We start from the raw sequence: 56545 nt of genomic DNA, 5'->3' as shown, positions 1-56545 counted from the left end.
ATTTTGGCTTTGCAGTGCCGACCGCGCTGCCGGGCGTGCCGAGCGAGATCCTCAATCCGGTCAACACCTGGAAGGACAAGGACGAGTTCGACAAGACCGCGCGCGCCCTGGTCGGCATGTTCCAGAAGAACTTTGCCAAGTTCGAGGAGAAGGTCGACGCCGACGTGCGTGCGGCCGCGCCCGAGGTGAAGCTGGCCGCGGAGTAAGTGATATGGTCATTCCGGGGCGGCTCGATCGAGCCGACCCCGGAATCTCGAGCTTCGGGGTTTGCGTCTTCGACGCGCCCCGGAATGACGGCGGGAGAAGAAGGGCGGCCTTGGGCCGCCTTTTTCAATTCCGTTGAGCCCCAAAGCGGGACTTAACCCGCGATTAACCAGCATTGGCCTCTAGTGATAGCGACCTAATGTCGCGGAGCCGGGAAGCCCATGTCGGACATTTACAGCGTTCTCTCGAGCTCCTACGCATCGGCTCCGCTGGCCACACCGAACATCAAATACACGCCCGTCGATGCCAAGAGCTACGAGGGCACCTGGACCGGGACCTATTCCAACGGCCAGAAATTCGACTTCCAGATTTCAGAGGTCTCCGGCTTCCGCGCACGGGTCAAATATCAGAGCGGAGACACCACGCAGTATCAGCAGGTGCTGATCGGCAACTCGTCGTTCCGGATCGGCGATACCAAATTCATGCTGAGCGGGAGCGGCACGGCGGTGGTCGGCAACGTCGTGACCAATCCGGTGACGGGCGAAAGCAGCCTGGTACAGGGCAACGCGACCCAGAGCACTTGATTTTCCAGCGCTGCTGCCGGGCCTCAAGCCTTGAAATAAGTCATTTGCGTCGTGGTGGCGAGCAGGCGTCCAGAGGGCGACCATAGCTCGCCGTTTTGATCGCCATAGCTCTTGTGAAAGATTTTTGCATCGGCAACGCCGAGCACGTGCGTGATGTCTTCGCGCGAAAGATCCTCGGCGTCAGCGTGGAAATGGGTCGTCAGCGACACCGTTCCGATCGGAACGATCTCGCCTTTGACATGGAAGATGCGGGCGAAGAACGCGTCAGACATCGCGAGCAGCGAGAGCGCATCGATCTTGCGCGGCACGCGGTCGCCGATCCAGAGCTTTGAAAAGGCACTCCCTGGCTGCTGCAGCTCGACGCCCGCCGCCATGTCGACAAGACCCTCGACGAAACGGAAATCGTATTGCCTGGTCCAGCTGGCTGCGACATCGGGATAGCGCCTGATCTTCTCGAACGGCTGGGCCTCGGGCATCGTTACCTGCGCCTGTGACCACGACGGACGACGCTCGGCAAAGACGGCGGTCGCAAGCGTCGCGGGCTCGCGCCCTTCCTGCGACAGCTCCACGTACCAATGCTGGCTCGAGCGGTTGGCCTTCACCAGGCGCAGGTCGAGATCGAACGCGCCTTCGGCGATCGGCGCGCAGTAGTTGACGGTCACAGCAAGTGGATCACCCGCGACTTGCGGATGCTCCATCAGCGCACGCAGGATGGTCGCTGCCGTGAAGCCGCCGAATGGGCCGACAAAGGCCCAGTAATCCGGGCTGGTGCGTCCCTGCCAGCGGCTGTCGCCGGCTGTGATGCGCGTTGCGTCGTCGAAGAGGTGTTGGGATTTGGCGTGCATGAACTGATCGACGCTCCGTCATTCCGGATGGTGCATTAGCTAGCACCAGACCCGGAATCTCGTGACTCTCAGGTGCGCAATCGCGCACGATGCTCGCGCATCGCCCCGGTGACCGAGCCAATATCGCGATCCGCGCGCCAAATTCAATGACGTCCAGGGTAATGGATTTCCGTGCGGCAAAATTCACCGCGCGCCGCGCTGGGCACCGCTCTCCGCCATAGTCGACGGCGTCGGACGCACCGGCACATTCCAGATCTCCTCGGCATATTCGCGGATGGTGCGGTCGGAGGAGAACCACGCCATGCGCGCGACATTGAGGATGCTGGCGCGCGTCCATGCCGGCACTACCTGCCAGCGTGCGTCGATGCCCCGCTGCGCCTCGTAGTAGGAGTCGAAGTCGGCGCTGACCATGTAGTGGTCGAGATAGCGCAGCGCGTGCGCGATGGATTCGAAGCGGCCGGGCTCGCCGGGCGAGAACTCGCCGGCGCCGACCGAATTGATGGCACGCGCAAGCTGGGGCGACTTGCGGATCACGTCGCTCGCGTCCAGCCCCTGCTTGCGGCGGACCGTGACGTCCATCGCCTCCATGCCGAAGATCGCGATGTTCTCGGGGCCCACATGCTCGCGGATCTCGATATTGGCGCCATCCAGCGTGCCGATGGTCAGCGCGCCGTTCAGCGCCAGCTTCATGTTGCCGGTGCCGGAAGCTTCCATGCCCGCGGTCGAGATCTGCTCGGAGAGGTCGGCGGCCGGGATGATCACCTCGGCAAGGCTGACATTGTAGTCGGGCAGGAAGGCGACCTTGAGCCGGTCGGCGATCGTGGGGTCGTTGTTGACGACCTCGGCAACGTCGTTGATCAGCTTGATGATCAGCTTGGCATAGCGGTAGCTCGCTGCCGCCTTGCCGGCAAAGATCTTGACTCGCGGCACCCAGTCGCGTTTGGGATCGTCCTTCATCGCCTGATACAGCGCGACCGTCTCCAGGATGTTGAGCAATTGGCGCTTGTATTCATGGATGCGCTTGATCTGCACGTCGAACAGCGCGCCGGGATCGACCCTGACATTGAGCTTCTCACTGATCAGCCGCGCCAGTGCCAGCTTGTTGTGGTGCTTCACCTTGCGGAACTCGACCTGGAAGGCGTTGTCGCTGGCGCGCGCCTCCAGCAGTTCGAGCCGCGCGGGATCGTCGAGCACTGCCTCGCCGCAGGCCTCGCGCAAGAGATTGGTGAGCTTCGGATTGGCGAGCATCAGCCAGCGACGGAAGGTGATGCCGTTGGTCTTGTTGGTGATGCGGCCGGGATAGAGATGATTGAGGTCATGGAATACGGTCTCGCGCATCAATTCGGAATGCATCGCCGAGACGCCGTTGATGCGGTGCGAGCCGACAAAGGCGAGCTGCCCCATCCGCACCTTGCGTCCGCTCTTCTCGTCGATCAGCGAGACGGAAGCGCGGAAATCGATGTCGCCGGGACAGCGATGCTCGGCGAGCGCCAGATGCTGGCTGTTGATGCGGTAGATGATCTCGAGATGCCGCGGCAGCAGGCGTTCGAACAGTTCGACCGGCCAGGTCTCGAGCGCCTCCGGCAGCAGCGTGTGGTTGGTGTAGGACAGCGTGCTGACCGTGAGCTTCCAGGCTTCCTCCCAGCGGAAATTGTGCAGGTCCACCAGGATGCGCATCAGCTCGGTGACGGCGAGCGAGGGATGGGTATCGTTGAGCTGCACCGCGACCTTCATGGCAAGGCTGCGCAGCTGCCCATCAGAGGCGAGGTGGCGCCTCACCAGGTCCTGCAGCGAGGCCGACACGAAGAAATATTCCTGCCGCAGGCGCAGCTCGCGCCCGGCCGGACTCTCGTCATTCGGATAGAGGAATTTGCAGATCGCCTCGGCGCGGGACTGCTCGGCGCTGGCGCCGAGATAGTCGCCTTTGTTGAAGACATCGAGCTTGAGCGGATCGGGCGACCGCGCCGACCAGAGTCTCAGTGCGTTGACGTGCTGGCCGCGCCAGCCGACGATCGGAGTGTCGTAGGCCATGGCCTGCACGGTCTCGGCCGGATGCCAGACCGCGAGGTCGCGGCCCTTGTCATCGACATGCTCCACGCCACCGCCGAAATGGATGTGGTAGACCACTTCCGGCCGCTGCAATTCCCAGGGATTGCCGAGCGAAAGCCACTCGTCGGGATATTCCTGCTGCCAGCCATCCTTGATGATCTGGCGGAACAGGCCGTAGTCGTAGCGGATGCCATAGCCGATTGCCGGGATTTGCAGCGTGGCCATGCTCTCCATGAAGCAGGCGGCGAGTCGCCCGAGGCCGCCATTGCCGAGCGCCGCATCCGGCTCGCATTTGCGTAGCTCGTCCAGGCCGACGCCGAGATCGCCAAGCGCCGTCTCGAACACCTGCAACAGACCCATGTTGTTGAGCGCATCGGAGAACAGCCGGCCAATCAGGAATTCCAGCGAGAGGTAATAGACCCGCTTGCTTCCGGAATCGTAGCTCTGCTTTTCCGCCGTCAGCCAGCGGTGCACGATGCGGTCGCGCAGCGCCAGCGCTGCAGCCATATACCAGTCGTGCCTGGTCGCCATGCCGGCGTCCTTGCCGATGGCGAGCCGCAGCTTGGCGAGAATTGTGCTCTTGATCTCGGACAGCGCGAGTTCGTCGACCGGCTCGCCGGGCACGGGATAATGGAGCGTTTGGTCTGCCAACTTGAAATCCTGACAGTGAGACTCACTGAAATCATAAGCACGTTGCGCCTGGCCCGAAACCCGGAACGGCACGGTTTGTGCGACGCATGCATCAAATTTATGCAAGGACCGGGCCGATTCAGCCTGTCATGGTTTCCGGTCGCCTCACGCCTATACTGAGGTATAGTGAGCTGGCTTCGGCCTCTCGGGAGGACCGCATCCATGCGACTGACCATCGAGATCATCGCAGCACTGCTGCTCCTCGTCTGCGTCTCCGGATCGAGCGCTGCCTTCGCCACCAGCAAGATCGGCGGTAGCGCCGATGGCCGAAGCTGCGCTTTCAGCCTGCCGTAGAATGCCTCCCCCGCCGCCCGTTGCGCCGCCATCCACGGGCAATGCGGCGGGAAATTCTATGCCAATTCGTGCGGCGACCGGATGCTGGCGGATATGCGACGGCCTTCGCCGGGGCGGCGAATATTTTTAGAACAAATTAAGAACAATTTAGCAAGTATTTGATATAGCATAGCGATTCGGCGCGTTGCCGATACAACATCTATGGTCTGTCCGTTCTCGTGAGAACTACATGTCCACTATCGCTTTTGATCAATTCGCGCTCACCCGGATTGCCGATTTTGCGCGCAGCCTGTCGCGGCTGCATCTGGCGTCACGTCGGCGATTTGTCGACGACGACGAGATCGACCGCGAGTTCAACGCGGTCTGCGCCTCGATCTGGGGCTACACCATCGATGACGTCAGCGACGAGCTGTTTTCGCCCGAAGACCACGTCTTCCTCGATACGCTGGACGAAGCCCAGGCGCGCATCTTTGCCGCCCAAGCGGGCTACGATCTCGTCGACGACACCGGCATGCTCACGGACTGGTGGGGCTATTGCTGGATGATCCTGGCCGAGAAACGCGGTCTGCTCACGCCGGAGAACCGCGCCGCCGCGCGCGCCGCGATCGAAGAGAAATATCTGGCGGCGCCGAATGTGATCGGCGTGATCGTGGGGCGGTGATCTGCACCGTCATTTCCGCGTTCGCGCTTGAGCGCGTTGCGGAATGACATCCATCAATCCGCTTCCGCGCGCTTGTCGCGTCCCGGCGATTGTTTCGGCGCAACGTTCACCGGCGGCAGCGGTGCGCGGGACACGTCGGAGGCGGCGGTTTCATTCGCCATCATGTCGGCCCGGACGGGCGCGACCTTCATCTCGTTCAGGCGGGCGCGCACTTCCGCCGTCAGACCCGGATAGGACGCGACAGGCGTGAAATCCGGGGTCTGGTCGTTGCCGACGCGGATGCCGGAATAGGCGACGAGTCCATCGGTTGTGGCGATCACATCGCCCGCGCGCAGCGAGCCGTCGAGCGCGAGATCGACCGGCGCGAGCCCCGCCGGATCGCGACCGTTGCAGGTGCAGTCCGCGCGCAGTGCCTTGCGATAGGCATAGGCGTTCTCGCTATCGGCGTAGCGCTCGCCGCTGGCGGCATAGGCATCGTCGATGCTGGAGCCGAAGAAAACCTTGGTCGCACTCGCGGGACAGAACGCCTGGCACATCTGCACCGGCGAAGCGGCGCCGCGCAGCGGAAAATACTTTCCGTCGCAGCTGCGCACGCAGAACGCAGGTCCCGAGCTTGCGACAGCCGGGTGCGGCGGCACCGATTGCGGATTGTCCGGATCGGCGAAGAACGGAGCCTGCGGCGAGGTCTGGCGTTGCTGCTTCTGGATGCCGCCGAAGAAGAAGTCGAACAGGCCTTCGGCAGAACTCGCCTCAGGCAGAAGCGCTACGGCGCCGATGATGGCGGCAGCAACAAGCATGCGGCTCAGCTTGCGCTGAAAGGACAACTTGGTACGCAACGCTTACTCCACCCGACGCAACGAACCTCATTTGCAAGCGCAAGGCGCTGCAAAGTTCTGATTCACCATAATCGCGGATGGTAAACGAGCTCTAACCGGGCGAGGCTGAGGCAAGGGAAATGCGCTCTCTCCCAGTTCGCCCCGCTTGTGGAGAGAGGGAGAGCTCTCAGTCCTTCAAAAATTCCGAGGCCTTGTAGATCGAGCGGAACGGCAGACCGGTCTGCGCGAACGTGTCGGTGGCGCCTTCCTCGCGGTCGACCATGCTCAGGACCAGCACGACATTGGCGCCAACCTCGCGCAGCGCCTCGACGGCCTTCATCGCCGAGCCGCCGGTGGTGGTGACGTCCTCGACCACGACGACCCGCTTGCCCTCGAGATTTTCGCCCTTGGCGAGCCCCTCGATCGCCAGCCGCGCGCCGTGCTCCTTGGGCTTCTTGCGCACGAAGAAGGCCGCGATCGGATGTCCCTTGAGCCAGGACAGCTGCGCGATGGCGCCAGCCAGCGGAACCGCGCCCATCTCCAGGCCGCCGATATAGTCGAGCTGGTCGTCTCGCAACGCCTCGTAGGTGACTTCCGCGAGCAGCGCGGCGCCTTCGGGGTCGAGCATGGTCGGCTTGAGGTTGAAATAGAAGTCGCTCTTGCGACCGGAGGCCAGCGTGATCTCGCCGCGGCCGAACGAGCGCCTGCGAATGATGTCGTGAAGACGGGCACGGGAGGCGGATTTGGACACGGTTTTTCTCGCTTTTTCGGCAGCGTGGCAATCTATCGGCGGTCCGCGGCACATTCCAGAGCCGATAGCCGCCGTCAATAGCGGGAATGGCTATCATCTCATTCCTCCCGACGAGAGGAGCAGAGGTCATAGGCAGCTTTGCTCAGGGGTAGCGGCAATGCTAGAGACGCGCGTCTGAACAAGAGCTGAAAGGCCGACATGACCATCGAATTTCACACCTGGAACACGCCGAACGGCCGCAAGATTTCCGTGGCGTTGGAGGAAATGGGGCTGTCCTATAAGGTGGTACCGGTGAATATCACCAAGGGCGAGCAGATGTCGCCCTCCTTCCTCGCCATCAGCCCGAACAACAAGATCCCGGCCATTATCGACCCCGACGGTCCCGAGGGGAAGCCCGTCAGCATCTTCGAATCCGGCGCCATCCTGCTCTATCTTGGCGAGAAGACCGGAAAGTTCCTGCCGAACCCGCTTTCCAAGCGCATCCCGGTCTATGAATGGCTGATGTGGCAGATGGGCGGTTTCGGGCCGATGCCGGGCCAGGTGCATCATTTCATCGCGCTGGAGAACGAGCAGGACCGCGCCTATGGCCTGAAGCGTTTCATGGCCGAGACGCGGCGGCTCTATGGCGTGCTCGACCGGCGGCTTTCCGGTCGCGACTATGTCGCGGGCGAGCTGTCGGTCGCCGATTTCGCCATTCTCGGCTGGGTCTGGCGCCATCCGCGCCACAAGGTGGAGCTTTCGGACTTTCCCAATGTCGAGCGCTGGTACAACACGCTGATGTCCCGACCCGGCGTCAAACGCGGCATGGAAGCGAAGCTGGATTGAAGACTTTCGATATGATGGCCGGACCGCCCATGACGGCGCTACGCCCGCCTCGCTTCGAACGCCATCCGCATCGCCAGCCCCGCGAGCACCGTGCCCATCAGATAGCGCTGCGCTTGCATCCATGTCGGGCGCGTCGACAGGAACAACGCGATCGCGCCGGCTGACAGCGCAATCGCCGCGTTGCAGCTGACGCTGATGGCGATCTGGATTGCGCCGAGCACCAGCGATTGCACCAGCACGCTGCCGGAGGCCGGATCGATGAACTGCGGCAGCAGCGCCAGATACAGCATCGCGATCTTGGGATTGAGCAAGTTGGTGACAAAGCCCATCGCGAACAGTTTGCGCGGGCTGTCCGCCGCCAGCTTTTTCACTTCGAACGGCGAGCGCCCGTTGGGCTTGATCGCCTGCCAGGCCATCCAGAGCAGATAGGCGCAGCCCGCAAAGCGCAGCGCGTCATAGGCATAAGGCACGGCGAGCAGCAGTGCGGTGATGCCGAAGGCCGCGCACAGCATGTAGAACACGAAGCCGAGCGCAACGCCGCCCAGGGACACGATGCCGGCCGCCGATCCCTGCGTGATCGAGCGCGAGATCAGGTAGATCATGTTCGGTCCCGGCGTCAGCGCAAGACCAAGGGAGACCAGGGCAAAGCCGATCAGTGCGGAGATGTGGGGCATAGCGAACTCGTGCGGGAGGGCGAGCCGTTCTAGCGTCGGGCGGTCAGCGATGCCATCGCGCAATTGCTCCGAAATTCGGAGCAATCCGTGACGATCACGGCTGGTGCTCGCCGTCCTTTACGGCGAGGGGGTGGGGTGAGGGGCTGCCATCAACGAGTCGCGCGTGCGTAGAGTCCCCCTCACCAGCCGCGCTTCGCGCGTCGGTCTCTCCCCGCAAGCGGCCGCACGCGGGGCGAGGTAAGAGGCATCGAGCCGAGTTAGTGCGCCTCGTCCCAATTCGTCGCGGCGCGGGCGTCGACATGTAGCGGCACGGACAGCAACACCGCCGGGAACGGCGCATCCTGCATCACGTGCTGCACGACCGGTAGCGTCGCCGCTACTTCATCGTCGGGTACCTCGAAGATCAACTCGTCATGCACCTGCAACAGCATCTGCGCTGACAGCTTCTTCGCCGCCAGCGCATCCTCCACGCGCGTCATGGCGCGGCGGATGATGTCTGCAGCGGTGCCCTGCAGCCGTGCGTTGATCGCGGCGCGCTCGTTGAAGGAACGGACCGAGGCGTTGCTCGCCTTGATATCGGGGTAATGGCATTTGCGGCCGAACAGCGTGGTCACAAAGCCGTTCTTGCGGCAGAACTCACGGGTCTCGTCCATGTAGGCGCGGATGCCCGGGAAGCGCTCGAAATATTTCTTGATGTAGGCCGAGGCCTCCTCGCGCGCGATACCGAGCTGGTTGGCGAGGCCGAAGGCGGAGATGCCGTAGATGATGCCGAAGTTGATTGCTTTCGCGCGGCGGCGCACTTCGCTCGGCATGTCCTTGATCGGCACGCCGAACATTTCCGACGCCGTCATCGCATGAATATCGAGCCCGTCGCGGAACGCCTGCTTCAGCACGGGAATGTCGGCGATCTCGGCAAGCAGCCGCAGCTCGATCTGCGAGTAGTCGGCCGAGACCAGCTTGTGCCCGGGCGTCGCGATAAAGGCGCGGCGGATCTTGCGGCCGTCCTCGGTGCGAACAGGGATGTTCTGCAGATTCGGCTCGTTCGACGACAATCGGCCTGTCGTGGTCGCGGCCAGTGCGTAGGTCGTGTGCACGCGATGGGTCTGCGGATTGACGTAAGTGGGCAGCGCGTCGGTATAGGTCGACTTCAGCTTGGAGACCTGGCGCCATTCCAGGATCTTCTTTGGGAAGTCGTAGCCCTGCTCGGCAAGGTCATCCAGCACCTGCGCCGAGGTCGACCAGGCGCCGGTCTTGGTCTTGGTGCCGCCCGGCAGTCCCATCTTGCCGAACAGGATGTCGCCGATCTGCTTGGGACTGCCGACATTGATCGGCTCGCCCGCGAGCTCCTGCAGCTCGGCTTCGACGCGCGCCGCGGTCTGCGCGAAATCGCCTGACAGCCGCGACAGCACCTGGCGATCGATCGAGATGCCGCGCCGCTCCATTCGCGCCAGCACGGTGACCAGAGGCCGCTCCAACGTCTCGTAGACCGCGGTCATGCGCTCGGCGATCAGGCGCGGCTTGAGCAGATACCACAGCCGCAGGATGACATCGGCATCCTCGGCCGAATAGGCGGTCGCCCTCTCGATCGCCACCTGGCCGAAGGAAAGCTTGTTCTTGCCGCTCCCGGTGAGCTCGCCGAAGGTCAGTGTCGCATGACCGAGCCAGCGCTCGGCGAGCGAATCGAGCCCATGCGAGCCGCGGCCGGCGTCCAGCGCATAAGACATCAGCTGCGCGTCGTCGTAATTGCGCAAGGTGATGCCGGCCTGCGCCAGCATCACAGCGGTGAATTTGATGTTGAATCCGATCTTGAGAATGCCCGCTGATTCCAGCAGCGGCTTCAGTGCAGCGAGCGCATCGTCCTGCTGGATCTGTCCCGGGGCGAGGCCGGCATCGAACAAGCCCGCCCCACTGCCGGGCTGCTTGTGGGCGAGCGGGATGTAGCAGGCGTCATTCGGCGCCAGCGCCAGCGCGATGCCGCTGATATCCGCCCGCATCGGGTCGATTGAATCGGCCTTGGCTTCGATGGCGAAATGGCCGACATCGTGGATGCGCGCGATGAAGGCGTCGAGCTGGCCGAGGCTTTCGACGGTCTGGTATCTGGTCCGATCGATGCGGGCATTGCGCGCGGCCTCCGCGCGTGCGGTGGCGAGCGCTGCCGGCGTGCCCTTGAGGCTGCCGGCCCGGTCGCTCTTGTCGGGGGCGGCGCGGTTGGGGCCGGCGGCGTTGGCCCGCGGACGATCCTTGGCGGTTGCGATCCCATTCGTGGTCGCAGGGGTGTCGGAAGCGGCGCTCGATCCCGATACTGCTTCGGCGGTCGCGCCGCCGCTCTTCAGAAGCGCATCCGGCGCGATATCGGCCGGCTCGATCTGCGCATATTCGGCGACGCGCCGCGTCAAGGTCGAGAATTCCATCGCCTTCAAAAACGCGACGAGTTTGCGTGCGTCCGGCTCATGCACCGCGAGATCGTCGAGCGGGACCTCAAGGCCGACCTTGTCGTCGAGCAGCACGAGCTGCCGCGAGATCCGCGCCTTCTCCGCATTCTCGAGCAGCGCCTCGCGCCGCTTCGGCTGCTTGATCTCGCCGGCCCGCTGCAACAGGCCTTCGAGGTCGCCATATTCGACGATCAGCTGCGCCGCGGTCTTGATGCCGATGCCGGGCACGCCGGGCACGTTGTCGGTGGAATCGCCGGCCAGCGCCTGCACCTCGACCACCTTCTCCGGCGGCACGCCGAATTTCTCGATCACCTCGGGAATGCCGATGCGTCGATCCTTCATGGTGTCGTACATCGTGACGTCTTTCGTCACGAGTTGCATCAGGTCCTTGTCGGAGGAGACGATGGTCGCGGTCGCGCCGCGCTCGCGCGCCTCGCGCACATAGGTCGCGATCAGGTCGTCGGCCTCGAAGCCGGCCTGCTCCAGGCAGGGCAGGTCGAAGGCGCGTACCGCGGAACGGATCAGCGCGAACTGCGGGATCAGGTCATCGGGTGCCGGCGGCCGGTGCGCCTTGTAGTCGGGATAGATCTTGTTGCGGAAGGTGACCTCAGATTTATCGAATACGATGGCGAGATGGGTCGGCCGCTCGGCCTGCGGCATGTCGCGCAACAGCTTCCACAGCATGTTGCAGAAGCCGAGCACCGCATTGACCATCAGCCCGTCCGACTTGCGATTCAGCGGTGGCAGCGCGTGATAGGCGCGGAAAATGTAAGAGGAGCCGTCGACCAGGAACACATGATCGCCCTTGGCAAGCGCCTTGGCGGCGACAGGCTTGGCGGCAGCGGGCTTTGCGGCGGTAGCGGCTTTGGGAGAGGTTTTGGGCATGGCCGCAATGTAGGGATTTTTGCGCAGCTTGACAGCCATTCCGGCAGGGCCACGCACCGGATTTTTCGCTTGCTTTATGGCTTGAGGCAGCGCGCCGGAAAGCGGCGAACTGCCGGGAGTAGGGGCGGCCTGTCGCTTGCGCGACGTGGCGCCAGCCCATGCCGACCTCGAAACGGGGCGCACCTGCGGTGCGCTCTATCTCAAGCCTTGATCACTCCGCCGGCTGCAGCGCGACGGCCGGCTTTCTCGGCGCGATCCAGAAAGTGTCGGGCCGCTCGAACAGGAAGTGGGCGTGCGCGGCCAGCGCCAGCCGCCAGATCGCGAGCGCGCCCACGACGCCGACGATCGTGACGATCAGCGAGACGGTGCCGATGTCGTGAATGAGTCCGCTTTTCAGGAGCAGGGTGCGGGATGCTGCCATCGGCAGGAAAAAGGCGAGATAGATCACGATCGAATGCTCGCCGCAGAAGCGAATAAAGTCGAGCCAACGCGCGCGGGCGAGCAGCGTGCCAGTCGTGATCACGGCACAGGCGCCTGCAAGGCCGAGCATCAGCGACACCACGCGAAGCTCGCTCCAGCCAAGCGCGACAAGACTTCCTTCGATGAGCACCCAGGCTGCGAGTGCAGCGAGTGCGTAGGCCGGATAGCGGCGGGCGCGATCCGACAGCGCGAAGACATAGTCGGCGAACAGATAGCCCGAATAGATGTAGACGAATCGCGCGCAGAATTCGTCGATCACGGTCCAGCCGGTTGCAACACGCAGTGTTTCCAGCAACGCGGCGATGCTCCAGACCAGAAGCGGCGGCACGTTTCGCGTCAGTTTTATGAGGGCGAAGAAGATTGGTAACAGATAGATGAACCACAATGTGCCGAACGGCTCGATAAAGGATTCCAGATACAGGTAACCGACATCTGTCCAACTCGATTCGGCGGCAAAGGCGGGTGCCTTGAACGCGAACTGGATCGTCACCCACAGCACGTAGAAATATGCGAAATGCACCACCTTGCGATCGAGATAGAGCCGCCAGTCGCGGCCGATCACGAGTGGCAGAAAAAGCCCTGAAATCAAGAAGAAGTCCGGCATCCGGAACGGCTTGGCGAAGGCCACCAGGACATGCATGAAGCCGGTCTTGCCGGCGGCGAGTTCCACCCCCAGCACCGAATGCATCATCACCACCATGACGATGCAGATTCCCTTGGCGTAGTCGACCCAGTCGACGCGCGCGGCGGCGCGATCACCTGTCGGCGCTGTGCCGTTTTCCGTCATGGCTGTCCCTTTGTGAGGCGGCATGTCTGCATCATCGGACCAATCAGTTGCCGACTGCTTTATTCATACAAATGACATGCCGAATCGAAGGGCTTCCCTTTGCGGGGACATGCGCGATACGCTAAGAGGCGGTTGCGTTAACCATACGGAGACGGCTATCTCATGCGAATCGCCATGATCGGCACAGGTTATGTGGGGTTGGTTTCCGGCGCCTGCTTTGCGGACTTCGGCCACCAGGTTACCTGCGTGGACAAGGATGCAGGGAAGATCGCAGCGCTCAAGCGTGGCGAGATACCGATCTTCGAACCCGGCCTCGATACCCTCGTCGCGACCAACGTGAAGGCAAAGCGGCTGGACTTCACCACGGATCTGTCGGCGCCGGTTGCGGAAGCCGACGCCGTCTTCATCGCCGTCGGCACGCCATCGCGCCGCGGCGACGGCCATGCCGACCTCACTTACGTCTACGCGGCGGCACGCGAAATCGCGAGCGTGCTCTCCGGCTTCACCGTGGTGGTGAATAAATCGACAGTGCCGGTCGGCACCGGCGACGAGGTCGAGCGGCTGATCCGCGAAACCAATCCGCAAGCCGAGGTCGAGGTCGCCTCCAATCCGGAATTCCTGCGCGAGGGCGCGGCGATCCGCGATTTCAAGTTTCCCGACCGCATCGTGATCGGCACCTCGGATGAGCGAGCGCGCAAGGTGATGGCCGAGATCTACCGACCACTGTCCTTGAACCAGGGCCCGCTGATGTTCACGGCGCGCCGCACCGCCGAGCTGATCAAATACGCCGCCAACGCTTTTCTCGCCACCAAGATCACCTTCATCAACGAGATCGCCGATCTCTCCGAAAAGGTCGGTGCCGACGTGCAGGAGGTCGCGCGCGGCATCGGGCTCGATAACCGCATCGGCTCGAAGTTCCTGCATGCCGGGCCCGGCTATGGTGGCTCCTGCTTTCCCAAGGACACCCGCGCGCTGATCAAGATCGCGCAGGACTATGACGTGCAGCTGCGCATCGTCGAAGCCACCCTCGGCGTCAACGACAATCGCAAACGCGCGATGGCGCGAAAGGTCGTCAACGCCGTCGGCACCAGCCTGCGCGGCAAGACCATCGCCGTGCTGGGCCTGACCTTCAAGCCCGACACCGACGACATGCGCGAGGCGCCCTCGATCCCGCTGGTCACCGGCCTGCTCGACATGGGTGCCAAGGTGCGCGCGCATGACCCTGTCGGCATCGAGCAGGCGCGCAAGGAGCTGCCCGAGATCGAATATTGCGATGACCCCTATCTCTGCGCCAGGGGCGCCGACGCTTTGGTCCTGGTGACCGAGTGGGTGCAGTACCGCGCCATGGACCTGAGGCGGTTGCGGCAGGAAATGGCCCAGCCCGTCGTCGTCGACCTGCGCAACATCTACCGCGCGGATGAAATGGCCGAGCATGGCTTCATTTACGAAAGCGTCGGCCGTCCGCCCTTGAAGCGGACGTGAATCGATGCTGCTTCCGTCACGGCCGGATCAAGCCGATCAAGCCCGGGCATGACGAATGGTGAGATTCTTGCCCCGCAGCTTCGACGCACCCCTGCCGATCGACGCGGTTCTGGACGAGCTGTCCGACACGCTCGAAAAGGCCAATGCCGCGGTGCTGGTCGCGCCGCCGGGCGCGGGCAAGACCACGCGCGTGCCATTGGCACTGTTGGACGCCCCCTGGGCCAAGGGCAAGAAGATCATCGTGCTGGAGCCGCGGCGCATCGCGGCCCGCGCCAGCGCCGAGCGCATGGCGAAGACGCTCGGCGAGCGCGCCGGCGACACTGTCGGCTACCGCGTCCGGTTTGGTTCAAAAGTGTCGCGCGCGACGCGAATCGAGGTCGTCACCGAAGGCATTTTCTCGCGGCAGATTCTCGATGATCCCGAACTCCATGGTGTCGCGGCGGTGCTGTTCGACGAATTTCACGAACGCTCGCTCGATGCCGATCTCGGTCTTGCCCTGGCGCGAGACGCGCAAACCGGTTTGCGCGAGGATTTGCGGATCCTCGTGATGTCGGCCACGCTCGACGGCGCACGCGTCGCCAAATTGCTGGGCGACGCGCCGGTCGTTGCCAGCGAAGGCCGCGCCTTTCCGGTCGAGACGCGCTATCTCGGCCGCAGGCCGGATGCGCCGCTCGAGCGTCAGATGGCGGACGCGATTGCAACAGCTCTGCGCGCCGATCCCGGCTCGGTGCTAGCCTTCCTGCCGGGAGCGGCCGAAATCCGCCGCACCGAAACGTTTCTGAAGGAGCGCATCCAGGACGCCGGAATCGAAATCGTCCCGCTGTTCGGGGCTCTGGACGCGGCCGTCCAGGACCGCGCGATCGCGCCCGCGCCGAAGGGCACCCGCAAGGTCGTGCTGGCGACCTCGATCGCCGAGACATCGCTGACCATTGAAGGCGTGCGCATTGTCGTCGATTCCGGCCTTGCGCGTGTGCCGCGCTATGAGCCCGACATCGGCCTGACGCGGCTGGAGACGGTGCGCGCCTCGCGCGCCGCGGTCGACCAGCGCCGCGGTCGCGCCGGCCGCACCGAGTCCGGCATCTGCTACCGGCTGTGGGACGAGCCGCAGACCGCCTCGCTTGCGCCCTTCACCCCGCCGGAAATCCTGAGCGCCGATCTGTCATCGCTGGTGCTCGACACAGCGCAATGGGGCGTCACCGACCCGACCACGCTGCCGTTCCTCGATCCGCCGCCGGCGCCGGCGCTGAAGGAGGCGAAGAGCCTGCTCCGCGAGCTCGGTGCGCTGGACGAAGGCGGCCGCATCACGGCAGAGGGGAAAAGTCTGCGCGCGCTGGCGCTGCCGCCGCGACTCGCACGCATGATCGTGGATTCCGCGCGCTTGGGCGCGGCAGGGCCGGCGGCCGATATCGCCGCCATTCTCACCGAGCGCGGCCTCGGCGGCGACAGTGCCGACCTCGATGCGCGGCTCGACCAGTTCCGTCGCGACCGGACGCCACGTGCGGCAGGCGCGCGGGACATGGCGCGCCGCTGGGCATCGCAGGTGACGGCGGGCGACCCGCCTTCGCCCGAGGCCGGCGAATTGTCCAGCGGCGTCATGCTGGCCTTTGCTTTCCCTGATCGCGTCGCGCGCAACCGAGGGAATGGCAGCTTCGTGCTTGCCAATGGCCGCGGCGCCACCGTCGAGCAGACCTCGGGCCTTGCGCGTGTGCCCTATATCGCGGTCGGCGAGCTGACCGGGACTGCCGCCAGCGGCCGCATCCTGCTGGCCGCGCCGATCGCGCAAAGCGAGATCGAGGCGAATTTCGCCGACCAGATCGAGACGGTGGACGAGATTACTTTCGATCGCGGCGCGATGGCTTTGCGTGCGCGGCGTCGCCGCAACCTGCATGCGGTGACGCTGGCCGAAGCGCCGCTGGCGCTCACGCCGGCGGCGGACACCGCGCGCATCTTCGCCGACGGCCTGGTCGCCGCGGGCCTCGACAGCCTGCCGTGGTCGAAGGCCGCCATACAATGGCGCGACCGGGTGATGTTCCTGCGCAAGGCGGAGGGCGAGCCCTGGCCCGACCTGTCCGACGATGGACTCGCTGCGCGGCGCGAGGACTGGCTGGTGCCAGCTCTCTACGACAAGACTTCGCTGAAGGATGTTTCCGCCGGCGATCTGTCGGACGCGCTGATGGCGCTATTGCCCTGGGATTTGCGGGCGCGGCTCGATCGCGAGGCGCCGACCCATTTCGAGGCGCCGACGGGCACGCAGCTTGCAATCGACTATGAAGCCGAGCAGGGACCAACGATTGCGGTGCGCCTGCAGGAGTTGTTCGGGCTCAACGTCCATCCCTCGATCGCCGGCGGCGCGGTACCGCTGGTGCTCGAACTTTTGTCGCCGGCGCAACGCCCGGTGCAGGTCACGCGCGACCTGCCGGGGTTTTGGCGCGGCAGCTATGGCGCCGTTCGCTCCGACCTGCGCGGCCGTTATCCGCGCCACCCCTGGCCGGACGATCCCGCCACTGCGGCACCGACGCGCCGCGCCAAGCCGCGCGGAACGTGAGCCGCATTAACCGTTCGCTCATCCTTTTCGCGAAAATAGCGGGGTTCGGACGTCACGGCCTTTGGCGGTCGTGGTCAAATGGTCCGGTCGTCGATCGACGAGTGGTGGCCTCATGCGTAACCTGATGATCTTGGCGGCGGTGATGATAGCGCTCGGCAGCTTCATGGCGCAGATGGCGGACCGCATGACGGCGGCGTCGGCTTCCCCGAACCCTGCGAAGACGGTGGTCGCGCCGGAGCCGGTGATACCGGCAGATGGCAGCTCTCACAGCCTCAGCCTTGCAGCCGATAGCCGCGGCCACTTCCTGACTGAAGCGAGGATCAACGGCCAGCGCGTCAACGTCATGATCGACACCGGCGCCTCGGTGGTCGCCATCAATGAGAGCTCGGCGGCGCATTTCGGCCTGTATCCGTCGCGTGGGGAATTTACCGCGAATGTCACCACTGCCAACGGCACCATCAAGGGCGCACGCGCCCGCCTTGCGATGGTCGATGTCGGCGGCCTCGTGGTGCGCGACGTCGACGCGCTGGTGCTGCCCGACGAGGCGCTGTCGGAAAACCTGCTGGGCCTGTCATTCCTGTCCAAGCTGAAGCGGTTCGAGTACAGCAACGGGCAAATGGTGCTGCAGCAGTAGACCGTTTTCAAGCGATCATGCTTCGGTTTGACCGGGCATGACGGACACTCTTCCGCCTCGCTCGAATTGTAATGGTCCGGTCGCAATCCCGCCTTCCGCAGCGGCGATCTATTGGCTATGGCTGCATTTGGATTGCAGTCGAGTTCCTGACGAGGTCGTTTCCCGATGTTTCCCAAACCGAAACCCGCGCTCTCCCAAAATACCTATGCCTTCGAATCCGAGCCGATGGTCAAGCCAACCGGCTTTCGCGAGTACGACGCGCGGTGGCTGTTCAACAAGGAAATCAATCTCATGGGCGTGCAGGCGCTCGGCATGGGGTTGGGTGCGCTGATCGCCGAGCGTGGGGTCAAGCAGGAGATCGTCACCGGGCACGATTTCCGCGGCTATTCGGCGTCGATCAAATATGCATTGATCTCAGGCCTGATGGCATCAGGCTGCAAGGTGCATGATATCGGCCTTGCCGTGACGCCGATGGCCTATTTCGCCCAGTTCGACCTCGACGTGCCCTGCGTCGCGATGGTGACGGCGTCCCACAACGACAATGGCTGGACCGGGGTCAAGATGGGCGCCAACCGCCCGCTGACCTTCGGCCCGGACGAAATGACCCGGCTGAAGGAGATCGTGCTCAACGCCGATTTCAAGAACAAGGCAGGCGGCTCCTATCAATTCCACGAGAACTTCCCGGCGCGCTACATCAAGGATCTCACCAACAGGCCGAAGCTGAAGCGCAAGCTCAAGGTCGTGGTCGCCTGCGGCAACGGCACTGCGGGCGCCTTCGCGCCGCAAGTGATGGAGGCGATCGGCTGCGATGTGATCCCGCTCGATACCGAGCTCGATCATACTTTCCCGAAATACAATCCGAACCCGGAAGACCTCGAGATGCTGCACGCGATCCGCGATGCGGTGCTGGCGCACAAGGCCGATGTCGGCTTGGGTTTCGACGGCGACGGCGACCGCTGTGGCGTGGTCGACAACACCGGCGAGGAGATCTTCGCCGACAAAGTTGGCGTGATGCTGGCACGCGATATGTCGGCGATCCACGAGAACGCGCAGTTCGTGGTCGACGTGAAGTCGACCGGGCTTTTCATCACCGATCCGGTGCTGCAAAAGCAGGGCGCGAAGACGGCCTATTGGAAGACCGGTCACTCCTACATGAAGCGGCGCACCAATGAGCTCGGCGCGCTCGCAGGCTTCGAGAAGTCGGGCCATTTCTTCTTCAACAAGCCGTTCGGCCGCGGCTATGACGACGGCCTCGTCTCGGCGATTGCGATCTGCGAGATGCTCGACCGCGCGCCCGACAAGTCGATGGCCGATCTGAAGAACGCGCTGCCGAAAACCTGGTCGTCGCCGACCATGTCGCCGCATTGCGCCGACGAGGTCAAATACGGCGTCGTGGATGCCGTGGTGAAGCATTTCGAGGGCTTGCAGAAAAAGGGCGAGCCGGTCACGGGGCAAAAGATCCGCGATCTCGTCACCGTAAACGGCATCCGCGTCACGGTCGAGGACGGCAGCTGGGGCCTGGTGCGGGCCTCGTCGAACAAGCCGGAGCTGGTCGTCGTGGTCGAGAGCCCGGTCTCCGAACGGCGCATGCGCGACATGTTCGAAGCAGTCGACAAGGTGCTGCGCACCCATCCCGAGGTGGGCGAATACAATCAGAAGATCTGATGTCTCCGCTCCGCGGTGCTCGCGGAGCGGGTTGCCCGGGTCAGACTGCGAGCAGCGAGCCGAGGAAGTTGGCGACCTCGGCTTTCAGCCGTGCGGATTGCGAATCTTACCGCGGGTAAAGAACGGTTGGTCCTCGCAACGATCAATCGGCCCGCTGATCTCAGATGAGGGGCATATCTTACTGTCGGAGATTGACGCGAGGGCTACGCCGCCGCGACCGCAGGCACCGGTAGCGCGGTGACCGACTTGATCTTCTCCATCGCAAAGCGCGAGGTGACGTTCTTCAGTGTCACGGTTGCGATCAGCCTTTTGTAGAACACGTCATAGCTCTGCATATCCGCGACCACGACGCGAAGCATGTAGTCGACGTCGCCCGCCATCCGGTAGACCTCCATCACCTCGGGCATCGCACTGACGGCGTCGGCAAATTTCTTCAGCCAGGCTTCCGAATGGTCGGCGCTCTCGACGGACACGAACACCGTGATGCCGAGCCCGATCTTGTTCTGGTCGACCAGGGCGACCCGGCGCAGGATCACGCCGTCGGCCTCTAGGCGCTGGATGCGCTTCCAGCAGGGGGTCGAGGACAGTCCGACCCGGTCGCCGATTTCGGCCACCGAAAGCGAGGCGTCCTCCTGGAGCACCATCAGGATCTTGCGGTCGATCGCATCGAGCCTGCGGTTGGATTCGTGGGGGACCTGAATGGCGAGTTCGCTCATGAGAAGAATGTTCCATATATTGGGTTACCAGAACTGATATATAGAAAATTCTTCTATAGCAAGCCCATTCGATGGGCGAGCGCGCCCTGGAGGGGTTCTGGCCCCGCCGAAAATTGGTTCCACTCCAATAGGTTGCGCCGCAGCAAGGGCGCCGCGAATATGGATATAAGGAGATTTGCGAAGGGCTGGCGACGATCTGGACCGTCTCGGCAGGGAAGAGACGAGAACCCGGAGAGCGCGTCGGCCGCCTCAGGTCTCGCCCTCATGCACCCAGCGCCCGAGCAGATGGTGGGCGATGGCGAAGGGATGCGGGCCGGCGAACCCGTCGGGGTGCTTCCGCGTCAGCATCAGGCGTGCCTCCTCGCGGTCGAACCAGCGCGCATCTTCCAGTTCGGTGCGGTCGACCACGATGTTCTCGGTGAGCGCACGCGCCGTGCAGCCGATCATCAGCGACGACGGATAGGGCCAGGGTTGGGCCATGTAATAGGTGACATCGGTGCAGCGGATGCCGGCCTCCTCGAACACCTCGCGCAGGACAGCGTCCTCGATGGTCTCGGCCGCTTCGACAAAGCCGGCGAGACAGGAGTACATGCCGGTCGCAAAGCGCGACTGCCGGCCCATCAGGCACTTGTCGCCTTTGGTCACCAGCATGATCACGACCGGGTCGATGCGCGGAAAGTGCTCGGCCTTGCAACTCGGACACTCGCGTTTCCAGCCCCCCTCACGCATCCCGGTTTTGGCACCGCAATTGGCGCAGAAGCCGTGGCGCTGGTGCCAGTTGACCAGCGATTTCGCCATCGCGACCGCCGATAGCTCTTCCGGAGGAACCGCGCCCTGCGTCGCCATGCCGCGCAACTCGCTCACCGCGACGTCGTCGCGGCCGATCAGCTTCTCGGCCGACGGGGCGGAGATGCCCATGCCGAACACCGCCGCGCCGTCGCGCAGACCCAGGAAAATCGTGCCCGGATTGGCGCCGAATTTCAGCGCCTCGTCGATGGTGAGCAGCGCGCGCGTGGCATCGCCGTCGCGCCGTACCACCAGGGAATCCCGGAACACCACATAGGCACGCGACCTGGAATCGCTTTCCATCGCCATCAGCTTTTCGTCTTTGCCGCGCAGATGCGCGGCGCGGTCAAGCACGTGACTTACAAAAGCGGGTCTACCAAGCGGAAAAGCATCGGATGCGGACATGTCTATTCAACCCAACCAGATCTTGCGGCGCAATGCGCTGATGAAATGTTGTACTTCCTGGGCGTCGTGCTCGAGCGGCGGCGCCGCGCCCCAGACCGGGCGCGGCCATGCAGCGTCGGTCTTGCGGCGCGCGATGACGTGCACATGCAGCTGCGGCACGGCATTACCCAGCGCGGCGATGTTGAGCTTGTCGCATTTTGTGACCTCTTTCAGCGCGCGCGCCACGCGCGAGGTCTCGGTCATCAGCTGTGCTTGTTCGACTTCCGAGAGGTCGATGATCTCAACCGCCTCCTCGCGCCGCGGCACCAGCAGCAGCCAGGGGTAATTGGCGTCCTTGATGACAAGCACCCGGCACAGCGGTAGGTCGCCGATGTCGATGGTGTCCTTCTTGAGCTGGGGATGCAGCGACCAGGCGGATTCGGGCATGAGGGTTCCAAATGCCCATCGTGGGGGCACTGACGAGGTTTCATATCAAGCTGTCATCGTCCGCGAAAGCGGATGATCCAGTAGCCGGCGGCCTATCGATTTGGAGGCCAGGCCAGCGTTTACTGGATACCTCGCTTTCGCGGCGTGTGACAGCCGATACCCCGCTTGCTTTCTGACCCTTTTGGCCCCAAATAGAGGCCGGGAGATTGGCGGTGGACGAGCCACTCGCCAACCGGGTCAGGTCCGGAAGGAAGCAGCCCTAACGAGGTCCGGATCGGGTCGCTCGTCAGTCTCCTACCTACTTTTGTCAAGCGAATCGCGCAAAGAAGGACGATCTTTCGCCCGCATTCGCGTTTTGGCGGGTCGGTTGCCAATGACTTCATCGGCGACCGCGCGCCAGCCAGCCGATCGAAGCCGGCCGAAAGACTTCATTTGCGGATCGATCGATGACCGACGCTGGCCCCCCTCCCATAAAGCCCGATAGCGCCGTATCCGGCAGCCTCGACCTGGGCATGCCAGAGGGCGGCGCAAAGCCCTATCGGGTTCTGGCGCGGAAATACCGCCCGTCCAACTTTGCCGACCTGATCGGCCAGGATGCCGTGGTTCGGACCGTTTCCAACGCGTTTGAAACCGGGCGCATTCCCCAAGCCTGGATCCTGACCGGGGTGCGCGGGGTCGGCAAGACCACCACCGCCCGCATCTTGGCGCGTGCGCTCAATTATGAGCTGCCGGACGGCTCGGTGAAGGGGCCGACCATCGACATGCCCGGGCTGGGCGTGCACTGCCAGGCGATCATGGAAAGCCGGCACATGGACGTGCTGGAGATGGACGCCGCGTCCCATACCGGCGTCGACGATGTCAGGCAGATCAACGATAGCGTGCGCTATGCGCCGGCGAGCGCGCGCTACAAGGTCTACATCATCGACGAAGTCCATATGCTGTCGACCGCAGCCTTCAACGCGTTCCTGAAAACGCTGGAGGAACCGCCGGAGCACGCCAAATTCGTCTTCGCCACCACCGAAATCCGCAAGGTCCCTGTTACGGTGTTGTCGCGCTGCCAGCGCTTTGATCTACGCCGGGTGGAAGCGGATGTGCTGATGAAGCATCTTTCCAATATCGCGACCAAGGAAGGCGTGGCGATCGAGCCGGAAGCGCTCGGCATCATCGCGCGCGCCGCCGAAGGCTCGGTGCGTGATTCGCTGTCGCTGCTCGACCAGGCAATTGCGCATGCGGCCGGCGAAGTGCGCGCCGACGCGGTGCGGCAAATGTTGGGGCTCGCCGACCGCACGCGGGTGATCGATCTCTTCGATTCGCTGGTGCGCGGCGACATCGCCGGCGCGTTCCGTGAGTTCCGCGAGCAGTATGACACCGGCGCCGACCCGATCGTGGTGCTGTCCGATCTCGCCGAGTTCGTGAATTTCGTCACCCGCGTCAAAATCGTGCCGGCGACCGCCGACAACGTCGCCTACAGCGAGACCGAGCGGCTGCGCGCCCGCGACTTCGCGACCAAGCTGTCGATGCGGGTGCTGTCGCGGACGTGGCAGATGCTGCTCAAGGGCATCGCCGAGACGCAGGCCGCGACGCGTCCGGCTGCCGCCGCCGAAATGGTGCTGGTGCGGATCGCCTATGTCGCCGACCTGCCGACGCCGGATGAGGCGATCCGGATGATCGAGCAGAATGGCGGAGCGTCGGCTACGATTGCGGCGGGCGCGGCCCCGCGGGGCGGCCCGGCATCGACCATTTCCTCAATATCCGCTTCCGCGGCGCGCGCACCGGCGGTGCCGCGGCCGGAAGCCGCGGCTCGCACGCAACCGCAGATGGCTGCACCGGAACCGCAAGCTGCGCCGGCGCTGAGAATCACCAGCTTTCCGCAGCTGGTCGCGCTGGCCGGCGAGAAGCGCGATCTCCTGACCAAGGCGGCACTGGAAGCCGACGTTCGCCTCGTCCGCATCGAGGACGGCCGGCTGGAAGTTGCGCTGGAACCGAACGCCTCGCGCACCATGGTGACCGAGCTGTCGCGCAAGCTCGAGCTATGGACAGGTCGGCGCTGGACGGTCGTTGTCTCCAACGAGGCCGGACAGGCGACGCTGCGCGAGCAGAACCTGGTCAAGAAGAACGAGCGCGAGCGTACCGCCGAAGCCGACCCGCGCGTGCAGGAAGTGCTGGCACGTTTTCCGGGCACGCGCATTATCGAGGTGCGCAAGCTTGCCGCCGAGGCGCCGGAAGCCGATATCGGCGCAGGCGACTTGGGCGACGAATTCGGCGGCGAGGATGCCGCCGACCTTGACGATTGATCTCCAGAAGGAAGGCACCGATGCCCGATTTTCTCGGCATGATGAAACAGGCGGCGCAGCTGCAGTCCAAGATGCAGGCGATGCAGGAAGAGCTCGGTAATGTCGAGGTCGAGGGGCTCGCCGGCGGTGGGCTGGTTGCCGTGCGCATGACCGCAAAGATGGAAGTGAAGGGTGTGAAGATTGATCCCTCGCTGCTGAAGCCGGAAGAGGTCGAAATCCTGGAGGACCTCCTGGTGACTGCGCATGCCGATGCGCGACGCAAGGCGGAGACGGCGATGCAGGAGAAAATGCAGTCGCTTACGGGCGGACTCGGGCTACCGCCGGGCTTTCTGGGGTTCGGTTCGTAACACAATGCCTGCTGCCGTTGCCGGTCCCGAGATTGAGCGCCTGATCCAGCTTCTGGCCCGCCTGCCGGGGCTCGGTCCCCGCTCCGCGCGGCGCGCGGCGCTGCATCTGATCAAGAAGCGCGAGGCGTTGATGACGCCGTTGGCGAGCGCTCTTCAGGTCGCGATCGACAAGATCCAGGTCTGCAAGACCTGCGGCAATATCGACACGCAAAATCCCTGCACGGTCTGCACCGATCCGCGCCGCGACGGCGCGATCATCGTGGTGGTTGCCGATGTCGCCGATCTCTGGGCGCTGGAGCGGGCGACCGCGACCAATGGGCGCTACCATGTGTTGGGCGGCACGCTGTCGCCGCTCGATGGCGTAGGTCCCCAGGACCTCACCATCGATGCGCTGGTCAAGCGCGCGCACGAGGCCGAGGTGAGCGAGGTCATCCTCGCGCTGAATGCAACCGTGGATGGGCAGACCACCGCTCACTACATCACCGACCTCCTGCAGGACGCCAATGTCAGGGTGACGCGCCTTGCTCACGGCGTGCCTGTAGGCGGCGAGCTTGATTATCTCGACGAAGGTACGCTATCAGCCGCGATGCGCCAGCGCACCTTGTTCTAGCCAAACACTGGGAATTCCGACGAATGACGAAACGACGATTCGCCATGGGCTTGGTCTTTGCGTCCATTTTGCTGGCGAGCTTCCCGGCCTCCGCAGGCCGGGCCCAGGGACCAGAGCCAGCACAAGAGGAGGCTCGGCCGGACAATGCGCCGCTGAAAGCCGGCAAGCCGATCAATGCCGGCGACGTGCTGTCGGGCGAACTCAATAGTTTGCGGGTACGCGATCCCAAGCAGCAGGGTAGGCGCATCGCGACCTATCAGATCACCACAGAGCCGCGCCGGCTGCCGCCGCCGAGCGGGCTCTGCAACCTCGAGACGGGACCTGAGACCTTTCAGCTCATCGTCAGCAGCAATGCGCAGACCAACCAGTTGAAATCGCTGGTCGGCAAGGAAATCTCGGTCAAGGTCGACGAGGTCACCTGTGCCGAGGATGCCGGGCAGATGAGCGAGGCGGTGATCACGAAGTGGAGTCTGGTGAGGCATTGATGAGCCGGTGATCCCTGAGCAGGATGTCATCGTCCGGCTCGACGAGACGATCCGGTAAGCCGCGGCTATTCCGAATCTCCCGAACGCCCCTCGAATACTGGATCACCCGCCTTTCGGGTGACGACCACCGAAAACCAGAGTGACGACCCATAAACTGAACGAAAAACTCGGATGACGACTTCGAGCCCAGGACGGACCTCATCACTCGGTCGTCGGCTTACCGGTGTTGACCGCCAATTGAGCGGCGAAAGCCCGCTTATAGGCAGGCCGCGCTTCGCCGCGAGCGAGATAGGCGGTTAGGTTCGAAAATTCGTCCAGAATGCCGGATGATTTCAGCCTGAGCAGCACCGACACCATCATCAGGTCGCCCGCGCTGAACGCACCATCGAGCCAATCGGCATCGCTCAAGCGAGCGGAAAGCTGGTGCAGCCGGCCACGGACACGATCCTCGACCAGAGGCAGGCGCTCCTTGTTCCAAGGCTTGTCGCCCTCCAAAAGCCTGGCCGTGCCAAGTTCAATGATCGGCGGCTCTACCGTGTTGACCGCGGCAAACATCCAGGTGATCGCGCGAGCGCGGGCATTGGCATCATCCGGCAGCAGGCCCGCATGGCGCTCGGCGATATGGAAGACGATCGCACCCGTCTCGAACAGGGCGAGATCGCCTTCCTCATAGGTCGGAATCTGACCGAAAGGATGAAGCGCCAGATGCGCCGGCTCCTTCATCGCATGGAACGAAACCAGGCGAACCTTGTAGGGCTGGCCCACTTCCTCGAGCGCCCAGCGAACGCGCGTATCACGCGCCAATCCCTTGCCGCCATCGGGTGATCGTTCAAAGGCGGTAATGGTGATTGTCATCGTGACGCTGCTCCGTCGCCAGTTGCCCCTAAAGCGCGATGAGACTTGGTTGAATCGTCATCGCGCTTTAGGTCCTTGATTGAGCATGATCTCTTCGGAAAACCGCTACACACATTTCCGGATCGTGCTTTAGACCTTCACCGGCCCCAAAGCGGCAAAATGGCCACGCCGATCAAGCCAGGCGAGCAGCAACAGGCTCGGCACGGCGACCACGACGCAGATCACGAAGAACAGTGGCCATCCTGCGGCCTTCGCGACGAAGCCTGCGCCCGAGGAGAGATAGGTGCGGCCAACTGCGGCAAGCGCGGTGAGCAGCGCATATTGGGTCGCGGTGTGCAGCGGGTTCTGGCACAGCGCGGAGAGATACGCGACGAAGATCACGGTGCCGATCGCGCTGGTGAAATTCTCTGCCGTGATCGCTAGCGCCAGCGCCCATTGATTGGTGCCGACAACCGCCAGCCAGGAGAAGGAAAGATTGGCGAGCGCCTGCAGGCAGCCGCCGATCAACAGGCTCGCGGCGAGCGAATAGCGCCGCGCGACGAACCCGCCGGCGAAGCCGCCAATCAGCGTCGCGGCCAGCCCGACGCCCTTGACGATCGCCGCATAGTCGTTGCGTGAAAAGCCGATGTCGATCACGAACGGCGCGGTCATGGTGCCGGAGAAGGCGTCGGTGAATTTGAACAGCACCACGAAGGCGAGTGCCGCAATGGCATCCTTGCGGGAGAGGAATTCCGTGAAGGCGCCCATCGCGGCATGCAGCACGCGGGTTGAGGCGGTCTCGGTGCGGGTTGCCCTGTCCGCTTGCTGCGACTGTTCCGGCTCGGTGGCGAGGAGCGCCGTGACCGTGCCGGTCAGGACCAGCGCCGCCATCACTGCATAGCCCCACATCCAGGCGGCTGAGCGCGCGAGCCCCGTTGCTTCGAAGCCGGAGACGATGAATAGCGCGCCCGCGGTCGAAACCAGCATTCCGATGCGATAGGCCGCGACATAGGACGCCATGCCCGCGGCCTGCTCGCTTTCCGGCAAGCTCTCGACCCGGAAGGCATCAACCACGATGTCCTGGGTCGAGGAGGCGGTCGCGACCAGCAGGGCCGCGAACGCCACATACGCCGGCGAGCGCGCGGGGTCGGCAATCGCAAGCAGCAGGATGGTTATGATGAGCAGCAGTTGCGAGAACAACAGCCAGCCGCGGCGCCGGCCGAAGGCTTTGGTGAACATCGGCACATGCAGCGCATCGACCAGCGGCGCCCAGATGAATTTGAGCGTGTAGGGCGTGCCGACCAGTGCGAACAGCCCAATGGTGCCGAGATCGACGCCGGCCTCCCGCATCCACACCAGAAGCGTCGAGCCCGACAGCGCCAGCGGCAGTCCTGAGGAAAAGCCGAGGAACAGCACGATCAGCACGCGCGGCTGCAGATAGACGGCAAGGCTCTCGCGCCAGGAGGTTTTGGCGGCCTCAGCGGGGGCGTTGGTCTCGGACGCGATTTCGGGTGCGGTCATGCGGAACTGGTTCGACCATTGAAAAGCTGTCATCGCCCGGCTTGACCGGGCGATCCAGTATTCCAGAGACTGAAGTCATGGGCTACCGGCAATGCCCGGATAAAGGTCGTTCCAATCCGGGTTTTCTTTTCGATCAGCGAAATTTTCCAGGCGCGCCGCCACTTTTTGAGCCGCTTTTCGCGATGGATCGCCTGCTCAACTTCGTCAAAACATTCAAAGTAGACCAATCGCGCCACGTCGTAACGTTTGGTGAAGCCTTCAGCGAGCTTCAATCTATGTTCCGCGACGCGACGCATGAGATCGTTGGTTACGCCGATGTAAAGCGTGCCGCCGATCTTGCTGGCGAGGATGTAGACGTAATAGCTGCGCGCTCCCATCCACTGCCTCTGGAATACTGGATCGCGTGGTCAAACCGGGCGATGACAGCTGAATTTGTGGCTTATTCCCCCGCCTGAATCTTCCGCGGCACTGGAAACAGTTCCGGCGTTCCCGTCTTCACCAGCCGCGGCGCTTCGGGCGCGGCGTCGCTCTTGGAGAAATCAAGTTCCTCGATACGGCCGGCGCGCTTTTCGATCTTGTCGGCGGAGATCAGGATCTGCCTGATGTCCTCGTTTACGTCGCCAAAATGCTTCTGCAGCTTCAGCACGCGCTCGCGCAGGCGGCCGAGATCGTCGCCGAGGTTGATCACTTCGGTGCGGATCTGGTCGGCCGCGTCGCGGATGCGGGCGTCTTTCATGATCTGTTGCATCACCTGGATCGCCAGCATCAGCAGCGAGGGCGACACCAGCACGACGCGGGCGCGATAGGCCTTCTGGATCACGTCGTCGAAGCCGTCATGGATCTCGGCATACACAGATTCCGACGGCACGAACATCAGTGCGGTGTCCTGCGTCTCGCCGGCAATCAGGTATTTCTCGGCGATATCGCTGACATGTTTCAGGACATCGCCGCGCAGCCGTTGCGAGGCGAGCTTGCGCTCCTCGTCCGAGCGTGCGTCATGCAGCGCGGTCATCGCTTCCAGCGGAAACTTGGCATCGATGCAGAGCGGACGCTGGTCGGGCAGGAACACCACGCAATCCGGCCGCTTGCCGCTGGTGAGGGTGTACTGGAATTCGTAGGAGCCCTTCGGCAGGCCGTCCTGCACGATCGCCTCCATCCGGGCCTGGCCGAAGGCGCCGCGGGACTGCTTGTTGGCGAGCACGTCGCGCAGGGTCGTGACCTGGTTGCTGAGATGGGAGAGGTTCTTCTGCGCGTCGTCGATGATGCCGAGCCGCTCATGCAGCACGCGAAGAGAATCCATGGTGTTGCGCGTGGTCTGCTCCATGGATTGGCCGACGCGGTGCGTCACCGAATCCAGCCGCTCATTGACCGCGCGCGCCATCTCGGCCTGGCGTCCCGCGAGCGCCTGCGCCATCGCGTCCACCCGGCCGTTGGCCTCGCTCTGGGCGCGCATCATGTCGGCGAGCCGCTGCTCGAGATCGTCGGCACGCATGGCCTGCTCGAGGGCGAGGTCCGTACCGCGGCGGCCCGACCGTGCCACCGCGATGACGATGGAAAGGAGCAGGATCAGCACGAGCGCGCCGAAGCCAAGCAGCGCCTCGCCGGCATGGACCGGCCAGTCGCCGATCATGAAAAGGACCTGGTTCATGTCGCTCTCTCTACCCGATTCGCGCGTCGAAGCGAACGAAGAGGGAACGTTTATCGTTAACGAGCGGTGAATTTTTATGGTTAAAGCGGCCTTAAATTTCGTGGTTAGCGGGGCGTTAACGCCTTCCTCTGCGGATTGACCGTTCCGTGCGAAGTGCCTAAATCGCGGCCCATGGCCCTCAAGGAAATCATCATCCTGCCGGACAAGCGGCTCCGGCTCGTGTCCAAACCTGTCGATAAGATCACGCCGGAAATCCGGAAGCTGGTCGACGACATGTTCGAGACCATGTACGACGCGCCTGGCATCGGGCTCGCCGCGATCCAGGTTGCCGAGCCGCTGCGGCTCATCACCATGGACCTCGCCAAGAAGAGCGAGGAGGGCGAGACCGAACGCGAGCCCCGCGTCTTCATCAATCCGGAAATCTTGTCTTCGTCGGAAGATCTGTCCGTTTACGAGGAAGGCTGCCTGTCGATCCCGGAATATTACGAGGAGGTCGAGCGGCCTGCGAAGGTGCGCGTGCGATACACCGATCTCGACGGCAAGGTGCACGAGGAGGACGCCGAAGGGCTGTTCGCGACCTGCATCCAGCACGAGATCGACCATCTCAACGGCGTCTTGTTCATCGACTATCTGTCCAAACTCAAGCGCGACCGCGTGCAGAAGAAATTCGAGAAGGCCGCCAAGCGCGCGGCGGAGTAGCGGCGAAATCTTTCTGCCGTCATGCCCGGGCTTGACCCGGGCATCCACGTGCCTCTCTCTCGTGGCCAGACGTGGATGGCCGGGACAAGCCCGGCCATGACGAGCGAGACTACAACAGTTGAGTACTCGTTCGATGCCCCTTCGCCTGATCTTCATGGGCACGCCGGATTTCTCGGTGCCGACACTGCTGGAACTGGCCAATGCCGGCCACGATATCGCGGCGGTCTATACCCGCGCGCCGAAACCGGCCGGGCGCCGTGGGCTGACGCTGCAGCCGACACCGGTGGAAGAGGCGGCGCGACGACTTGGCATTCCCGTGTTCACGCCGTCGACGCTGAAAACGCCGGAAGCGCTCGAGCAATTTCGCGCGCACAAGACCGATGCGGCGGTCGTCGTGGCCTATGGCATGATCCTGCGGCAGGCCATTCTCGATACGCCGGCGCTCGGCTGCTACAATCTGCATGCCTCGCTACTGCCGCGTTGGCGTGGCGCAGCCCCGATCAACCGCGCGATCATGGCCGGCGACGCCGAGACCGGCATCATGGTGATGAAGATGGATGTTGGGCTCGATACTGGCGATGTCGCCATGGCCGAGCGCGTCGCCATCACCGATGACATGACCGCGGCCGACTTGCATGACCGTCTGTCGCGGCTCGGTGCTGACCTTGCCGTGCGCGCAATGGCCGCGCTCGAGCGGGGCCAATTGCAGCTGACGAAGCAGCCGAGCGACGGCGTGACCTACGCAGCCAAGATCGACAAGGCCGAGGCGCATATAGACTGGAACAGGCCCGCGCACGCTGTGCTGCGGCACATCCACGGCCTGTCGCCATTTCCCGGCGCCTGGGGCGAGTTGCAAACGCCTGCCGAGCCGGCGCGGATCAAGATCCTGCGCTGTACACTGGCTGATGGCACCGGCGCGCCGGGCGAGGTGCTCGACGACCAGCTCACCATCGCCTGCGCCGAGGGCGCGATCCGCATCGTCGAGCTGCAGCGCGCCGGCAAGGCGCCGATGAAAGCGGCTGAATTTTTGAACGGCACGCCGCTCAAGCACGGCGCGCGGTTCACCTGATGCCCCGCTACAAGCTTACCATCGAATATGACGGCGCGCCGTTCTGTGGCTGGCAGCTGCAGGATAACCTGCTCTCCGTGCAGGGTGCGCTGGAGACGGCGGTGGAAGCGATGTGCGGCGAGTCGGTCCGCGTCCACGGCGCGGGACGGACCGATGCTGGCGTGCATGCGTTGGGCCAGGTCGCACATTGCGATATCACAAAGCCGTTCGCAGCCGACCGTTTGCGCGACGGGTTGAACGCGCATCTGCGCCCGCATCCGATTGCGGTGCGCGAGGCCGAGATCGTGCCTGAGACGTTCGAGGCACGCTTCTCCGCGACAAGGCGGCATTATCTCTATCGCATCAGGAACACGCGCGCCAATCTTGCGCTTGATATCGGCCGGGTTTGGCGCGTACCGCGGCGGCTGGATGCGGCCGCAATGCACGAGGCGGCGCAGCGCCTGATCGGCAAGCACGATTTCACCACCTTCCGCGACACCGAGTGCCAGGCGAAATCGCCGGAGAAGACGCTCGACCAGCTCGACGTCACGCGCGAGGGCGATGCGATCAACATTGTGACGTCAGCGCGCTCGTTCCTGCACAGCCAGGTACGCTCGATGGTGGGCTCGCTGGTCTGGGTCGGCGAAGGCCGCTGGAGCACCGACGATCTCGCTGCCGCACTCGCCGCGCGCGACCGCGCCGCCTGCGGCCCGGTCGCGCCGCCGGAGGGGTTGTATCTGGTCCGGGTGGAGTATTGAAGTTATTTGGCCGCGTCGTCGCTTCTTGCCTCTCCCCGCTCGCGAGGCGCTCACGCAAAATACCTCTCCAGTATCCCGCGATAGATCTTCGTCAACGTCTCGATATCGGCCACCGACGCGCGCTCGTCGACCTGGTGCATGGTCTGGCCGACCAGGCCGAACTCGATCACTGGGCAATGGCTCGCGATGAAGCGTGCATCCGAGGTGCCGCCGGTGGTGGAGAGCTCGGGCCTGCGTCCCGTCACCTCCTCGATCGCGGCGACGGCAAGATCGGTGAAGGGGCCGGGCTTGGTGAGGAACACGTTGGAATTCGACGGCAGCCAGTCGATACGGGCGCGGACACGGTTGCCGGCGGCCTTTGCGACCCGTTCCTCCACCAGCTTGCGCAGCGACTCCTGCGTGTGCAGGTCGTTGTAGCGGATGTTGAATTTCGCGCGCGCCTGGCTCGGAATCACGTTGGTGGCGCTGTTGCCGACATCGACCGAGGTGAATTCGAGATTGGACGGCTGGAACTGCGCGCTGCCGCGGTCGAGCGGCTCGTCGGAGATCGCCACGATTAGCCGCGCAATATCCGGCACCGGATTCTGTGCGCGATGCGGATAGGCGACATGGCCCTGCACGCCCTCGACGATCAGCGTACCCGATTGCGAGCCGCGGCGACCGATCTTGATGCAGTCGCCCATCACCTCCTGGTTGGAGGGCTCGCCCAGCACGCAATGATCGAACTTTTCCCCGCGTGCGGCCGCCCATTGCAACAGCTTGATGGTGCCGTTGATGGAAACATCTTCCTCGTCGCCGGTGATGAGGAAGGAGATCGAGCCCTTGTCGTCTTCTCGGGCCTTGCCACCGTGCTCTCTCAGATAATCCAGCACCGCTGCGACGCTGCAGGCGATGCCGCCTTTCATGTCGACCGCGCCGCGGCCATAGACGAAGCCGTCCTTCACATCGCCGGAGAAGGCGCCGTGGCTCCAGGCGCTCTCATCGCCGGCCGGCACCACATCGGTGTGGCCGGCAAAGGTGATGTGCGGTGCGCTGTTGCCGATGCGCGCATAGAGATTGTCGACATCTGCCGTGCCGGCCTCGCTGAAGGTGACGCGGTGCACCTCGAAGCCTGCGGTTTTCAGCAGGGTCTCGAGAACGCCAAGTGCACCGGCGTCAAGCGGGGTTACGGAAGGGCAGCGGATAAGATCGCGGACGATCGAAAGAGCATCGGTCATGCCCCGACTTAACACGCGACAACGGCGGCGGGCTACCTCTGTGCTGCAGCGAATTCGATCTCGCTCTGCTGATTCCAGCCTGTCCCGCACGCCCGGCTGCGGCGGGGCCGTCGCCCTTCGAGGCCGCCGCTGCGCGACGGTGCCTCGGGGCGACGCGTTGAATGGTGGTCTTTAATCGCGCAGCAGCTCGTTGATGCTGGTCTTGGCGCGGGTGCGTTCGTCGACACGTTTGACGATGACGGCGCAGGCGGTCGCGGGGCCGGGCTGGCCGTTTTTCAGCGGCTTGGCGGGCAGCGAGCCCGGCACCACCACGGCGTATTCCGGCACCTCGCCGACGAAAATCTCGCCGGTCTCGCGGTCGACGATCTTGGTCGAGGCACCCAGGAACACGCCCATCGCCAGCACCGCGCCCTTGCGCACGATGACGCCCTCGGCGACCTCGCTGCGCGCGCCGATGAAGCAATCGTCCTCGACGATCACGGGCTCGGCCTGCAAAGGCTCCAGCACGCCGCCGATGCCCACGCCGCCGGAAATGTGCACGCGCTTGCCGATCTGGGCGCAGGAGCCGACGGTTGACCAGGTGTCGACCATGGTCGCTTCATCGACATAGGCGCCGAGATTGACGAAGGAGGGCATCAGCACGACGTTCTTGGCGATGAAGGCCGAGCGGCGCACGATGGCGCCGGGGACGGCGCGAAAACCCGCATCGCGAAAGCGGTTCTCGCCCCAGCCCTCGAATTTCGACGGCACCTTGTCCCACCAGGAGGCCTTGCTCGGGCCGCCCGGAATCACGCTCATGTCGTTGAGGCGGAACGACAGCAGCACGGCCTTTTTCAGCCACTGATTGACCTTCCACTTGCCGCCGGCCTCGCGCTCGGCGACACGCGCCTCGCCTTTGTCGAGCAGCTCCAGCGCGCTATCAACCGCCTCGCGCACCTCACCTTTGGTCGCGGTCGAAATGCCGTCGCGCGCCTCAAAGGCGGCATTGATGGTGGATTCGAGAGCGGACAAAGACATCGCGAGCTATCCCTTGGGTCGTTTAGGGGGAGGGGAAGCTTTTTCGGGATTTGGCGGGTGAGAGTCAAGCCGCACGTCATCATGGTGGCGAGACGATGATCCCCTCCCCACGTCGTCGCGGCGAAGGCCGGGAACCATACCCTTCGCCAAACCACTCCCCGGGATTATGGGCGCTGGCCTTCGCCGGGGCGACGAGAGAGCGTTTGCAAAAACCCGGTCAGATCATCGGTCACATGATCCACATGGGCGGCGTCCCGGCCTTCCAGCTCCCAGTCCTCGCGCACCACTTCCTTGGTGCCGTCGGGCACCACCAGTACCGTGGTCATGCCGAGCCGGTGCGGGATAACGAGGTTGCGGGCGAGGTCCTCGAACATCGCGGCGCGAGTCGGATCGACCTCGTGCTGTTTCAGGAACCGCTCATAGGTCTGCGCCGCCGGCTTGGGCTCGAGATCGGCTGCGATGATGTCGAATACGCCGTCGAAATGGTCGTTCAGGCCGAGCCGCTCCAACACCTTCCCGACATGGTCGACCGAGCCGTTGGTCAGGATCAGCTTGCGGCCGGCCAGTTGTGCGATCGCCGCGCCCATCGCAGGATTGGGCTCGAGCGGCGAGTGGTCGATCTGGTGGACGTAGGCGAGATAGTCGTCGGCGCTGACGCCATGCAGCGTCATCATTCCGCGCATGGTGGTGCCGAAGCGCTGGTAATAATCCTTTTGCAGCAGGCGCGCCTCGTGCTCCGGGATGTTCAGCCAGCGGCTGACATATTCGCTGATCCTCTTGTCGACCTGCTGCCACAGATTGACATGATGTGGATAGAGCGTGTTGTCGAGGTCGAACACCCATGTGTCGACATGATCGAAGCTGCGGGGTGTGGTTTGACTTGAAGGCATCACTTTCTCATTTCGTCGTCCTGGCGTAAGCCAGGACGACAGCAAGCATCATCATGGCACCGCAAAGCGCAGGGTCTTGCCGCCGTTTGCCATCTCGACCGCGGCGAAGCCGGTCGCGGCAAAGCCGCGACTTGTGCAATCGCCCTGCTCGTTGGTCTCGAACTTGCTCTCGCGGGTGCAGAGCTCCTTCGTCCCACCCCAGCTCAAGGGCTTGTCCTTGAGCTTGATGGTGCGGTTGTCGGCATCGACGGCTTCGGCGAAGCTGTAGACCTGCTTGGGCTGACCTGCGATATCGGGGTGCAGGCATTTGCCGGGATCGACGCGGTACCAGCCGCGACTGACCACGCTCTTGCCGTCGTCGGTTGCAACCGCCGCCATCACCTTGTGCGGCGTGTCGTTGCACCAGGTCAGTCCGGTGGCCGATGGCGACTGCACCGCGTCGATCATGGTGGCGAAGAAGTTCGGCGACTGCACCACATCGGCGGGCAGGTTGTGGCTTTTGAGGAAAGAGGCGAGCGCTCCTTGCGTCTTCGGCCCGTCGACGCCGTCGATCGGGGCGGCGTCGTAGCCGGCGATCAGCAGCAACCGCTGAATGCCGGCGAGCCGCGCCTGCTCGTCGTCATATTCGGAATCCTCGGCGAGATAGGCCACCATATTGCCGTCGTCGGTTTGTGTCGGCGTTACCTGCGTGAACGGCACCGGCGTCTGCCCCGAGCGGCATTCGCGGGCGGCGGCGATGACGAAATTGCCCGGGGCCACGCACAGCGTGTCGCTGCCGCTCTGCGGTAGGGGCGAAGCACCATAGACGCCGAGCGCGCGGGCATTGAGCAGGATGCGGTCGGCGGTGAGCGTGCCTTGCACCACCACGCGGCAGGCGGCCGGATCGATGCGAAACCACCCGCGGGTCGCGGTCGCCGCCTTCTCGTCAATGCCGATCGCGGCCTCGACGACATAGCTCATGCGGTTGCAGATCTTCAGGTCTGCAAAAGCCGGTGCGGAGGAGAAGAGGGAGACGATCGCTGCCGGCAGCGCGAGCCATGCGCGCTTCCATGACGAGGAGAGATGGTCGCGCGCCATCACTTGTAGATCAGCGTGCCGGTGCCCTGGTTTGTAAACAACTCAAGCAGCACGGCGTGCTGCATCTTGCCGTCGATGATGACGACGCCCTCGACGCCCTGTTCGAGCGCGTAAATGCAGGTCTCGACCTTCGGGATCATGCCGCCGGAAATGGTGCCGTCGGCGATCAGCTTGCGCGCCTCCTTGATCGAGAGCTGGGGGATCAACTTCTTCGACTTGTCGAGCACGCCGGGCACGTCGGTGAGCAGCAAGAGCCGCTTGGCCTTGAGTGCACCCGCGATGGCGCCAGCAAAGGTGTCGGCGTTGACGTTGAAGGTCTGGCCCGTGCTCGAGGTCGCAAGCGGCGCCAGCACCGGGATCAGCTCATAGCCGATCAGCTGGTTCAACAGCTTCAGGTCGACCTTCTCCGGTTCGCCGACGAAGCCGAGATCGACCACCTTTTCGATATGCGAGCCCGGATCGACGACGGTGCGGTTGGCCTTGGTCGCGGTGACCATGTTGCCGTCCTTGCCGCTGAGGCCGACCGCCTTGCCGCCGGCTTCGTTGATGTAGCCGACCAGCTGCTTGTTGATCGAGCCGGCCAGCACCATCTCGACGATCTCGATGGTCGCGGCATCCGTGATGCGCAGGCCCGCGGCGAACTCGGACTGGATGCCGAGGCGCTTGAGCATGGTCGCGATCTGCGGCCCGCCGCCATGCACCACCACCGGATTGATCGCGGTCTGCTCCAGGAGCACGATGTCGCGGGCGAACTGGCGCGCGGTGTCCTCGGCGCCCATGGCATGACCACCGTATTTAATGACGATGGTCTCTTCGTCATATTGCTGCATGTGGGGCAGCGCTTCCGACAGGATGCGGGCCTGATCGAGCGGGCTGATTTGGGGCGCGTCGGCCATGAAACGAATCTCTTGCAGACGGGATGCGGGGAAACCGGGCGGTTCTATCCGATTGGCGGGGCCAGCGCAAAGTGTCGGGTGAGACCCATGATCCGGAAAAGTGTGCAGCGATTTTCCGAAAAGATCATGCTCAATCAAGCACCTGAAGCGCGATGACGCTTCAGCCCGATCTCATCGCGCTTTAGCGCGGCCAGGCCGCCGAAACCGCCAGTAAAAGCCAGCTCAGGATGAGAAGCGTGCCGCCGGCAGGCGCCGCGAAGGCAAACAGGCTGTGCCCGGCGAAGTGCCGCATTGTCAGGTCGCCGGCGAACAAAAATGCAGCCGCGACAAAGCCGATGGCTGCGGCCAGGCCGACCTTGCCATGGATGAGGCCGCGTTCGGCGAGCGCCACGACGCCGAGCACGGCGCTGGCGTGAAACAGCAACATGGAGAAGGCGGGCGTAAGCAGGGCAGAGTCGCCGCCATGCGCCGCCACCGCAGCCAGGATCACGCCATCGGCGCCCATCAGGCCAGCCAGGATGACAAGAATACGACCGACCTTGCTCAAGAGCTGCGTTCCTGCAGAAGCCGCATGATCGCTGCCCGCAGCTCCGGCATGCCGTCGCTGGAACGCGAGGACGTCGCGAGCACGTCGGGGAAGGCCGCCGGATGCTTTGCCAGCACCGCCTTCGTCTCCGCAATGCGCTCCGCGAGCTCGGCCGGCTTGACCTGGTCGGCCTTGGTGAGGACGAGCTGGTAGCTCACGGCGGACTTGTCCAGCGTCTTCAGGATGTCGGTGTCGACTTCCTTCAGCCCGTGCCGCGAATCGATCAGGACATAGACGCGCGCGAGCGAAGCGCGGCCGAGCAGGAATTTGTGGATCAGCGTCGTCCAGGCCGCGACCTTGGATTTCGGCGCCTGGGCATAGCCATAGCCGGGCATGTCGACCAGGCGAAGCCCGCCGGTCGGTGGCCCCTCGAAGAAGATCAGCTCCTGGGTACGGCCGGGCGTGTGCGAGGTGCGCGCCAGGCTGTTGCGCCCGGTGAGCGCGTTGATGAGGGAAGACTTGCCGACATTGGAACGGCCGGCGAAGGCGATCTCGACCGCGCCCATCGGCGGCAGCGTCTCGATCGAGGGCGAAGCATAGGAAAAATGCCAGTCGCCCGCGAACAGCTTTCGCCCGGCTTCGATCAGCTCCGCATCGGGCTCGGTGGTCATGCGAAGCTTTCCTGTGAGTTATTTGCCTCTCTCATTCCGGGGCGATGCGCAGCATCGAACCCGGAATCTCGAGATTCCGGGTTCACGCTTCGCGTGCCCCGGAATGACGCTGCGCGTCACGTCGCCTTCTTGGAAGCGAACGTGCCGCGGATGTTGTCGAACAGCTCTACCTTCACCCCGTTGCGGCGCATGATGAAGCTCTGCTGGAGCACCGAGAGTGTGTTGTTCCAGGCCCAGTAGATCACCAGACCTGCGGGGAAGCCGGCGAGCATGAAGGTGAAGATCAGCGGCATCCAGTCGAAGATCATCTTCTGCGTCGGGTCCGGCGGCGTCGGGTTCAGCTTCATCTGGAACCACATCGTGATGCCCATGATGATCGGCCAGATGCCGAGCGCGAGGTAATGGCCGAACACCGGGAGCTGGGTGGGGTCTCCGGGAATGAGGCCGAACAGGGTGAAGAGGTTGGTCGGATCCGGCGCCGAGAGGTCCTTGATCCAGCCAAAGAACGGCGCGTGGCGCATTTCGATGGTGACGAACAGCACCTTGTAGAGCGAGAAGAACACGGGGATCTGGATCACCACGGGAAGACAGCCGGCGATCGGGTTGATCTTCTCCTTCTTGTAGATCTCCATCATCTCCTGCTGCTGCTTCACCCGGTCGTCGGGATAGCGCTCTTTCAGCGCCTGCAGCTGCGGCTGCACCGACTTCATCTTCGCCATCGAGGCGTAGGACTTGTTGGCGAGCGGGAAGAACAGGAGCTTCACGATCACCGTCACGAGCAGGATCGAGATGCCGAAATTGCCGAACAGGCGATAGAAGAAGTCGAGCGCCAGGAACATCGGCTTGGTGATGAAGTAGAAGTAGCCCCAGTCGATCAACAGATCGAAGTGGTTGAGGCCGAGCTCGCGGTTATAGCCGCCGAAGCCGAGGATCGGGAAATTGAGGCCGACCACGCTCGCCTCCTTGGCGCCGGCAAACAGCCGGGTCGACACGGAGGCGCTGCCGCCGATCGCAACCGTCCTGGGGTCCTCGATATAGTCGGTCTGGTAGTTGTGGTTGGTGCCGACTGCGTTCGACGAGAAGCGCGCCTGCAACTGGGCATTGGTCTCGGGCAGAAGCGCCGAGGCCCAGTATTTGTCGGTGATGCCGAGCCAGCCGTTGGTGACCTTCCAGCCGACCGACTTGGCTTCGTCGATCTTCTTGTAGGTGTATTGCTGCAGACCCTCGTCACCGAGATAGCCGATCAGGCCCTCATGCAGGATGTAGTAGCCGGAGACCTGCGGGGTGCCGTGGCGCGAGATCAGCGCGTAAGGGTAGAGCGTGACCGCCACGTTGCCGACGTTGGAGACCTCGTCCTTGATGGTGAAGAGGTAGCGGTCGTCGATCGAGATGGTGCGGTGGAAGGTGAGGCCTTCGCCATTGTCATATTTCAGGATCACCGGATTGGACGGCGTCAGGCTGCCACCGTTCTCCTGCTGCCACACCGTACTCTGATCGGGCAGGCGCGCATTGGTGCCGGCGGTGCCAACCCAACCGAACTCGGCGTAATAGGGCGCAGCTGTGCCGGACGGCGAATAGAGCACGATCGGCGGCGAATGCGGGTCCACCGTCTCGCGGAATTTCACCAGCGACAAATCGTCGATGCGCGCGCCCTTCAGCGCGATGCTGCCGACCACGCTCGGAGTTTCTATCTTGATGCGCGGGCTGGCTTCGATCGCCTCGTCGCGGCCGACGACCGGCGCATTGGCGCTTGCTGCGGGCGCTGCCGCTGGCGCATTGCCGGCCTGCGGCTGTCCCGTCGGCGAGGCGGCCGGCGTTGGGGCCGGCTGGGTCGTCTTGGCAAGTTCGGCCTGCTGCTGCTGGAGCGCGCGCTGCCGCTCCATCTGCGGGATGTTGTAGAAATATTGCCAGCCGATCAGCACGATGCCGGACAGGATGATGGCAATGATGGTGTTGCGATTTTCAAGCATCAGTCAAAATCTCGTCATCCAATCCGATTGGTCAGGCGCGCGCCTTAGCGTCGTGCGCTGGTATCCTGCTTGGCATTCTGCCGGTCGAGACGACCCAGAGCGTTGCCGAGATCGTCGAGCATGGTGTTGAAGTCGCGCGAAAGGGCGGCGCGGCGGCCGATTAGCACATAGTCACTGTGCGGCCGCAGCGCCATGACATCGAGCCGACGCACCAACTCGCGCAAGCGCCGCCGGATGCGGTTCCGCTCGGTGGCGGTGCCGTTTTTCTTGGTTACGGTAAAGCCGACCCTGACAGGGCCGGCATCGTCACGGCGGCGGCTTTGCAGCGTGAATGCCGGAGCGGCCACCCGCGCGCCATCGGCCACAGCGAGGAAGTCCACCCGCTGCCTTAGCCGCTCCATGATCGGGTCTCCGGCGAGAAACGCCCTGGACAGCCTAAGATCAGGCGCTCAGGCGCTTGCGGCCGCGGGCACGGCGCGCGGCCAGGACCTTCTTGCCACCGGTGGTGGCCAGACGGGCGCGGAAGCCGTGACGGCGCTTGCGCACCAGTTTACTGGGTTGATAAGTCCGCTTCACGGGTCGTTCTCCGCTGACCGGGCAATCTGCCTTTTGAGATGCCGCTGAAAGAGTTGAGAGCTTGAAAGTCCAGATGCTTCAGGCCCAAAACGGGCCGCGTCCGGCCCGATGGAGCCGGCCCCGGTAAAGCCAAGGGCATCGCGGACAATTTCGCGCGGCTTATACGGGAGCGACCCGGCTTCGTCAATTGTTGTGGCCGGCGTGAAAGGTCGCAAATGGGGCGAATATTTTGGCTTTTTTGGGGTTTTTCAGCTGGAGCATGGCGTGCGACGGGAATCATGACTAAATCAGCCTCCTGACGACATTAGCGATCCGTAATTTGACCAGGTCCGGGGGCGGATCGCATCCTCCGGTCAGGTCACCAGGGTGCACTAAAGGCAAGCACAGGTGTCAGCGACTGCCGACCAGCCGGTCACGGAAGTGCCCCGGCCGAGACCGCCGCGCCGGCTCGGTCTGTCGGGCAAATTACTGCTTTTGACCATTCCGCTGGTGATGATTGCGGAAGTGCTGATCTATGTGCCTGCGATCGCCAATTTCTGGACCAACCGGCTGAACGACCGCCTGGCGGCGGCCAACACCGCGGCCCTGGTGCTGGATGCCGCGCCGCTCGGCATGGTGCCGGATTCGCTGGCGCGGCAAATCCTCACAAGCATCCAGGCGCGCGCGGTCGCGATCAAGCTCGGCCAGCAGCGCCGCCTGCTCGCCAGCGCCGACCTGCCACCCTCGATCGACCATGACATCGATGTGCGCAACATGACGGTGTGGCAGGCGATCACCGGCTCGTTCGAGATGATGTTCGAGACCGGGCACGAGGTGATCCGCATCGTCGGACCTGCGTCGAGCGACGCGCAATTCATCGAGGTGGTGACGGACGAGCGGCCGCTGCGCCAGGCCATGTTCCGCTTCTCCCGCAATCTCCTGGCGGTGTCGCTGATCATCGCGGTGCTGACCGCGGCGCTGGTCTATCTCGCTTTGCATTTCCTGTTCGTGCGGCCGATGCGGCGCCTGACCGCGAGCCTGGCCGATTTCCACGAGAATCCGGAGAGCTCGGCGCGCATCATCGTGCCGAGCCAGCGCAGCGACGAGATCGGGGTCGCCGAGCGCGAACTCTCCGACATGCAGCGCGACCTCGTCTCGATGTTGCATCAGAAGAGCCGGCTCGCCGCACTTGGGCTCGCCGTTTCCAAGATCAATCATGATTTGCGCAACCTGCTTGCCTCGGCGCAATTGATCTCCGACCAGCTGGCGAGCGTGCCTGACCCGCGTGTACAGCGCTTTGCGCCAAAACTCGTACGCTCGCTGGAGCGGGCGATCGCGTTCTGCCAGTCGACCTTGTCCTATGGCCGCGCTCAGGAGGCTGCGCCCGATCGCCGCATGGTCCCGATCGAGCCGATCGCGGTCGAGGTGCGCGAGACCGCAGGGCTTGCCAACGACGTCTCGATCAGCTGGATCACCGCGATCGAGCGCGGGCTCGCCGCCGATGCCGATCCGGATCAGCTGTTCCGCGTGATGCTCAACTTGGTGCGCAACGCGGCGCAGGCGCTGGAGAGCAATCCGAACAGCGACCGCTCAAGCATGCAGATCCGCGTCTCTGGCCGCCGCGAGGGCGCGGTCGCCATCCTGGAAGTTTCCGATACCGGCCCGGGCGTGCCGCAGAAGACCCGCGAGCATCTGTTCGAGGCGTTCCAGACCTCCGGCCGCCCTGGCGGCAGCGGGCTCGGCCTTGCCATCGCCGCCGAGCTCATCCGCGCCCATGGCGGCGACATCCATCTGGTCGAGGGCACCATCGGCGCCACCTTCCGGATCGTGATCCCCGACCGCCCCGTGGAACTCTTGTCCATTCGCAACGAGCGGGCGCGGGCCTAGAGCATTTCCGGTTCTGATTGAATCAGAACCGGAGCTCTAGATTCTTGTTTTGACGCGTTTTCTTCACGCGAACCGGTCTCCACTTCGCTCGAAAACACTCTAAGGCTGACACGAGTTTGACGACAGCCGATCAGCCCTTTCCCGTCATTCCAGGGCGATGTGCCAGCATCGAACCCGCAAGCCCGAGATTTTCGGGTTCGCCGCTACCGCAAGCGCCGCGGAATGTCGGCACAAATGCCCATCAAATCCGCAAATCCGGACCTTGCCATTTGCACCCGGAGCCGGTAGGAGGGGGACCGCTTTCGCCGCCGTCCGATCTCTTGGTCCGGACGGCCGCGGGCCCTTTGCCCGCAAGACAGATGCGAAACACGCGCCCGTAGCTCAGCTGGATAGAGCATCAGACTACGAATCTGAGGGTCGGACGTTCGAATCGTTCCGGGCGCGCCATTTGCGTTATTGACGGGTATCACGTCTTCCCTTTCTGCTTGATGTGCTGGCGGTCTACATCGCCCATAGTCGCCCCGTATTTTCAATTCGTGCTTGAGATTGGGCAACTTCACGAGCTTTTTCTGGTGAGCTGCACTGATCAGGTCCAGCCCCCTCACGCGGCGCCGCAAGCAGGAAGACCTGCCCGGCCGCCCCGCCGGCCGGTCGAACTCGGGTTGAAGACGAAGAAGTGAGCCGCGCGCGGCGCGCGCCCGCGCCCGTTTAACCCGGTAAGGCCGCGGGACCGATCAGGGAACGCTAAAGCCATGAACGTCAAGACGCCGGAATTTTGGATCGTAGTAAGCTTTAGCGCCGTTGCAGGCATCATCGGCGCATGGCGGGGAAATGGCGAAGTGGTGCTACTGGCGACCGCGGTCATCTTCCTCGTATCCGCCTTGGTGGCTCACTGGCGATCCCCCTGGAGCGACTAATTTGGCCGCCGGTCTTCGACATGCACATGTAGCTGAAGGCTAAGAAATGAGCAGATCTGGCAAAGTGGTGCGCGATGACGATTCAACTAAATCTCATCGCGCTTTGGTCGTCAGCGAGGAGCTTCGCAACAAGGGCGGCCTTCACTCTGAGTTGTCCAGCTTGTCCATCTCAGCCCTCGCCAGCGCCGTGGCTCTCTCGATGGCCTGCTCTCGTGTGAGGGTGTTGGGGCTCAACCGGCGTGAGACAAGGTTGTCCCAATAAAACCTGACGGATTTCCGTCCGTCCGCGAACCACACCTCGAAGCTTCCGCAGTTATCGTCTGCGCCGCGATGAGGGATAATGCGGATGAGATCGCCTTCGGCCATGGGTGAATTGCTACCCTTCCGGCAGGATGGAAACAACGGCCCGCAGCCACCGTCTCGAGACTCGTCACGCCGCCCATATCAATTACCCACCAGGTGTAGAAGCGTTACATTTATGCGGCCCAAATTGTTGGGTTAAAGGGGCGCCAACGTCAGCGCTGGTGTTCAGGAAGGGGCTTTGCCGCGGAGGCTTGTACCTGCGGCTGCTCCAGAGTGACGCATGGGCGCGGCCGGCGGGGGCGCGGCTGCCGATAACGTGAGTGACCGGTGAACCGCTACAGGTTGCGAAAACGGTCGGTGCAGCGCACTTGAACTGTAACGCTTCGCCTCGACGAGCGGCTTCCTAAAGCATGATCCGGAAAAGTGTGTAGCGGTTTTCCGAAAAGATCATGCTCAATCAAAGACCTAAAGCGCGATGACGATTCAACCAAATCTCATCGCGCTTTAGTTCGCCGCGGTTGAGTCTGTTGACCTCATAGACATTAACCCATCGGAGCAATCGAATGCGTTCTATTCTGGTGGTTCTAGGACTATTTATCGCGCTGAGCACCTCGGCTGATGCCGCAACCATGCATCACTCCAGGACGCGGCATCACCTCTCCCCCAACGTAGCCTCGAGTTTCAACCTCGCTCCAGGTTGGGGCTACGAACGGACAGCGCCGTCGGTTCACTACGAATACGCGCCGCCAGCCTACAATGATGGCGGCCCGAACAACGCTGGAGGCTTGGTTGGCGGCCACCCCGAGGGCGGTTGATCTCGACGCCCGGGCGATGCGCCAAGTCGATCAGCGCGCGTCGAGCGCGCGCTCCATGCATGTAAACTCTCTTCCTGCATCGGCTCCTTGAGTTCGGCGAAGCGTGATCAGTGGACGCGACGCTGCCAGCACAGCAACCATTCAGGCATGACGTCGAGCGCATGGCACAGCCTTATCAGCTCGATCGGATAGAGCGACGCTCGACCGCGTTCCCAACTCAAGATCTGTGCCTCGCTGTAGCCCGTCAGTTCGGCAAGCTCTCTGCGATCCATGTGGGCCCTGGCCATCGCGCGCGTCAGGCGCTGGCCAATCCGCTGCTGCTTGGCGACGTGATTCTCTTTGAGCACCGCCATGCCTCCCCTGTCCATCGCAGCCTACACCGAATTTGCAGGCGGACAACAAAAAGCCCCCGCCTGACGGGGAGCGCCCGGCGGGGCAAGGACGGGCTGGCTCTGGACGGGCCAGCCACCTTTTGAAGCCGGAAAGCGGTTGACGAGGGGATGACGGGGATGGGTCGCCGACTGCCGCACCCGGCATCACCCAAGCGTGGAGTTGCCGAACATGATAGGGGCGAGCCAGGTTGTCCCCCAAATCGCCAGCGCAAGGGCAATAGCAAACGCGATCGCGATGACGATGATGGCTCGCCGCCCCATGTGCTTTCAGCCTAGCCGATCCAAAGGTGTCAGGCATCTTTCATACGACAAGTTTACTGCCGCAATCACCTGCGGCGGCCTCAAATTCAGCGTCAACGCAGAATCAGCGCCAGAAGTCGTTGAAACGATCGGGCGCAGCTCAGCGTAGCGCACGGTGTGTCGAGTGTTCTTGTGCCCTGGGTAGGCCTGAGGCGATACCAGCTTGAAGAACGCGATTGGGCGCCAGTTCAGCGGATTCCAAATCGTTTTTTTTTGCAAATGCATCAGTAAGATAGGGGGCGATCTGTCCGGCCTGTGTCCTTCAGGTTCCCGTTCTGCCCATCGTTCATTCAGCGTGAATTACCACCGGTGTGTCCCTCCGGATACAGCTTTTCCGGGGAATCCGCGTAGAGTCTGGCAATCAAAGCTCGCTTCCGGGGATTTTTGACTATGAAGAAGGTAATTCTGGCACTTGCCGCCTTTGGGGCACTAACGAGTGCGGCTTCTGCTGCCGACCTTGCTGCGAAACCTTATGTCAAGGCTCCGCCCCCGGTAGCTCCGGCTTATAATTGGACCGGGTTCTACGTGTTCGGTGGTGGCGGCGGCGGCCTGTGGGCGGCTGACCAGCACGTCCAGCTTACCGGATCGAACATCCCGCTGACCATCGACCAGCGCCAGGGTGGCTCTGGATGGTTCGGCACGGTGGGTGCCGGTTATGATTGGCAGTTCAGCCAGACGTGGGTGGCCGGCGTGTTTGCTGACGGCCAGTTCGGCAGCATCAGGGGCACCATTCAGGACCCGATCAACTTCATGAGCTCGACCCAAAAGCTTGAGGACTCCTGGGCAGTTGGTGTGCGGCTCGGCTGGCTGGTGGCTCCAAATGTCCTGTCTTACGTGAACGGTGGTTACTCGGGTTCGCAGTGGGGACGTTCGGAGTTCTTCGATACCAATACCGGCCTGAACGTGGGTATCCACACCAACAGCTTTACCCGCAACGGTTGGTTCATCGGCGGTGGTGTCGAGAACAATCTCGACATCTTCGGCATCCACGCTCCCGGTTGGTTCTGGAAGACGGAATATCGTTCGGCCTTCTATGATCGGAAAACTCAGGATGAGCTGTTCGATGCCACCAATCTACCGGTTGGAACCAGCATCCGCTCCAACAACTGGAACCAGACCATTTCGACGTCGATTGTCTACCGCTTCAACTGGGGTGGTCCCCCGATTGCTGCGAGGTACTGATCTCCTCCCTGTGACGTGAAGACTTGAAAGCCCCGGCATCGCCCGGGGCTTCTTGTTTCGGCACGCGCCGTGGGCGTGACGCGCGGCGCGCTACTCACCGCCGACCCTATGCGCTGGTTCCATCTGTTGACGGTGCGCGCCCCCAAGCTCAGACTGGTGGAAGACAGCATCTGGACAGGGATGATGTCGCCGGGGCAGCTTGGCCATGGAGCAGGAGCAGCCAGTTCGGGTCGGACGCAGATTGGCCGCCATAGTCGCAGCTGACGTGGCGGGCTACTCGCGGCTCATGGGGCTGGACGAGGTCGGCACCGCCCGCACGCTCCGCGAACACCGCAAGGTTACCGACGCCCTCGTGGCAAAACACGGGGGTCGCCTCGTGAAGACCACGGGGGATGGTGTGTTGCTTGAATTTCCCTCGGTGGTCGACGCGGTCGAATGCGCCGTGGCGGTGCAGGCGGTGATGGCCGAACGCAACCAAGGCGCCCCCGAGGACCGCCGTATGCAGTTTCGGATCGGGATTAACCTCGGAGACATCCTGGTCGAGGGCGATGACATCCTTGGGGATGGCGTTAACGTCGCGGCTCGACTTGAGGGGATCGCAGAACCCGGCGGCATCTGTGTTTCGTCATCCGCTTACGAACAGGTTCGCGGCAAGGTCGCGGTCGATTTCACTGATCTTGGTGAGCAGTCCCTCAAGAACATCTCCCGGCCGATCCGAGCTTATGCGGCTGGCCTGAGCGCGAATGCTCATCAAATCGCCTCGCTGCTATCCTCAGTTCCGCGTCTGTCCATCGTGGTGCTGCCGTTTGCGAACATCGGCGGCGGTCCCGAGCAGGACTATTTTGTGGATGGCGTGACTGAGAGCCTGACCACGGACCTGTCGCGCATCAGTGGCGCGTTCGTGATTGCGCGCAACACCGCGTTCACCTTCAAAGGCAAGGCAGTCGACGTAAAGAAGCTGGGGCGCGAGCTGGACATTCGATACGTTCTCGAAGGTTCGGTGCAACGAGGAGGCAATCACCTCCGGGTGAACGTGCAGTTGATCGACGCCGGAACCGGCAATCAAGTCTGGGCGGAGCGGTTCGACAAAGCCGTCACCGATTTGTTCGATCTGCAAGATGAAATCGTGTCGCGCATCGCTAATACTCTCGATGCCCAGTTGGTTTCGGCCGAAGCTCGGCGAGCAGAGGGTTCGCTGCACCCCGATGCGATGGACTTGTATTTCCAAGGCAGGGCTTGGGCTAATAAGGGCGTTACGATTGAGCAGACGATGCAAGCGCGCGGTTTTTTTGAGCGTGCGTTGAAACTCGATCCCGAAAATCTAGAAGCCCTGGTTGGTATCGCACTCGTGGATGCAACGATAGGCGCCACCTATACCAGCGACGACCGTCCGGCTCGCTTTGCGGCGGCTGAACCGGCTGTAATCAAGGCGCTCTCGACGGCTCCGCAGCACGCGCTGGCCCACGCCGTGCTGGGCATGATCCAGATTGTAACGTATCGCGCAGCCCAAGGGATTGCTGAATGCGAACGGGCCCTGGCTCTGGACCCTAATTTGGCGACTGCTCACGCGTGGATCGGACTCGGCAAAACCTATCTGGGCCGACCAGCGGAAACTGAGGGCCATGTCCGAGCGGCGCTTCGGCTCTCTCCTCGGGATACTTTCGCCCTCAGATGGATGCTATTCGTCGGTCATGCCAAGCTACTGCTGGGGGCGGACGAAGAAGCAGCTATGTGGCTGGGTCGTGGTATCGAAACCAACCGCAATTACCCGCTCGGGCATTTCCTTCTCGCCTCCACATTGGCGCTGCTCGGCAAGCTCGATCAAGCAAAAGCCGCCGTGCGGGGAGGACTTGCGCTTGATCCGAGCTTCACGATCCATCGGTATAACTCCCACTTATCGAGCAATGATCCGACGTACCTTGCCGGACGGGAGCGCATTTATGAGGGGATGCGCATCGCCGGGGTGCCAGAGGGGTCGGGCCTCGGCACCATCGCGTGACGGTGAAAACTGAAGCTGCCCTTCGCTTGACGCTGGTAGACCCTCGGCCCACACTGGTTCACCATAGGTGCCATTGGTGCACACATGTCAGACCCTATGGCGGTCAGCCGACGCCTTGTCGCAGTCTTCGCAGCAGATGTGGAAGGCTACAGCCGCCTCATGGGCGCTGACGAGGTTGGCACGCTCAAGGGACTGACCGAACGGCGCGCAATCCTCGACCGGCTGATTGGGGACCACAGGGGCCGCATAGCGAACACGGCGGGCGACAGTGTCCTTGCGGAGTTCGGGAGCGCCGTGGACGCAGTGCAGTGCGCGGTGGAGGCGCAAGCCGCTTTGGCCGAAGCCAACTCCGGTCTCGCGTCTGACCGACGCATTAGCTTCCGTATTGGTATCCACATCGGCGACGTGATGGTCCGTGACGGTGATCTGTTTGGTGATGGTGTGAACATCGCGGCGCGTTTGCAGGCATTGGCGCAGCCGAGCAGCGTCTGTGTCTCCGGCGCTACTTATGACCAGGTCAAGAAGATTCTGCCGTTGTCGTTCACCGACCTCGGCCGTCAACAGGTCAAGAACATCGAGGAGCCGATCAGGGCTTACGTCGTTGGCAGGCTGGTTGATACTCCGAGTGCAGCAGCATTCGCGAACGCTTCCAAGTCGCTGCCGCTGCCCGACAAGCCATCCATCGCGGTGCTTCCGTTCCAGAACATGAGCGGTGATCCGGAACAGGAGTATTTCGCCGACGGCATCGCTGAAGATGTGCTGACGACATTGTCGAAAATCCAGGCACTGCTGGTCATAGCCCGCAATTCGAGTTTTGTGTTCAGGGGACCGGCGCGGGACATCCGCGAAATCGGGCGAATACTCGGCGCTCGCTATGTGCTGGAAGGGAGCGTTCGCAAAGCCGGCAACCGAGTGAGACTGGCGGCACAGTTGATCGACAGCCTTAATGGCGCCCATGTGTGGGCAGACCGATTTGAGGGCGACCTTGACGACGTTTTCGACCTTCAGGACCGAATAACGCAGGACATCGCCGCCGCGCTTGAGGTCCGGTTGACAATTGGCGAAGAGGCGAGGGTATGGCGAAAGCGTTCAGGTAGCCCGTTGGTTTATGAGCATTACATCAAAGGTCGAACACTTCAGCTCAACTATGCCAAGCACACTCATGCTCAGGCGCGCCTCGAACTCGAACAGGCTTTGGCAATCAACCCTAACTTCACAGCGGCGCTTGCGTTGTTGGGGCTCATAGTGACCGATCAGGCTCACTTTGGTTGGCGACGGGACGAGACGACAAGCTACGAGGCAGGGCTGGAACATGCTGCCCGGGCTGTGACTGCCGACCCGAGCAACTGTTGGGGCTACTTGGCGATAGGATATACGCGCTTGTTTCAACGTCAGCATGATGAGGCTTTGGCCGCAGGTGAAAAGGCAATTGCCCTCAACCCGAACTGCTCCGATGCCTATCTCATAGCCGGTACGTTTCTCAGTTACGCTGGCGATTTTCGCAAATCCGCTGAGTATCAAGAGCAAGCGCAACGGCTTTGCCCTCTTAGTCGCAATGAAAGTATGGCCGGTGAGGCTCGGGCGAAGTTTCATCTTGGCAATCCAGTAGCTGCACGCGACATTGCCTCACGCGTCCTGATCGAGAGGCCGCACTGGCTAACGATGCAAGCCATTCTTGCAGCATCGCTCTGGAACCTCGGTAGTGAGGACGAAGCGCGCCTCACTGTGAAGAAGATGCTGGCGGATCATCCCAACTTGACCGCAAGCCGCTGGGCACAGGGGTTGCCTTACCGTTATCAGACGGATCTGGACGCGGTGGTTACGCCGTTGCGCCTCGCGGGAATGCCCGAATGAACCCGGTGTATCCCCCTCGTTTCCCTGTGGCGAATACGCGGCCCTGGGAACCTTGGCGGCCAGCCCCTTCGTGCGTTGATCTATCTCAAACACCCGTACGTCCGATTACGATTTCTCTTTTGTCCAAGCCTTTAGTTTGATCGCGACTCATCAATAGGGCGGAAACATGCGTGATGTTCTCAGCGTGATTACCTCTGCTTTTTTGGCCCTCGCAGCCTGGACGGCCACGGTAAAACCATCACAAGCAGAGACGGGCACCGTGCGTGTTGTCTTCGGCTCGGCTGGCGTCGTCGCTGGCGTGGGTAGTGGTGAGGGCACGCTAACATTCCAGGGGAAGACTTATCCGTTCAAGATTTCCGGGGCGAGTTTTGGAGCCACGCTTTCGCTAACCGTCAGTGAGTATGAGGGGCGAGTGCTGAACTTACATAGTCCCGGTGATTTAGCGGGCAACTATATTGCGCTCGGAGCCGGTGGTGCCATCGCCGGAGGAATAGGCGTCGCACGGTTGCGAAACGCGAGAGGAGTCATCATGGTCGTTCGTGGCCCCAAGCTGGGTGCGGGGCTCTCGGTCGCCCTGGCTCGCATCACCATTACCATGAGGTGACAACAGTCCGCATCTAGGTCCCCTTCAGCGGCTCTGAGCGAGCGAGCTTTTCGGATAGCTACAACGAGAGCAAACAATGAACCGGCACGACCGCCGAAAGGCAGAAGTAGCAGAACGAAAATCGCGTCGGTTGGTAAGGCTGCGCTGCTCCGGTTGCGACCGGGTCGGGCTACCGATGACCTAGGAGCATTTTTTCCCGAAGTGGCTCATTGATTGCGTCAAAGTGTTGGCTTGAGCTTCGTAAAAGCGCTGCAATACCTCCAGGGAATCGTTTGCCAAGACCCCACCTGCAGCCGCAGTCGCGGGCCCGCGATGCGCTGGGCGCGAATTGTCGGCTTATCGTCAACTTCGTTCCAGAACCGGAACTCGTGATAGGATACAATGCTGCGCGGCATTCTGCACTGAAGGAGCTTGTCATGTCCGAGGCGACCACGGCTTTCGCGACGACTACGCTAAGCGGATACGAGTTGCTGGCCGATCCGCAGTTTAACAAGGGCACAGCGTTCTCCGAGACCGAGCGCGAGGCGTTCGACCTTCACGGCCTTCTGCCGCCCAATGTCGCGACGCTGGACGAGCAGGTATCGCGCCGCCTTCAGGCGCTGCGCGGCTTCGAGACCGATCTCGAACGCTACGCCTTCCTGCGCGAGCTGCAGGACACCAACGAAACCCTGTTTTACGCGCTGCTGGTCGAAAATTTGGAAGAGCTGTTGCCGATCGTCTACACGCCAACCGTCGGCGCCGGCTGTGAGCATTTCAGCCGTCTGTTCCGGAAGCCGCGCGGGCTGTTCCTCAGTATCCCGCACAAGGACCGGATCGATCGCATCTTTGCACAGCAGCGCTTCGACAGGGTCGAGGCAATCGTCGTGACCGATGGTGAACGCATCCTCGGCCTAGGAGACCAGGGCGCCGGCGGCATGGGCATCCCGATCGGGAAGCTCGCGCTCTATACGGGGTGCGGTGGCCTGCATCCCGCGACGACCCTGCCGATCCTGCTCGATGTCGGGACCGACAATCCTGACTGTCTGGCCGATCCACTCTATATCGGCTGGCGTCACGAGCGGGTGCGCGGTCAGGAGTATGACGATTTCGTCGAAACCTTCGTCTCGGCCGTCGTGAAGCGCTGGCCACATGTCCTGCTGCAGTGGGAGGATTTCGCGAAGAACAATGCGACTCGCTTGCTCGAGCGCTATCGTGATCGGCTCTGCACCTTCAACGACGATGTCCAAGGCACGGCAGCAGTTGCGACCGGTACCTTGCTGGCCGCGATCAATGTCACCGGCGTGCCGCTCACCGATCAGCGCGTGGCCGTGCTCGGCGCCGGCTCGGCCGGCTGCGGCATCGCCGGCCTGATCCGCGCCGCCATGCGCGATGCCGGCCTGCCGGAGAGCGAGGCGGCGGCACGCTTCTTTATGGTCGACCGTGACGGGCTGCTGGTTGAGGGCATGACCGGACTGGCCTCGTTTCAGCTCCCCTTTGTCCAGAAGAAGCAGGCGATCGAAGGTTGGAAGCTCAATCACCCCGACAAGATCGGGCTGCTCGACGTCGTGCGCAATGCTCGTCCGACCGTGCTGATCGGCGTTTCCGGCCAGGCCGGCGCCTTCTCTGAACCCGTCGTCCGAGCGATGGCCGAATGCAACAATCGGCCGGTGATCTTTCCGCTGTCGAATCCGACTTCGCGCGAGGAGGCGACGCCTGCGGACATCGAGGCCTGGACTGAGGGGCGGGCATTGATCGGCGTCGGCAGCCCGTTCCCGCCGATTTCACGCGATGGCTCTCGATTCAAGGTCGACCAGACCAATAACTCCTACATATTTCCGGGTATGGGTCTGGGGGCGCTTGCGGTCGGCGCCAGCCGCGTCAGCGACGGGATGTTCATGGCCGCGGCAAAGGCGCTGGCGAGTTCTTCTCCTGCCCGCGACAACCCGAAGCACAATTTGCTTCCTCCGGTCAGCGCGCTGCGGGAGGTCGCGGTGACGGTCGCTCTCGCGGTGGCACTCCAGGCACATAAGGAAGGGCTGGTCACTGATGTCCCAACCGACCAGATCGAGCAGCGCATTCGTGCAAAGGTCTGGACGCCTCGTTACGTGCCCTATCGCCGCGTATAGGTCGCCGTTCGGCAGAACCCATGCGGCGCAAGCGCGCGATGATGATCGTTGGCTCCTGTGTCGCCCGCGAGACGGTGGAGGCGACCATCGTGGAGCGATCGGCTAAGATTGGACAAGCCGTTTCTATCGGGGCGCACGGGTAGCTCCAAGCGTTGCTCAAAGAAAGAGGAAGTCATGGCTGCCATATATCCAGATCTCGCCGGCAAGGTGGTTCTCGTCACGGGTGGTGCTTCGGGCATCGGCGAAGCGATCGTGCGGCGCTTTGCGCAGCAGAAGTCTACTGTCGTGTTTTTCGACATCAAGGTCGAGGAGGGGGCCCGTCTCGCGCGTGAGCTATCGGGCGAGGGTCTTGGTGCGCACTTCCACAACGTCGATCTCACCGATATCGCGGCGCTGCGTGCCGGTATCTCCGACGCGCGGAAGGCCCATGGTCCGATCGGCGTCCTCGTCAACAACGCCGCGCATGACGAACGGCATCCGACGGAAGAGATGACGCCGGAATATTGGGACGACCGTATCGCCGTGAACCTGAAGCATCAGTTCTTTGCGGCGCAGGCCGTGCTGCCGGACATGAAAGCGGCGAATGCCGGCGCCATCATCAACTTCGGCTCGGTGTCGTGGATGGTGGGACAAGGCGGCATGGCCGCCTACACTGCCAGCAAATCGGGCGTGCTCGGCCTCACCCGCTCACTGGCGCGCGACTACGGCCCCTACAACATTCGCGTCAATGCCATCGCGCCCGGCTGGATCATGACCCAGCGCCAGATCGACAAATGGCTGACGCCGGAGGGCGTGGACGAGTTGATGCGCCGCCAGTGTCTGAAGCGCAAGCTCGTTCCGGACGAGATCGCGAAATTCACGGTGTTCCTAGCGTCCGAGGAAGCCTCCGCCTGCACATCCCAGCACTACGTCGTGGACGGCGGCTGGGTCTGAGGGGCAGGGCGAGCTGCCCGCGGCGACCGCCTTCACGCCTGGCGTGAGTGCCAGGCGTCACTTCGCATTCGCCCGCTCGAGCGGCGCTGCGGCGACATTTGCCTGTGGCCGTCCCTTCGCCATCGTCGCCCGACGGCTGCGTTGCATGAGGTATTGGTCGGCGAGCACGCCGACAAGGATCACCGTACCCATCACGGCAAAATTGAGCGAGCTCGGTATGCCCAGCAGGTTGACGAGGTTTTGCAGCACCTGCAGCAGCACGGTGCCGAGCACGACTCCGATGATCGAGCCTTCGCCGCCGCGCAATGAGCAACCACCGAGCACGGCGGCGGCAATGGCGTAGAGCTCGTAGAAGGAGCCGTGCACCGCCGGAGAGATCGAACGCGTGTACATCGCAAGCAGGATCGCCGAAAACGCCGTCAGCCCGCCGCAGACGACGTAGGCGGAGATGACGACGCGGTTGGCGCGGATGCCGGAATAGCGCGCGGCCTCTTCGTTCTTACCGACCGCATAGAGATAACGTCCGAACACGGAGCGATGCAGCACGACCCAGGCGACCGCGGTGACGATGATCAGCGCCACGACACTGTGCGGGAGCGGAAACCCAAGCACGTTGGTGCGGCCAGCGGTCAGCCATTCCAGTGTCGGAAAGCTCGCGCCAAAGCCGAAGCCGGCCGTCGCGTCCTCGGTGTAGTAGCGCGCGGCGCCGCGGTAGATCAGCAAGCCGCACAGCGTGACGACGAACGGCTGAATCCGCATCTTGGTGACGAGCGTTCCGTGCACCAGGCCGATCGCGAGCCCGCCGCCGATAATGATCCCGAAGGCTGCGATCCAGTTGACGTCGCGATTGACAATCAGGTCGATGAACAGGACGCCGAGCAGCGCGATCACCGAGCCGACCGACAGCTCGATGCCGCCGACGATGATGACGAAGGCCTCGGCGATGGAAAAGATGCCGAACAGGCCGACCTGGTTGGCGGTATTGGAGAGATTGCCGACCAGCAGGAAGCGCGGATTGATGAAGGCGACGACGGCGCCGACCACCAGGATCAGGACGAGCAGGCTCAAGTCTTTCTTGTGCAAGGTTTCCTCGCCTAGACTGTGTGACCGACGGCAAGCTGGAGCACATTGTGCTCGCTGAACTGACTGCGATCAAGAAACCCCGAAATCGCGCCCTCATGCATGACCGCGATCCGGTCGCTGACCCCGATCACTTCCTCCATATCGCTGGAGATCATCAGGATCGCGACGCCCGCGTCGGTCAGTCGGCGCAGCATGTCGTAGATCTCCTGCTTGGCGCCGACGTCGACGCCGCGCGTCGGCTCGTCAAAGATCAGAACCTTGGGCCGCATCGAGAGCCATTTGGCGAGCACGACTTTCTGCTGATTGCCGCCGGACAATGAGTCTACGGATGTCGCGACGTCAGGCGCGCGGATCTTGAGACGCTCGCGCTGGCGCTGTGCGTTCTCGGTCTCGCGCGCGGTATTCACCAGCCAGAAGCGCAAATAGGATGCGAGATCCGGCAGCGAGATGTTTTCTGCGATCGAGACATCGAGCAGCAGACCCGAGCTCTTGCGGTCCTCCGGGATCAGATAAATCCCATGCTCGATTGCCGCTCGCGGGGTGTCAATGCGGATCGGTTGAGCATCGAGCCTGATCGCGCCACCGCGAAGCCGGTCGACCCCAAAGATCGCGCGGGCAAGCTCCGTACGTCCGGAGCCGACGAGCCCCGCAAGGCCGAGGATCTCGCCCCGGCGGACCGACAGACTTACCGCGCGGTTCGGGTAGGTGTCGGTCATGGCCTCGACAATGTCGAGCATGGCCTCGCCGGGCGGGGCCGCTGGCGGCACGTAAAGTGATTTCAGGTCACGCCCGATCATCAGCCGGATCATCGCGGCCGGGCTCAGCTCGGCCCGTGGGAGCGCGCCAACCATGCGCCCGTCGCGCAACACCACCGCGCGATCGGCACACTGCATCACCTCGTTCAGGCGATGGGTGATGAAAATGACGCTGACACCGTCGGCCTTGAGTCCCGCGATGACCCGCATCAGGCGATCGGTTTCGGTCAGGGTCAGGCTGGAGGTCGGCTCGTCCATGATGACGAGGCGCGCATCGAGGGACAGTGCCTTGATGATCTCGACGAGCTGGCGCTGCGCCAGCGACAGTTCGGCGAGCAGTGCATCGGGCCCGAAATCGGCACCCAGTCGGTCGAGCAACGGCCGTACCTGGGCATAGAGGCGCTTGCGGTCGATGAGCTTCAATGGCCCGCCGTGCACCGGCTCTCGGCCGATATAGACGTTGCCGGCAACGTCGAGATTATCGAAAAGATTGAGCTCCTGATGGACGAAGGCGATGCCCGCCTTGATTGCGTCCGCAACCGTGAGCGACCGCCTCTCGACACCGTCGACCCGGATAGCGCCGACGCTCGGCTCCGCCACGCCGCCGAGCACCCGCATCAGCGTTGACTTGCCAGCGCCGTTCTCGCCGATCAGCGCAATCACCTCGCCGCGGGACACGGAGAGGTCGACGTGGTCGAGTGCGACCACGCCGGGATAG

Annotated in this window: 52 protein-coding genes, 1 tRNA gene, 1 other RNA gene and 1 pseudogene (2 of these 55 cut by a window edge); 27 read left to right on the top strand and 28 right to left on the bottom strand. The window is 63.1% G+C overall.

Annotated elements, in window-relative coordinates; translation table 11 throughout:
- On the top strand, positions 1–206 hold the 3' portion of the coding sequence (locus A3AI_RS0112090) for a phosphoenolpyruvate carboxykinase (protein ID WP_024515821.1). The gene continues 1411 nt to the left of window position 1, outside the view; only the last 206 of its 1617 coding nucleotides appear in the window; the start codon falls outside the window, past its left edge; the stop codon is at positions 204–206.
- Positions 207–425: 219 nt separating this feature from the next.
- Entirely contained in the window at positions 426–788 is a 363-nt protein-coding gene (locus A3AI_RS0112085; protein ID WP_024515820.1) for a hypothetical protein, read from the top strand.
- Positions 789–811: 23 nt separating this feature from the next.
- Here the strand turns inward: A3AI_RS0112085 and A3AI_RS0112080 are convergent, their stop codons facing one another.
- Together A3AI_RS0112080 and A3AI_RS0112075 are read right to left on the bottom strand one after the other, a co-directional pair.
- Positions 812–1633, bottom strand: coding sequence for an acyl-CoA thioesterase (locus A3AI_RS0112080; RefSeq protein ID WP_024515819.1), 822 nt, complete (start codon positions 1631–1633; stop codon positions 812–814).
- A gap of 183 nt (positions 1634–1816) precedes the next feature.
- Positions 1817–4333 (bottom strand): glycogen/starch/alpha-glucan phosphorylase, encoded by a 2517-nt coding sequence (locus A3AI_RS0112075; protein WP_024515818.1) that lies wholly within the window; start codon positions 4331–4333, stop codon positions 1817–1819.
- Positions 4334–4534: 201 nt separating this feature from the next.
- Here A3AI_RS0112075 and A3AI_RS49915 point away from each other — a divergent pair, with 201 nt between their 5' ends.
- Both A3AI_RS49915 and A3AI_RS0112065 read left to right on the top strand, forming a co-directional pair.
- Positions 4535–4666 carry a hypothetical protein gene (locus A3AI_RS49915; RefSeq protein WP_283807226.1) on the top strand — a complete coding sequence of 44 codons (132 nt, stop codon included), beginning with the start codon at positions 4535–4537 and terminating at the stop codon, positions 4664–4666.
- Positions 4667–4895: 229 nt separating this feature from the next.
- The gene (locus A3AI_RS0112065; protein WP_024515817.1) at positions 4896–5327 is read left to right on the top strand and encodes a hypothetical protein; all 432 of its coding nucleotides are present in this window, start codon (positions 4896–4898) and stop codon (positions 5325–5327) included.
- Between the two features lie 53 nt (positions 5328–5380).
- Here A3AI_RS0112065 and A3AI_RS0112060 read toward each other — a convergent pair whose 3' ends face one another.
- Both A3AI_RS0112060 and pyrE read right to left on the bottom strand, forming a co-directional pair.
- Positions 5381–6124 (bottom strand): DUF2865 domain-containing protein, encoded by a 744-nt coding sequence (locus tag A3AI_RS0112060; protein ID WP_024515816.1) that lies wholly within the window; start codon positions 6122–6124, stop codon positions 5381–5383.
- Between the two features lie 205 nt (positions 6125–6329).
- Complete coding sequence (pyrE, locus tag A3AI_RS0112055) at positions 6330–6893, bottom strand: orotate phosphoribosyltransferase (RefSeq protein WP_024515815.1); 564 nt, start codon at positions 6891–6893, stop codon at positions 6330–6332.
- 198 nt (positions 6894–7091) lie between these two features.
- Here pyrE and A3AI_RS0112050 point away from each other — a divergent pair, with 198 nt between their 5' ends.
- Positions 7092–7718 (top strand): glutathione S-transferase family protein, encoded by a 627-nt coding sequence (locus tag A3AI_RS0112050; RefSeq protein ID WP_024515814.1) that lies wholly within the window; start codon positions 7092–7094, stop codon positions 7716–7718.
- A 38-nt stretch (positions 7719–7756) separates the two neighbouring features.
- On the opposite strand, the gene A3AI_RS0112045 is transcribed toward A3AI_RS0112050, so the two are convergent.
- The 3 genes from A3AI_RS0112045 to A3AI_RS0112035 form a co-directional block, all read right to left on the bottom strand.
- Positions 7757–8392 carry a LysE family translocator gene (locus tag A3AI_RS0112045; RefSeq protein ID WP_024515813.1) on the bottom strand — a complete coding sequence of 212 codons (636 nt, stop codon included), beginning with the start codon at positions 8390–8392 and terminating at the stop codon, positions 7757–7759.
- 257 nt (positions 8393–8649) lie between these two features.
- Complete coding sequence (gene polA / locus A3AI_RS0112040) at positions 8650–11709, bottom strand: DNA polymerase I (protein ID WP_024515812.1); 3060 nt, start codon at positions 11707–11709, stop codon at positions 8650–8652.
- 211 nt (positions 11710–11920) lie between these two features.
- On the bottom strand, positions 11921–12976 hold the full coding sequence (locus A3AI_RS0112035; protein ID WP_024515811.1) for an acyltransferase family protein: 1056 nt from the start codon (positions 12974–12976) through the stop codon (positions 11921–11923).
- A gap of 162 nt (positions 12977–13138) precedes the next feature.
- Here A3AI_RS0112035 and A3AI_RS0112030 point away from each other — a divergent pair, with 162 nt between their 5' ends.
- The 4 genes from A3AI_RS0112030 to A3AI_RS0112015 all read left to right on the top strand — a co-directional run bounded on the left by A3AI_RS0112030 (position 13139) and on the right by A3AI_RS0112015 (position 19302).
- Positions 13139–14458 (top strand): UDP-glucose dehydrogenase family protein, encoded by a 1320-nt coding sequence (locus A3AI_RS0112030; RefSeq protein ID WP_024515810.1) that lies wholly within the window; start codon positions 13139–13141, stop codon positions 14456–14458.
- A gap of 67 nt (positions 14459–14525) precedes the next feature.
- Positions 14526–17003 (top strand): ATP-dependent helicase HrpB, encoded by a 2478-nt coding sequence (hrpB, locus tag A3AI_RS0112025; RefSeq protein ID WP_024515809.1) that lies wholly within the window; start codon positions 14526–14528, stop codon positions 17001–17003.
- Between the two features lie 124 nt (positions 17004–17127).
- Positions 17128–17637 (top strand): TIGR02281 family clan AA aspartic protease, encoded by a 510-nt coding sequence (locus A3AI_RS0112020; RefSeq protein WP_024515808.1) that lies wholly within the window; start codon positions 17128–17130, stop codon positions 17635–17637.
- Positions 17638–17802: 165 nt separating this feature from the next.
- Positions 17803–19302, top strand: coding sequence for a phosphomannomutase/phosphoglucomutase (locus tag A3AI_RS0112015; protein ID WP_024515807.1), 1500 nt, complete (start codon positions 17803–17805; stop codon positions 19300–19302).
- Positions 19303–19505: 203 nt separating this feature from the next.
- On the opposite strand, the gene A3AI_RS0112010 is transcribed toward A3AI_RS0112015, so the two are convergent.
- From A3AI_RS0112010 to A3AI_RS0112000, 3 genes are all read right to left on the bottom strand, one after another.
- Positions 19506–20018 (bottom strand): Lrp/AsnC family transcriptional regulator, encoded by a 513-nt coding sequence (locus A3AI_RS0112010; protein WP_024515806.1) that lies wholly within the window; start codon positions 20016–20018, stop codon positions 19506–19508.
- A 249-nt stretch (positions 20019–20267) separates the two neighbouring features.
- Complete coding sequence (gene nudC / locus A3AI_RS0112005; RefSeq protein ID WP_024515805.1) at positions 20268–21209, bottom strand: NAD(+) diphosphatase; 942 nt, start codon at positions 21207–21209, stop codon at positions 20268–20270.
- Between the two features lie 6 nt (positions 21210–21215).
- Complete coding sequence (locus A3AI_RS0112000) at positions 21216–21635, bottom strand: HIT domain-containing protein (protein ID WP_024515804.1); 420 nt, start codon at positions 21633–21635, stop codon at positions 21216–21218.
- 201 nt (positions 21636–21836) lie between these two features.
- On the opposite strand from A3AI_RS0112000, the gene ffs reads away from it, so the two are divergent.
- The 5 genes from ffs to A3AI_RS0111980 all read left to right on the top strand — a co-directional run bounded on the left by ffs (position 21837) and on the right by A3AI_RS0111980 (position 25371).
- Positions 21837–21933, top strand: an RNA gene (gene ffs / locus A3AI_RS45765) — signal recognition particle sRNA small type.
- 148 nt (positions 21934–22081) lie between these two features.
- The gene (locus A3AI_RS0111995; protein WP_024515803.1) at positions 22082–23929 is read left to right on the top strand and encodes a DNA polymerase III subunit gamma/tau; all 1848 of its coding nucleotides are present in this window, start codon (positions 22082–22084) and stop codon (positions 23927–23929) included.
- Positions 23930–23949: 20 nt separating this feature from the next.
- Positions 23950–24276, top strand: coding sequence for a YbaB/EbfC family nucleoid-associated protein (locus A3AI_RS0111990; protein WP_024515802.1), 327 nt, complete (start codon positions 23950–23952; stop codon positions 24274–24276).
- Between the two features lie 4 nt (positions 24277–24280).
- The gene (gene recR, locus A3AI_RS0111985) at positions 24281–24886 is read left to right on the top strand and encodes a recombination mediator RecR (protein WP_024515801.1); all 606 of its coding nucleotides are present in this window, start codon (positions 24281–24283) and stop codon (positions 24884–24886) included.
- A 23-nt stretch (positions 24887–24909) separates the two neighbouring features.
- A complete protein-coding gene (locus A3AI_RS0111980) occupies positions 24910–25371 on the top strand; it encodes a hypothetical protein (RefSeq protein ID WP_024515800.1) in 462 nt (153 codons plus the stop codon).
- 201 nt (positions 25372–25572) lie between these two features.
- On the opposite strand, the gene A3AI_RS0111975 is transcribed toward A3AI_RS0111980, so the two are convergent.
- The 4 genes and pseudogenes from A3AI_RS0111975 to A3AI_RS0111960 all read right to left on the bottom strand — a co-directional run bounded on the left by A3AI_RS0111975 (position 25573) and on the right by A3AI_RS0111960 (position 29374).
- Entirely contained in the window at positions 25573–26226 is a 654-nt protein-coding gene (locus tag A3AI_RS0111975) for a glutathione S-transferase family protein (protein ID WP_024515799.1), read from the bottom strand.
- A 129-nt stretch (positions 26227–26355) separates the two neighbouring features.
- A complete protein-coding gene (locus A3AI_RS0111970) occupies positions 26356–27726 on the bottom strand; it encodes an AmpG family muropeptide MFS transporter (protein ID WP_024515798.1) in 1371 nt (456 codons plus the stop codon).
- A gap of 75 nt (positions 27727–27801) precedes the next feature.
- A pseudogene (locus tag A3AI_RS42590) lies at positions 27802–28103 on the bottom strand (GIY-YIG nuclease family protein).
- Positions 28104–28165: 62 nt separating this feature from the next.
- Complete coding sequence (locus tag A3AI_RS0111960) at positions 28166–29374, bottom strand: DNA recombination protein RmuC (RefSeq protein ID WP_024515797.1); 1209 nt, start codon at positions 29372–29374, stop codon at positions 28166–28168.
- Between the two features lie 171 nt (positions 29375–29545).
- Here A3AI_RS0111960 and def point away from each other — a divergent pair, with 171 nt between their 5' ends.
- From def to truA, 3 genes are all read left to right on the top strand, one after another.
- Positions 29546–30073: a peptide deformylase gene (gene def, locus A3AI_RS0111955; protein WP_024515796.1), complete on the top strand. Its 528-nt coding sequence runs from the start codon at positions 29546–29548 to the stop codon at positions 30071–30073.
- A gap of 133 nt (positions 30074–30206) precedes the next feature.
- Positions 30207–31142, top strand: a complete 936-nt coding sequence (gene fmt, locus A3AI_RS0111950) for a methionyl-tRNA formyltransferase (RefSeq protein ID WP_024515795.1) — start codon at positions 30207–30209, stop codon at positions 31140–31142.
- Positions 31142–31879, top strand: a complete 738-nt coding sequence (truA, locus tag A3AI_RS0111945; RefSeq protein WP_024515794.1) for a tRNA pseudouridine(38-40) synthase TruA — start codon at positions 31142–31144, stop codon at positions 31877–31879. The genes fmt and truA overlap by 1 nt, the downstream gene beginning before the upstream one ends.
- A gap of 50 nt (positions 31880–31929) precedes the next feature.
- On the opposite strand, the gene dapE is transcribed toward truA, so the two are convergent.
- The 10 genes from dapE to rpmH all read right to left on the bottom strand — a co-directional run bounded on the left by dapE (position 31930) and on the right by rpmH (position 40719).
- Entirely contained in the window at positions 31930–33096 is a 1167-nt protein-coding gene (gene dapE, locus A3AI_RS0111940) for a succinyl-diaminopimelate desuccinylase (protein ID WP_024515793.1), read from the bottom strand.
- Between the two features lie 171 nt (positions 33097–33267).
- Complete coding sequence (dapD, locus tag A3AI_RS0111935) at positions 33268–34113, bottom strand: 2,3,4,5-tetrahydropyridine-2,6-dicarboxylate N-succinyltransferase (protein WP_024515792.1); 846 nt, start codon at positions 34111–34113, stop codon at positions 33268–33270.
- Between the two features lie 164 nt (positions 34114–34277).
- Complete coding sequence (locus A3AI_RS0111930) at positions 34278–35003, bottom strand: pyrimidine 5'-nucleotidase (RefSeq protein ID WP_024515791.1); 726 nt, start codon at positions 35001–35003, stop codon at positions 34278–34280.
- 51 nt (positions 35004–35054) lie between these two features.
- Complete coding sequence (locus tag A3AI_RS0111925) at positions 35055–36080, bottom strand: DUF1036 domain-containing protein (protein WP_024515790.1); 1026 nt, start codon at positions 36078–36080, stop codon at positions 35055–35057.
- Positions 36080–36976, bottom strand: coding sequence for an acetylglutamate kinase (argB, locus tag A3AI_RS0111920; RefSeq protein WP_024515789.1), 897 nt, complete (start codon positions 36974–36976; stop codon positions 36080–36082). Before argB ends, A3AI_RS0111925 begins: the two co-directional genes overlap by 1 nt.
- Positions 36977–37157: 181 nt before the next feature.
- Complete coding sequence (locus A3AI_RS0111915; RefSeq protein ID WP_024515788.1) at positions 37158–37523, bottom strand: DUF423 domain-containing protein; 366 nt, start codon at positions 37521–37523, stop codon at positions 37158–37160.
- Positions 37520–38173, bottom strand: a complete 654-nt coding sequence (yihA, locus tag A3AI_RS0111910) for a ribosome biogenesis GTP-binding protein YihA/YsxC (RefSeq protein ID WP_024515787.1) — start codon at positions 38171–38173, stop codon at positions 37520–37522. Before yihA ends, A3AI_RS0111915 begins: the two co-directional genes overlap by 4 nt.
- 116 nt (positions 38174–38289) lie before the next feature.
- Positions 38290–40143, bottom strand: a complete 1854-nt coding sequence (gene yidC, locus A3AI_RS0111905) for a membrane protein insertase YidC (RefSeq protein ID WP_024515786.1) — start codon at positions 40141–40143, stop codon at positions 38290–38292.
- A gap of 44 nt (positions 40144–40187) precedes the next feature.
- A complete protein-coding gene (gene rnpA, locus A3AI_RS0111900; protein ID WP_024515785.1) occupies positions 40188–40544 on the bottom strand; it encodes a ribonuclease P protein component in 357 nt (118 codons plus the stop codon).
- A 40-nt stretch (positions 40545–40584) separates the two neighbouring features.
- The gene (rpmH, locus tag A3AI_RS0111895; protein WP_024509263.1) at positions 40585–40719 is read right to left on the bottom strand and encodes a 50S ribosomal protein L34; all 135 of its coding nucleotides are present in this window, start codon (positions 40717–40719) and stop codon (positions 40585–40587) included.
- A gap of 387 nt (positions 40720–41106) precedes the next feature.
- On the opposite strand from rpmH, the gene A3AI_RS0111890 reads away from it, so the two are divergent.
- The 3 genes from A3AI_RS0111890 to A3AI_RS47465 all read left to right on the top strand — a co-directional run bounded on the left by A3AI_RS0111890 (position 41107) and on the right by A3AI_RS47465 (position 43502).
- A complete protein-coding gene (locus A3AI_RS0111890; protein WP_024515784.1) occupies positions 41107–42585 on the top strand; it encodes an ATP-binding protein in 1479 nt (492 codons plus the stop codon).
- 370 nt (positions 42586–42955) lie between these two features.
- Positions 42956–43032 (top strand) — tRNA-Arg (locus A3AI_RS0111885).
- Positions 43033–43337: 305 nt separating this feature from the next.
- Positions 43338–43502 carry a hypothetical protein gene (locus A3AI_RS47465; RefSeq protein WP_156927738.1) on the top strand — a complete coding sequence of 55 codons (165 nt, stop codon included), beginning with the start codon at positions 43338–43340 and terminating at the stop codon, positions 43500–43502.
- Between the two features lie 141 nt (positions 43503–43643).
- On the opposite strand, the gene A3AI_RS0111875 is transcribed toward A3AI_RS47465, so the two are convergent.
- Entirely contained in the window at positions 43644–43868 is a 225-nt protein-coding gene (locus A3AI_RS0111875; protein ID WP_024515783.1) for a hypothetical protein, read from the bottom strand.
- A gap of 500 nt (positions 43869–44368) precedes the next feature.
- Between A3AI_RS0111875 and A3AI_RS47460 the strand changes: the two genes are divergently transcribed.
- Positions 44369–44620, top strand: coding sequence for a hypothetical protein (locus A3AI_RS47460; protein ID WP_156927737.1), 252 nt, complete (start codon positions 44369–44371; stop codon positions 44618–44620).
- A gap of 107 nt (positions 44621–44727) precedes the next feature.
- Here A3AI_RS47460 and A3AI_RS0111870 read toward each other — a convergent pair whose 3' ends face one another.
- The gene (locus A3AI_RS0111870) at positions 44728–44973 is read right to left on the bottom strand and encodes a helix-turn-helix domain-containing protein (protein ID WP_024515782.1); all 246 of its coding nucleotides are present in this window, start codon (positions 44971–44973) and stop codon (positions 44728–44730) included.
- Positions 44974–45702: 729 nt separating this feature from the next.
- Here A3AI_RS0111870 and A3AI_RS0111860 point away from each other — a divergent pair.
- From A3AI_RS0111860 to A3AI_RS0111830, 6 genes are all read left to right on the top strand, one after another.
- Positions 45703–46494: an outer membrane protein gene (locus A3AI_RS0111860; RefSeq protein WP_024515781.1), complete on the top strand. Its 792-nt coding sequence runs from the start codon at positions 45703–45705 to the stop codon at positions 46492–46494.
- Positions 46495–46699: 205 nt separating this feature from the next.
- The gene (locus tag A3AI_RS0111855) at positions 46700–48493 is read left to right on the top strand and encodes an adenylate/guanylate cyclase domain-containing protein (protein WP_024515780.1); all 1794 of its coding nucleotides are present in this window, start codon (positions 46700–46702) and stop codon (positions 48491–48493) included.
- An 84-nt stretch (positions 48494–48577) separates the two neighbouring features.
- Positions 48578–50347, top strand: a complete 1770-nt coding sequence (locus tag A3AI_RS0111850) for an adenylate/guanylate cyclase domain-containing protein (RefSeq protein ID WP_245286873.1) — start codon at positions 48578–48580, stop codon at positions 50345–50347.
- 166 nt (positions 50348–50513) lie between these two features.
- On the top strand, positions 50514–50951 hold the full coding sequence (locus A3AI_RS0111845) for a hypothetical protein (protein WP_024515778.1): 438 nt from the start codon (positions 50514–50516) through the stop codon (positions 50949–50951).
- Between the two features lie 416 nt (positions 50952–51367).
- On the top strand, positions 51368–53056 hold the full coding sequence (locus A3AI_RS0111840; RefSeq protein ID WP_024515777.1) for an NAD-dependent malic enzyme: 1689 nt from the start codon (positions 51368–51370) through the stop codon (positions 53054–53056).
- Between the two features lie 174 nt (positions 53057–53230).
- A complete protein-coding gene (locus A3AI_RS0111830) occupies positions 53231–53989 on the top strand; it encodes an SDR family NAD(P)-dependent oxidoreductase (protein WP_024515776.1) in 759 nt (252 codons plus the stop codon).
- Between the two features lie 57 nt (positions 53990–54046).
- On the opposite strand, the gene A3AI_RS0111825 is transcribed toward A3AI_RS0111830, so the two are convergent.
- Both A3AI_RS0111825 and A3AI_RS0111820 read right to left on the bottom strand, forming a co-directional pair.
- Positions 54047–55072, bottom strand: coding sequence for an ABC transporter permease (locus A3AI_RS0111825; protein ID WP_024515775.1), 1026 nt, complete (start codon positions 55070–55072; stop codon positions 54047–54049).
- Positions 55073–55083: 11 nt separating this feature from the next.
- Positions 55084–56545: the 3' portion of a sugar ABC transporter ATP-binding protein gene (locus tag A3AI_RS0111820; protein ID WP_024515774.1), read on the bottom strand. 41 nt of this gene lie beyond the right edge of the window; the window shows 1462 of its 1503 coding nt (coding positions 42–1503); the start codon falls outside the window, past its right edge — the gene reads right to left on this strand; it ends in the stop codon at positions 55084–55086.

Origin of the sequence: Bradyrhizobium sp. Tv2a-2, assembly GCF_000472425.1 — a bacterium.
In the GTDB taxonomy this organism is placed as follows: domain Bacteria; phylum Pseudomonadota; class Alphaproteobacteria; order Rhizobiales; family Xanthobacteraceae; genus Bradyrhizobium.
This window is presented reverse-complemented; position numbering and strand designations above follow the sequence as displayed.

Excerpts from the sequence above, each read along its gene's own strand:
- A3AI_RS0112085 (WP_024515820.1), top strand. The coding sequence starts at position 426 with ATGTCGGACATTTACAGCGTTCTCTCGAGCTCCTACGCATCGGCTCCG.
- A3AI_RS0112080 (WP_024515819.1), bottom strand. The coding sequence starts at position 1,633 with ATGCACGCCAAATCCCAACACCTCTTCGACGACGCAACGCGCATCACA.
- A3AI_RS49915 (WP_283807226.1), top strand. The coding sequence starts at position 4,535 with ATGCGACTGACCATCGAGATCATCGCAGCACTGCTGCTCCTCGTCTGC.
- A3AI_RS0112065 (WP_024515817.1), top strand. The coding sequence starts at position 4,896 with ATGTCCACTATCGCTTTTGATCAATTCGCGCTCACCCGGATTGCCGAT.
- A3AI_RS0112060 (WP_024515816.1), bottom strand. The coding sequence starts at position 6,124 with ATGCTTGTTGCTGCCGCCATCATCGGCGCCGTAGCGCTTCTGCCTGAG.
- A3AI_RS0112050 (WP_024515814.1), top strand. The coding sequence starts at position 7,092 with ATGACCATCGAATTTCACACCTGGAACACGCCGAACGGCCGCAAGATT.
- A3AI_RS0112045 (WP_024515813.1), bottom strand. The coding sequence starts at position 8,392 with ATGCCCCACATCTCCGCACTGATCGGCTTTGCCCTGGTCTCCCTTGGT.
- polA (WP_024515812.1), bottom strand. The coding sequence starts at position 11,709 with ATGCCCAAAACCTCTCCCAAAGCCGCTACCGCCGCAAAGCCCGCTGCC.
- A3AI_RS0112035 (WP_024515811.1), bottom strand. The coding sequence starts at position 12,976 with ATGACGGAAAACGGCACAGCGCCGACAGGTGATCGCGCCGCCGCGCGC.
- A3AI_RS0112030 (WP_024515810.1), top strand. The coding sequence starts at position 13,139 with ATGCGAATCGCCATGATCGGCACAGGTTATGTGGGGTTGGTTTCCGGC.
- A3AI_RS0112020 (WP_024515808.1), top strand. The coding sequence starts at position 17,128 with ATGATCTTGGCGGCGGTGATGATAGCGCTCGGCAGCTTCATGGCGCAG.
- A3AI_RS0112015 (WP_024515807.1), top strand. The coding sequence starts at position 17,803 with ATGTTTCCCAAACCGAAACCCGCGCTCTCCCAAAATACCTATGCCTTC.
- A3AI_RS0112010 (WP_024515806.1), bottom strand. The coding sequence starts at position 20,018 with ATGAGCGAACTCGCCATTCAGGTCCCCCACGAATCCAACCGCAGGCTC.
- nudC (WP_024515805.1), bottom strand. The coding sequence starts at position 21,209 with ATGTCCGCATCCGATGCTTTTCCGCTTGGTAGACCCGCTTTTGTAAGT.
- A3AI_RS0112000 (WP_024515804.1), bottom strand. The coding sequence starts at position 21,635 with ATGCCCGAATCCGCCTGGTCGCTGCATCCCCAGCTCAAGAAGGACACC.
- A3AI_RS0111995 (WP_024515803.1), top strand. The coding sequence starts at position 22,082 with ATGACCGACGCTGGCCCCCCTCCCATAAAGCCCGATAGCGCCGTATCC.
- A3AI_RS0111990 (WP_024515802.1), top strand. The coding sequence starts at position 23,950 with ATGCCCGATTTTCTCGGCATGATGAAACAGGCGGCGCAGCTGCAGTCC.
- recR (WP_024515801.1), top strand. The coding sequence starts at position 24,281 with ATGCCTGCTGCCGTTGCCGGTCCCGAGATTGAGCGCCTGATCCAGCTT.
- A3AI_RS0111980 (WP_024515800.1), top strand. The coding sequence starts at position 24,910 with ATGACGAAACGACGATTCGCCATGGGCTTGGTCTTTGCGTCCATTTTG.
- A3AI_RS0111975 (WP_024515799.1), bottom strand. The coding sequence starts at position 26,226 with ATGACAATCACCATTACCGCCTTTGAACGATCACCCGATGGCGGCAAG.
- A3AI_RS0111970 (WP_024515798.1), bottom strand. The coding sequence starts at position 27,726 with ATGACCGCACCCGAAATCGCGTCCGAGACCAACGCCCCCGCTGAGGCC.
- A3AI_RS0111960 (WP_024515797.1), bottom strand. The coding sequence starts at position 29,374 with ATGAACCAGGTCCTTTTCATGATCGGCGACTGGCCGGTCCATGCCGGC.
- def (WP_024515796.1), top strand. The coding sequence starts at position 29,546 with ATGGCCCTCAAGGAAATCATCATCCTGCCGGACAAGCGGCTCCGGCTC.
- fmt (WP_024515795.1), top strand. The coding sequence starts at position 30,207 with ATGCCCCTTCGCCTGATCTTCATGGGCACGCCGGATTTCTCGGTGCCG.
- truA (WP_024515794.1), top strand. The coding sequence starts at position 31,142 with ATGCCCCGCTACAAGCTTACCATCGAATATGACGGCGCGCCGTTCTGT.
- dapE (WP_024515793.1), bottom strand. The coding sequence starts at position 33,096 with ATGACCGATGCTCTTTCGATCGTCCGCGATCTTATCCGCTGCCCTTCC.
- dapD (WP_024515792.1), bottom strand. The coding sequence starts at position 34,113 with ATGTCTTTGTCCGCTCTCGAATCCACCATCAATGCCGCCTTTGAGGCG.
- A3AI_RS0111930 (WP_024515791.1), bottom strand. The coding sequence starts at position 35,003 with ATGCCTTCAAGTCAAACCACACCCCGCAGCTTCGATCATGTCGACACA.
- A3AI_RS0111925 (WP_024515790.1), bottom strand. The coding sequence starts at position 36,080 with ATGGCGCGCGACCATCTCTCCTCGTCATGGAAGCGCGCATGGCTCGCG.
- argB (WP_024515789.1), bottom strand. The coding sequence starts at position 36,976 with ATGGCCGACGCGCCCCAAATCAGCCCGCTCGATCAGGCCCGCATCCTG.
- yihA (WP_024515787.1), bottom strand. The coding sequence starts at position 38,173 with ATGACCACCGAGCCCGATGCGGAGCTGATCGAAGCCGGGCGAAAGCTG.
- yidC (WP_024515786.1), bottom strand. The coding sequence starts at position 40,143 with ATGCTTGAAAATCGCAACACCATCATTGCCATCATCCTGTCCGGCATC.
- rnpA (WP_024515785.1), bottom strand. The coding sequence starts at position 40,544 with ATGGAGCGGCTAAGGCAGCGGGTGGACTTCCTCGCTGTGGCCGATGGC.
- A3AI_RS47465 (WP_156927738.1), top strand. The coding sequence starts at position 43,338 with ATGAACGTCAAGACGCCGGAATTTTGGATCGTAGTAAGCTTTAGCGCC.
- A3AI_RS0111875 (WP_024515783.1), bottom strand. The coding sequence starts at position 43,868 with ATGGCCGAAGGCGATCTCATCCGCATTATCCCTCATCGCGGCGCAGAC.
- A3AI_RS47460 (WP_156927737.1), top strand. The coding sequence starts at position 44,369 with ATGCGTTCTATTCTGGTGGTTCTAGGACTATTTATCGCGCTGAGCACC.
- A3AI_RS0111870 (WP_024515782.1), bottom strand. The coding sequence starts at position 44,973 with ATGGCGGTGCTCAAAGAGAATCACGTCGCCAAGCAGCAGCGGATTGGC.
- A3AI_RS0111860 (WP_024515781.1), top strand. The coding sequence starts at position 45,703 with ATGAAGAAGGTAATTCTGGCACTTGCCGCCTTTGGGGCACTAACGAGT.
- A3AI_RS0111855 (WP_024515780.1), top strand. The coding sequence starts at position 46,700 with ATGGAGCAGGAGCAGCCAGTTCGGGTCGGACGCAGATTGGCCGCCATA.
- A3AI_RS0111850 (WP_245286873.1), top strand. The coding sequence starts at position 48,578 with ATGTCAGACCCTATGGCGGTCAGCCGACGCCTTGTCGCAGTCTTCGCA.
- A3AI_RS0111845 (WP_024515778.1), top strand. The coding sequence starts at position 50,514 with ATGCGTGATGTTCTCAGCGTGATTACCTCTGCTTTTTTGGCCCTCGCA.
- A3AI_RS0111840 (WP_024515777.1), top strand. The coding sequence starts at position 51,368 with ATGTCCGAGGCGACCACGGCTTTCGCGACGACTACGCTAAGCGGATAC.
- A3AI_RS0111830 (WP_024515776.1), top strand. The coding sequence starts at position 53,231 with ATGGCTGCCATATATCCAGATCTCGCCGGCAAGGTGGTTCTCGTCACG.